Genomic DNA, 45,898 nt, shown 5'->3' with positions numbered 1-45,898 from the left:
CAGCAGGCGCCGGCCGCTCCCGCGCAGCCCGCCGCGAAGGCGGCCCCGGCCCAGGCTCCGGCGAAGGCCGCGGCCCCGGCCGCCAAGCCCGCCGCCGCCCAGCCGAAGGCTCAGGCGAAGGCCGACGGTGAGGCCCCGAGCGGCCCCGAGAAGGTGACCCTGCGCGGTCCGGCCGCCGCGGTGGCCAAGAACATGGACGCCTCCCTGGAGCTGCCGACGGCCACCTCGGTGCGCGCCGTTCCGGTGAAGCTGCTGTTCGACAACCGGATCGTCATCAACAACCACCTCAAGCGGGCCCGGGGCGGGAAGATCTCCTTCACGCACATCATCGGCTACGCCATGGTCCAGGCGATCAAGGCGATGCCGTCGATGAACTGGTCCTACGCGAAGGTGGACGGCAAGCCCACCCTGGTCAAGCCGGAGCACATCAACCTCGGCCTCGCCATCGACCTGGTCAAGCCCAACGGCGAGCGCCAGCTGGTCGTCGCGGCGATCAAGAAGGCCGAGACCATGAACTTCTTCGAGTTCTGGCAGGCCTACGAGGACATCGTCCGTCGTGCTCGCGACAACAAGCTGACGATGGACGACTTCACCGGCGTGACGGTCTCCCTGACCAACCCCGGTGGCCTGGGCACCGTCCACTCGGTGCCGCGCCTGATGCCCGGCCAGTCGCTGATCATGGGCGTCGGCTCCATGGACTACCCGGCGGAGTTCCAGGGCACCAGCCAGGACACCCTGAACAAGCTCGGCATCTCGAAGGTCATGACGCTCACGTCGACCTACGACCACCGGGTGATCCAGGGCGCCGCCTCCGGCGAGTTCCTGCGCCAGGTCGCCAACCTGCTGCTGGGCGAGAACAACTTCTACGACGACATCTTCGAGGCGCTGCGCATCCCCTACGAGCCGGTCCGCTGGCTCAAGGACATCGACGCCAGCCACGACGACGACGTCACCAAGGCCGCCCGGGTCTTCGACCTGATCCACGCCTACCGGGTCCGCGGCCACGTCATGGCCGACACCGACCCGCTGGAGTACAAGCAGCGCAAGCACCCCGACCTCGACATCGTCGAGCACGGGCTGACGCTGTGGGACCTGGAGCGCGAGTTCGCCGTCGGCGGCTTCGCCGGCAAGTCGATGATGAAGCTGCGCGACATCCTCGGCGTGCTGCGCGACTCGTACTGCCGCACCACCGGCATCGAGTTCATGCACATCCAGGACCCCAAGCAGCGCAAGTGGATCCAGGACCGGGTGGAGCGCCCGCACACCAAGCCGGAGCGCGAGGAGCAGCTGCGCATCCTGCGCCGCCTGAACGCCGCCGAGGCCTTCGAGACGTTCCTGCAGACCAAGTACGTCGGCCAGAAGCGCTTCTCCCTGGAGGGCGGCGAGTCCGTCATCCCGCTGCTCGACGCGGTGCTGGACTCGGCCGCCGAGTCCCGCCTGGACGAGGTCGTCATCGGCATGGCCCACCGCGGCCGGCTGAACGTCCTCGCCAACATCGTCGGCAAGTCCTACGCGCAGATCTTCCGGGAGTTCGAGGGCAACCTCGACCCGAAGTCGATGCACGGCTCCGGCGACGTGAAGTACCACCTGGGCGCCGAGGGCACCTTCACCGGCCTGGACGGCGAGCAGATCAAGGTCTCGCTGGTCGCCAACCCCTCCCACCTGGAGGCGGTCGACCCGGTCCTGGAGGGCGTCGCCCGCGCCAAGCAGGACATCATCGGCAAGGGCGGCACGGACTTCACCGTGCTCCCGGTGGCGATCCACGGCGACGCGGCCTTCGCGGGCCAGGGCGTCGTGGCCGAGACCCTGAACATGTCGCAGCTGCGCGGCTACCGCACCGGCGGCACGGTCCACATCGTCATCAACAACCAGGTCGGCTTCACCGCCGCCCCGGAGTCGTCCCGCTCGTCGATGTACGCCACCGACGTGGCGCGGATGATCGAGGCCCCGATCTTCCACGTCAACGGCGACGACCCCGAGGCCTGCGTCCGCGTCGCCCGGCTGGCCTTCGAATTCCGCCAGGCGTTCAACAAGGACGTGGTCATCGACCTCATCTGCTACCGCCGCCGCGGTCACAACGAGTCGGACAACCCGGCCTTCACCCAGCCCCTGATGTACGACCTGATCGACAAGAAGCGCTCGGTGCGCAAGCTGTACACCGAGTCGCTGATCGGTCGCGGCGACATCACCCTGGAGGAGGCCGAGCAGGCGCTGCAGGACTACCAGGGCCAGCTGGAGAAGGTCTTCACCGAGGTCCGCGAGGCCACCTCGCAGCCGGCGTCGGTGGAGCCGTCCGAACCGCAGGCGGAGTTCCCGGTCGCCGTGAACACCGCGGTGACCACCGAGGTCGTCAAGCGGATCGCCGAGTCCCAGGTCAACATCCCCGACCACATCACGGTCCACCCGCGCCTGCTGCCGCAGCTGCAGCGCCGGGCCACCATGGTCGAGGAAGGCACCATCGACTGGGGCATGGGCGAGACCCTCGCCTTCGGCTCCCTGCTGCTGGAGGGCGTGCCGGTCCGCCTCGCGGGCCAGGACTCCCAGCGCGGCACCTTCGGCCAGCGCCACGCGGTGATCATCGACCGCAACACCGGCGAGGAGTACACGCCGCTGCAGTACCTCTCCGAGGACCAGGCGCGGCTGAACGTCTACAACTCCCTGCTGTCCGAGTACGCGGCGATGGGCTTCGAGTACGGCTACTCGCTGGCCCGCCCCGACGCGCTCGTGCTGTGGGAGGCGCAGTTCGGTGACTTCGCCAACGGCGCCCAGACGGTCGTGGACGAGTTCATCTCCTCGGCCGAGCAGAAGTGGAACCAGACCTCCGGTGTGGTGCTGCTCCTGCCGCACGGCTACGAGGGCCAGGGCCCGGACCACTCCTCGGCCCGCCCGGAGCGGTTCCTGCAGCTGTGCGCCCAGAACAACATGACGGTCGCCATGCCGACCTCGCCGGCGAACTACTTCCACCTCCTGCGGTGGCAGGTGCACAACCCGCACCACAAGCCGCTGATCGTCTTCACCCCGAAGTCGATGCTGCGCCTGAAGGCCGCCGCGTCGAAGGCGGAGGAGTTCACCTCCGGGCAGTTCCAGCCGGTCATCGGCGACAGCTCGGTCGACCCGGCCGCGGTCAGGAAGGTCGTCTTCTGCGCCGGCAAGGTCTACTACGACCTGGACGCCGAGCGGCAGAAGCGCGGCGCGACCGACACCGCGATCATCCGCATCGAGCGCCTGTACCCGCTGCCGGGTGCCGAGCTCCAGGCGGAGATCAAGAAGTACCCGAACGCCGAGAAGTACCTGTGGGCCCAGGAGGAGCCGGCGAACCAGGGTGCCTGGCCGTTCATCGCGCTCAACCTGATCGACCACCTGGACCTGGCCGTCGGCGCCGACCTCCCGCCCGCCGAGCGTCTGCGCCGCATCTCGCGGCCGCACAGCTCGTCGCCGGCGGTCGGCTCCGCCAAGCGCCACCAGGCCGAGCAGGAGCAGCTGGTCCGCGAGGTCTTCGAGGCCTGAGGCCTCACCTCACGGTCCCGCGCTCTTCAGGGTTCTGCCGGGCCGCATCCCCTGCTCAGGGGGTGCGGCCCGCCCCTTTGCGGCCACTTATCCTGGACGGCATGTACTTCACCGACCGTGGCATCGAGGAACTGGAGAAGCGGCGCGGCGAGGAGGAGATCACCTTCGAGTGGCTCGCCGAGCAGCTGCGTACCTTCGTGGATCTGAACCCCGACTTCGAGGTCCCGGTCGAGCGTCTGGCGACCTGGCTGGCGCGGCTGGACGACGAGGACGACGAGTAGGTCTGCCGAGGCCTGCCGCATATCTTCGTCACCGGTCGGCGCCGGGCCCGCCGCCGGTCTGCTCAGGCCCCGGCCGACGGCCCGGGGCCGGCTGCCGTGCCCGCAGCCCCGCCTTCCTTCCTGGCACCCTTCTCCGGGTGCCCTTCTCCGGGCGCCCTCCTGAACCTCTTGCCCTCCTGTCCGCCTGTTCTCCTGTCCTCCTGTTCTCTCCTGTCCTCCTGTTCTCCTGTCCTCCGTCAACGAGCGCCACCCACCCTCCACCCCCACGAGTGCCTTGACTTTCCCTCCCCGCGATATATCGTGAATCACGTAATACGCGATATGGCGCGTGTCTAGGAGGTCCCACCATGCCCGAGTGGTCCGTCACGGAGCCCACGAAGCTCACCTTCGACGAGCCCGTGACCGAGCTCCATGTGCGCATCGTCAACGGCACGGTGAACGTCGTGGGCACGGAGGAGAGTTCCGCGCGCCTCGAAGTCTCTGAGGTGGAGGGGCCACCTCTGATCGTCACCCAGAAGGGCGGCACGCTCAGCGTGGCCTACGAGGACCTGCCCTGGAAGGGCTTCCTCAAGTGGCTGGACCGCAAAGGCTGGCGCCGCAGCGCCGTCGTCTCCCTCGCCGTCCCGGCCGCCACGCGCGTCGAGGTGGGCGTGGTCGGCGCGTCCGCGGTCGTCTCCGGCCTGCGGGGCCCCTCCGTGGTCAAGGGCGTCACCGGCGACACCACCCTGGTCGCCCTCTCCGGCCCGGTCCGCGCGGACACGGTGTCCGGCAATCTGGAGGCCCAGTCGGTCACCGGCGACCTCCGCTTCAACTCGGTCTCCGGCGACCTCACCGTGGTCGACGGCTCCGGCTCCTCGGTCAAGGCCGACTCGGTCAGCGGCTCGATGATCGTCGACCTCGACCCCGACGGCCCCACGGACGTCCGGCTCACCAGCGTCTCCGGGGAGATAGCGATCCGTCTGCCCTACCCCGCCGACACGGAGGTCGAGGCCAACACGGCCAGCGGCGCCATCTCCAACGCCTTCGACGACCTCCGGGTGCACGGCCAGTGGGGCGCCCACAAGATCACCGGCCGGCTGGGCGCCGGCACCGGCAAGCTGCGGGCCACCACCGTCTCCGGCTCCATCGCCCTGCTGCGCAGGCCACCGCGCGAGGACGAACCGTGGGACGCCCCCTCCGCCGACACCACGGACGCCCCGGCCGACGGTCCGACCGACAAGAAGGTGCTCTGACATGCCCCCCGTCTTCGCCCACGGACGCCTCCGCCTCTACCTGCTCAAGCTGCTGGACGAGGCCCCGCGCCACGGCTACGAGGTGATCCGGCTCCTGGAGGAGCGCTTCCAGGGCCTGTACGCCCCCTCCGCGGGCACGGTCTACCCCCGGCTGGCCAAGCTGGAGGCGGAGGGCCTGGTCACCCACACCATGGAGGGCGGCCGCAAGGTGTACTCCATCACCGACGCGGGCCGCGCCGAGCTGGCCGGCCGCAGCGGTGAACTGGCCGACCTGGAGATGGAGATCCGCGAGTCGGTCGCCGAGCTGGCCGCCGAGATCAAGGCGGACGTCCGCGGGGCGGCGGGCGACCTGCGCCGCGAGATGCGCGCCGCGGCCAGCAAGGCCCGCACCACTGGCACGCACGCCGACGACGACTTCTTCCTCGGCGACTTCACCGGCCTCACCGACCGCGAGGCCTGGCGAGCCGCCAAGGAGGAGATGCGCCGCGCCAAACAGGAGTGGAAGGAGCAGGCCCGCCGCGCCAAGGACGAGAGCCGCCGCTCCCGCGAGGAGGCCCAGCGCGCCCGCCGCCAGGCCAAGGAGGCCCAGGAGCGGGCGCGGGAGGAGGTGCAGCGCATCGCCCGGCGGGTCCAGGAGCATGTGCAGGACCACTTCGCCCGGGGCGACTGGCCGACGGGCCTGCGCGAGGGGCTGAGCGAACTCATCAAGGAAGTGAGCGACTTCGGCAAGAACGGCTGGACGGGCAAGGACCCGTCGGCCGAGCCCGCATACTCGCAGACGCCCGAGGACTTCCCCGCCGCCTATGTTCCCGAATGGGCCCACGAAGGGGCGACGGACTCCACCGGTAACCCCGCGCGCGACCTGGACCGCCTGCTGGACCGCTTCCGGGACGACATCCGCGACGCGGCCCGCGACCACGGCGTCACCGAGGAGCAGCTCCGGGACGCCCGCCGCCACCTCTCCACGGCCGCGGCCCACATCGCCGCCCTCCTCCACAAGGAGAAAACCGGCTGACGCCCGTCACCCCGCCTTGGCCTCGCCGCCTCCGTAGAGCCCTTCACCCCGCCTTGGCCTCGCCGCCCCCGTAGAGCACCCGGCTCACGGACTCATAGGTCACCGCGTGACCGGCGAGCACCTCGGCGGGGACACCGGGCCGGCTGGTGAGGGCGAGCAGGATGTGCTCGTCACCGATGCGCCGTTCCCGCTGGGCGAGGGCGATGCGCAGGGTCCGCTCCAGCACGTCCTTCGCCCCCTTCTCGAACGGCACATGCCCCGACCGCCGCCCCCGCCGGCTCCCCGACAACGCACCGACCCCGTGCACGCCCTCCACCCGGGCCACGACCTCATCCACATCAATCCCCAGCCCGGCCAGAGCCTCCGCCTCGGCCCGCGTCAGCCCGCCCCGTCTGCGAACCTCCTCCAGCTCTTCCCGCACGGCGTCCTTCCACTCGCCACCCCCGAGCGCGGCCAGGGCGAAGGAAGCGCGGCTGCCCTCCCTCTCCAGCAGCCCCAGCAGCAGATGCTCGGGCGTCACCGACGCCGCCCCCACCGCCGCCGCCTGCGCGACCGCTCCCTTGACCACCGCACGGGCGTCCTTGGTGAACCGCTCGAACATCAATGCCTCCCGTACTTCTTGTGCACGGCCTGCCGGCTCACGCCGAGTTCGTTGGCGATCTCCTGCCAGGACCATCCCTGATTGCGGGCACTGCGTACCTGTACGGCCTCCAGCTGCTCCAGCAGCCTCCGCAACGCGGCGACGGCCCGCAGCCCGACCCTCGGATCCCGGTCCCCGGCCCGCTCGGCCAGATCAATTGCCTCACTCACCCTGTCAACCTACGTTGACAGGGTGCTCCACGTCAACCCCGGTTGACACAAAAGCGGCCGGCCCGAACCCGGACCGGCCGCTTCACGCCCCGTTGCTCAGCCGTTCGTCAACACGATCTTCCCGAACAGCTCCCCCGACGCCATCTTCTCGAAGCCCTCCCGGGCCCGGTCCATCGGCAGCACTTCATCGATCACGGGCCGCACCCCCGTCGCCGCACAGAACGCGAGCAGATCCTCCAGCTCCTCCTTGGTCCCCATCGTGGACCCCACGACCTTCAGCTCCAGGAAGAAGATCCTCGTCAGCTCGGCGTGCGAGGGCCGGTCACCGCTCGTCGCCCCGGAGATCACCAGCGTGCCCCCCGGCTTCAGCGACTTCACCGAGTGCGACCAGGTGGCGGCCCCCACCGTCTCGATCACCGCGTCCACCCGCTCCGGCAGCCGCGCCCCTGACTCCAGCGCCTCCACCGCGCCGAGCTCCAGCGCCCGCTTGCGCTTGGCCTCGTCGCGGCTGGTGGCGTACACCCTCAGGCCGGCGGCCTTACCGAGCACGATCGCAGCCGTCGCGACACCACCACCCGCACCCTGCACCAGCACCGAATCACCGGGCCGCACACCGGCGTTGGTGAACAGCATCCGGTACGCGGTCAGCCAGGCAGTGGGCAGACAGGCGGCCTCCTCGAAGGACAGCTCCTTCGGCTTGGGCAGCAGATTCCAGGTAGGTACGGAGACCTTCTCAGCAAACGTCCCCTGGTAACGCTCGGTCAGAATGGACCGGGGCTCACGGGGCCCGACCCCGTGCCCCGTCTGTCCGATGACGGAGTGCAGAACGACCTCGTTGCCGTCCTCGTCGACGCCGGCGGCGTCGCAGCCGAGGATCATCGGCAGCTTGTCCTCGGCGAGGCCCACGCCGCGCAGGGACCAGAGGTCGTGGTGGTTGAGGGAGGCCGCTTTCACCGTGACGGTGCTCCAGCCGGGGCGGGGCTCGGGAGCCGGTCGCTCTCCCAACTCCAGACCCGAGAGCGGCTGGTCACGGTCGATTCGGGCAGCGTAGACAGCGAACATGGGGTCGACGATAGGTTCCCGCCCCCTCCTGAGGAACCAACGGGGCCTGTGACACACACCCTCTTGCACATCCCGTTCACTGTCTGGTCGCCTTGCACAACCATCCCGGTGGGGTTTGAGCACCCGGCTGGGTGCTGGGCGGGGGTGGGTTTGCGCCAGCCCCGCTGGGAGGGTGCCGCTGCGCCCACCCTCCCCCACTCTCGGCTTCGCTCGAGCGGGGGGACCCCCATCGCCTCAGGCGGCACGAATGCCCGCAGTTACGGCGGGCACGCTGCCCGCGGTGGCGCGGCTGCGCTGCCCGCAGCTGGGGAGGCGCGGCTGGCCCGGCGAGGCAGGTAGCCGCGCGCGGCGCTCACCGACCACCGGGCTCAGGCGGCCGCAGGCGCGCGCGGCGGGGAGGGGTCGGGGTGGTGGTGTCCGCCCGCAGCGGCTGGCGCGTCCGCGCCAGTACCCCGCTAAGAAGCCGATTTCGCGCCAGACCGAGGACGGATACCACCACCCCGGCCCCGACTCACCCACCCACCGCGGGCGCTACGCGCACCCCCACCGGAGCCGCAGTTGCGCCACAGGCATCTCCACGCGAACCCCCACCGGACCCCAGGCAAAGTCGACGCGCACCCCCACCCACCCGCAGGGGCGTACGAAGCACCGCCCCTCACCCGGACGGGTGTACGTGCACGCACGAAAACGGCGAGGAAAGGCTCGGCCCCGTCCCGCACCCGGGAACGGGGCCTGCCGAACGCAACGCAGCCGTACGAACCTCAGCGGCGGGCGACACCCTCCGCACGCGCGGCCGCGGCCACCGCCGCCGTCACCGCCGGAGCGACCCGCTCGTCGAACGGAGACGGGATGACGTAGTCAGCGGCCAGATCGTCCCCGACCACCGACGCCAGCGCCTCCGCAGCCGCCAGCTTCATGCCCTCCGTGATCCGGGACGCCCGCACCTGCAGCGCCCCCGCGAAGATCCCCGGAAACGCCAGCACGTTGTTGATCTGGTTCGGGAAGTCCGACCGCCCCGTCGCGACAACCGCCGCGTACTTGTGCGCGACCTCCGGATGCACCTCCGGATTCGGATTGGCCATGGCGAAGACGAACGCGCCCTCCGCCATCGACGCCACCGCCGCCTCCGACACCGTCCCACCGGAGACGCCGATGAACACATCGGCCCCCTCCAGCGCGGCCTCCAGCGACCCCGAGAGCCCCGCCTTGTTCGTGAACGAGGCCACCTCCGCCTTGATCGGCGTCAGATCACCCCGGTCCCGCGACACGACACCCTTGCGGTCGGCCAGCGCCACATCCCCGATGCCGGCCTCGACCAGCATCTTCGCGATGGCGACCCCGGCCGCACCCGCACCGGAGATCACCGCCCGCAGCTCACTGAGCGCCCGCCCGCTGAGCCGCGCGGCGTTCCGCAGCGCCGCCAGCGTCACGACCGCCGTACCGTGCTGGTCGTCGTGGAAGACCGGGATGTCCAGCCGCTCCTGCAGCTTCCGCTCGACCTCGAAGCACCGCGGCGCCGAGATGTCCTCCAGGTTGATGCCCCCGAAGGACGGCGCCAGCCGCACCACGGTCTCGACGATCTCGTCCACGTCCGTGCAGCTCAGCGCGAGCGGAACCGCGTCCACCCCACCGAACTGCTTGAACAGGATCGCCTTGCCCTCCATCACGGGGAGGGACGCCTCGGCGCCGATGTCACCGAGGCCCAGTACGGCCGTCCCGTCCGTCACGACGGCGACGACCGACGACTTCCACGTGTAGTCATGGACGAGTTCCGGCTGCTCGGCGATCGCGCTGCACACCTTCGCGACGCCGGGCGTGTACGCCAGGGACAGGTCGTCCTTGTCACGGACCGGCACGGTGGCCTTCACAGCCATCTTGCCGCCGCGATGCAGCGCGAACGCCGGGTCGAAGGAGTCGAGGGACGTGAGGGGCTCCGCCCCGTCCTGCTCGCTCTCGCTCCCGGTCTCACTGTCGCTGCGAGGATTCACAATCTCCGCTGCCACTAGGTTTTACCCCTTAAGTGTTCATGGTTTGAGGGTTTAACCACTCCTGGTGAGAAGTGGGCGGGACCGCGCCGAGCCCGGTGGGTTGATGCGTACGGGCCAAACGCGACGGGCGCGCCGCACACGCGCCCTGAGCCCCGGATGAGGGGTGTAAAGAACCTTCATACCGGACCGACGCCGCCGGCGACGAGTCCATAACGCGAAGGTCACATGCCGAGGCCAGGACTCATCGCCTGATTTCAGGACAAGACCTGGACAAACACTCGGCAAGCGCTCGCGCCCCGGCAAACGCGGCGGCCGGATCCTCGCCCAACCCCGTTCCGCCGGAGATCTTCCGGCTGAATCGAAAGTTTCCCGCAACCCGTCCGGCCTGTTCACGGCCAGGTGGGGCGCATCATCGGCCACCCGTTATCCATTTTTGACATTGGCCACCCCCTGAATGGCTCAGTCCGAATGGCAAGATGCGGTAATCACATGAGGTCGCGACACTCGAAGGCGTGTGCTCTCGTCGACCTATGGCGCTGCTTTACTCCCTGGTAACAGCAGTCGCCGGCCCCATCGGCATCTCCACCCATCCGCCGGAGGAACCCACCATGACCGCAAGCACCACCCGTCGTACCACCGCCGCACGCTCGAGGATTGCAGCGGTCGGCGCGATCGCGGTCGCAGGCGCACTGCTTCTCACCGGCTGCGGTGACCAGACTGACAAGGGCAGCGACAGCGGCACCAAGGACTCGACGGGCTCCGCCGCCCCGCTCGCCGACAAGCTCCCGGCCGACATCCGCAAGGCGGGCGTCATCAAGGTCGGCTCCGACATCGCGTACCCGCCTGTCGAGTTCATGCAGGGCGGCAAGGCCGTCGGCATCGACCCCGACATCGCAGAGGCGCTGGGCAAGCAGCTCGGCGTGAAGTTCGACTTCCAGAACGGCAAGTTCGACCAGCTCATCGTGGGTCTGCAGTCCGGTCGCTTCAACGTGATCATGTCCGCGATGAACGACACCAAGGACCGCCAGAACGGTATCGACTCGGAGACCGGCAAGAAGGCCGGCGAGGGCATCGACTTCGTCGACTACTTCACCGCAGGCACCTCGATCCTCGTCCAGAAGGGCAACCCCAAGAACATCAAGTCCCTGGACGACCTGTGCGGTCAGGTCGTGGCGCTGCAGCGCGGCACCACCTCCGAGGGCATCGCCAAGGCCCAGAGCAAGAAGTGCACCGAGGACGGCAAGAAGGCCATCAAGCTCCAGACCTACGACACCGACCCCGAGGCGCTGCTCCGGCTGAAGCAGGGCGCGTCCGTCGCCGACCTCAACGACTTCCCGGTCGCCGCCTACAACGCCAAGACTTCGGGAGGCGGCAAGGACTTCGAGGTCGTCGGTGAGCAGATCGAGGCCGGCCCGTACGGCATCGGTGTGAGCAAGAAGAACACCCAGCTGCGCGACGCCATCCAGGCTGCCGTGAACGCGATCATCAAGAACGGCGAGTACGAGAAGATCCTCGAGAAGTGGAACGTCACGGATGGCGCAGTGACGGAGGCGAAGATCAACGGCGGCTCCTGAGCCTCGGCACACTGAAGGGCAGTCACTGTGACTGACACGATCGACAAGGCTCCGGCGGCGTCCGTGCCGCCGGAGCAGATCAAAGCGATCCCCGTGCGCCACTACGGCCGCTGGCTGGCCGGGGCAGCGGTCATCGCCATCCTGGTACTGATCGGGATCGCCTTCTCGAACGCGAACATCAACTACGAGATCATCCCCGACTACCTGACGGACGGCACCATCCTGTCCGGCGCCTGGCACACGCTGTACATCTCCGTGCTGGCCATGGTGCTGGGCCTCGTCCTGGGCGTGATCCTCGCGGTCATGCGGATGTCGTCCAACCCGGTCACCAGCACGGTGGCCTGGTTCTACGTCTGGTTCTTCCGGGGCACTCCGGTCCTGGTCCAGCTGCTGATCTGGTACAACATCTCGCTCGTCTTCCCGGTCCTGAACCTGGGGTTCTACAAGGACGAGATGAACCAGGTCATGACGCCGTTCCTCGCGGCGTTGCTGGGTCTCGGCCTGAACGAGGCCGCCTACATGTCCGAGATCGTCCGCGCCGGCATCCAGTCCGTTGACGAGGGGCAGACCGAGGCCTCCCACGCACTGGGCATGACCCGGGGCAAGACCCTTCGGCGCGTGATCCTGCCGCAGGCCATGCGGGTCATCGTGCCGCCGACGGGCAACGAATACATCAACATGCTCAAGACGAGCTCGCTGGCGTACGCGGTGCAGTTCAATGAACTGATCAAGCGGTCCACGGACATCTCCAGCACCTCGCTCGCGGTCGTCGAGATGTACTTCGTGGCCTCGATCTGGTACCTGATCCTGACCAGCGTCTTCAGCGTCGGCCAGTACTACCTGGAGCGCCGCTACGCCCGTGGTTCGACGCGGAGCCTGCCGCCGACGCCGCTGCAGCGCCTGAAGAAGAACCTCCGTCTGTTCGGTTCGTTCCGCCGTCCGGGGGAGGCCCGATGACCAGTCTCGGCAAAGACATCGTCAAGCCCACCGGCGGACACCCGATGGTCAAGGCCGAAGGCGTCCACAAGTCTTTCGGTCTGGCCCACATCCTCAAGGGCATCGACCTCGAGGTGAATCCCCGGGAGGTCTTCTGCCTGATCGGCCCGTCCGGTTCCGGCAAGTCCACCTTCCTGCGGTGCATCAACCACCTGGAGAAGATCAGCGCCGGCCGCCTGTACGTGGACGGTGAGCTGGTCGGCTACCGGCAGAAGGGCGACAAGCTCTACGAGCTGAAGGAGAAGGAGGTCGCGGCGCAGCGGCGGGACATCGGCATGGTGTTCCAGCGCTTCAACCTCTTCCCCCACATGACGGCGCTCGAGAACGTCATGGAGGCCCCTGTCCAGGTCAAGCGCGAGGCCAAGGCCGTGGCCAGGGAGCGCGCTGAGCGGCTGCTGGACCGGGTGGGCCTGGGTGACCGGAAGAACCACTACCCGGCCCAGCTCTCGGGCGGTCAGCAGCAGCGTGTCGCCATCGCGCGAGCCCTGGCGATGGAGCCCAAGCTGATGCTGTTCGACGAGCCGACGTCCGCACTGGACCCGGAGCTCGTCGGCGAGGTTCTCGACGTCATGCGCGACCTCGCAGAGGACGGCATGACCATGATCGTGGTCACCCACGAGATGGGCTTCGCCCGAGAGGTCGGCGACAGCCTCGTCTTCATGGACGACGGCGTGGTCGTCGAGGCCGGCAACCCGCGCGACGTCCTGACCAAGCCGCAGCACGAGCGGACGAAGGCATTCCTCTCGAAGGTCCTGTAGCGGTCACGCGGTCCAGCGTGTGAGTGGGGCGGTGCAGATGCATCGCCCCACTTGCATGTGCGCAGCGCTTCGCAATCTCAAATCATCCTCAGATGCTCTCTTCCTCATTGATCACAGATCGCACACAGGAGAACTCGGGCGAGTGCCACGACTCGAACGGTGCCCTTAACGGCTGGACGGCCACGACTTCAAGGAAGGCAAGTACGGTCACCCGTACCGCCCCTTCGCATTCCCCGCCCGCCCGCCGGCCCCGGCCTACTTCAGGGCCAGCAGCAGCGTGTCCGCCGGCGAGCACCACACCGGCCGGACCTCGGCGAAGCCCTTCTCGCGCAGTACCCGCGCGTGCCAGGCCGGGGACGGCATGAAGCCGTCCGTGTGCTCGCCGTGGATCTCGAAGCGCCGGGCGGTCGGTCCGGCCAGCACCGGGTCCTTGGCGGCGAGCTGCCACCACTGGGCCCAGTCGAGGGCGCCGTCGCGCTTGGCCTGATCCATGCGGGCCTGGCGCTGCGCGCGCTCGGCCGCATTGATCCGGGGCGTGGTCTCGTCGATCATGTGATCCGCGTTCATGAAGACACCGCCGTCGCGGACCAGTCCCGCGATCCGGCCGTAGAGATCCGCGAGGGGTTCCCGGTGCAGCCAGTGCAGGGCCGTCGCGGTCAGTACGGCGTCGTACGAGTCGTGGGGCAGCTTGGCGACCCACTCGGGGTCCTTGAGATCGGCGGTGACGAGGGTGACCCGCTCGTCGCCCGCGAAGGTGCCCTCGGCGATGGCGAGCAGCGCCGGGTCCAGGTCGACCCCGGTGCTGGTGGCGTCCGGGAACCGGGCGAGCAGCCGGGCGGTGATGCTGCCGGTGCCGCAGGCCAGGTCGAGCACCCGCGGTGCGGTGCCGACCAGCGCCTCGACCATGTCGAGCATGACGCGGAATCGTTCCTCCCGGTCGGGCAGGTACCACTCCTGCTGGCGGTCCCAGCTCTCCTGCCAGGCCCGCCAGTCGGTGCCGAAGATGTCCGTGGTGCCGGTGGTGCCGGTGCTGTCCGTGGCGCCGGCCTCGCCGACCGCTCCAGTGTCCGTTCCCGTGCTCCTGTCGGTGTCCGTCATCGAGCAGCGCTCCCTCACACCCGTCACGTAATACCCTGAAAGCACGATCGTCTGTTACCTGACCGCATGCACGACCATAGAGCCCACGCGTAAGGACTACAAGTGGAACTGGCCTATTACTCCGACTACGCCGTCCGCCTCGTCAACACCGAGGAACCGGCGCGGGGGAAGGACACCCTGACCTCTGTCGAGGCGGTACGCGATCTGTTCGGCGCCAATCAGTCGGCCGCACGCCGTGCCACGGAGGCCGATGTCACCCGGTTCCGCTCGGTCCGCGCCCGGCTGCGCGCGGTCTTCGAGGCGGCCGACTCCGGCGACGAGACCCTGGCGGTGGACCTGCTGAACTCGCTGCTGCTGGAGTTCCCGGTCAGCCCGCAGATCTCCGGCCACGACTTCCGCGACGACGACGGCCGTCCGCTCTGGCACATGCACCTGGCCGACCACCCGTCCAACGCCACCGCCGGCTACGCCGCGATCGCCGCGATGGGCCTGGCCTTCCACCTCACCGAGTACGGCGTGGACCGCCTGGGCCTGTGCCAGGCCCCGCCCTGCCGCAACGCCTACCTGGACACCTCGACCAACCGCTCGCGCCGCTACTGCTCCGACCGCTGCGCCACCCGCGCCAATGTGGCGGCCTACCGCGCCCGCAAGCGCCTGGAGGCCGACCGGTCGGAGGAGAACACCGGCCGGGCCGCGGAGAGCGCCCAGGTGAGCAGCGCCAGCGGCGAGCGCTGAGCGGGCTTGCGAGGCCGGTACCGGAAGCGCACCTTGCCCAGCACCAGCTCGTCGGGCACCACCCCGTAGTCGGTGCTGTCGCCGCCCGCGTAGCCGTTGTCCCCCAGTACCCACCAGCCGCCGTCGCGCCGCTCGGCGATCCGCTTGACGACGAGCAGGTCCTGCTGGAAGGGATGCCGCAGCACGACGACGTCACCCACCCGGACGCGGGCTCCGTAGTGCACCAGGAGCCGGTCCCCGTGATACAGCGTCGGCACCATGGACGGCCCCGTCACCTCGGCCACCCCGAAGGGCAGCGTCGACCCCGTCCGCTCGGCGTCCGACAACTCCGGCATCACCCGGCACCTCCCCGGTCTTTCCTCCACCAGTCTCAGTGTGACCCCGGACTTTTGTCCTAAGCCCGCGGGGGCACTCGCGAAAAGGGGTCACGCAGGGAGTAATGTCCCCCCTGAGAAGACGATCACGAGGGAGGAATGCTTCATGCTTTCCCGCCTGTTTGCGCCCAAGGTCACGGTCAGCGCGCACTGCGACCTGCCCTGCGGCGTGTACGACCCGGCCCAGGCCCGCATCGAGGCGGAGTCGGTGAAGGCCATCCAGGAGAAGATGGCCGGCAACGACGACCCGCACTTCCGGGCTCGTGCCGCTCACATCAAGGAGCAGCGCGCGGAGCTCGCGAAGCACCACGTCTCCGTGCTGTGGAGCGACTACTTCAAGCCGCCGCACTTCGAGAAGTACCCCGAGCTGCACCAGCTGGTGAACGACACGCTGAAGGCCCTGTCGGCCGCCAAGGCGTCGACGGACCCGGCCACCGGCCAGAAGGCGCTGGACTACATCGCCCGGATCGCCGAGATCTTCCAGGAGACCAAGAAGGCCTGAGCCTCACCTGGACCCACCGACCTGCGGTCCCGCGATCGCCCGGTCCACCCCGCACCCGGCCCGCACCCGCCACCACCCACGGCGGCCCTGCGGACCGGGTGCGGTCGTTCCGGGGCCGTGACAGGGCACCGGCTCATCGCGGGCCTGCCGGCAGGCCCGTCCTCGCTGTGCGGTGCAGATGGATCCACGATGCCAGGGCGAGGGCCGACGCGACGGATCCGAACAGCGACTGCCAGACGGGTCCTGGGCCACTGAAGGTGGCGCCCTCGTCCGAGCCGAGGGCCGCCCAGACGCAGGCCGTCCCCACGAGCAGGTCGACGGCGCAGACGAGCCATGCGGACACCAGGCCGGCCGCCAGTTGCGCGGGCCGGATGCAGAGCACGGCCAGGGACAGCGCCGCCCCGAGGACGAGCACGGCGATTTGCATGAACCAGATGGCGGCGGTGTGGTCGGAGTCGGCTCCCCAAATGGCGATCTGCGCACCGGCCATGCCCAGCGCGCACAGCGTCACCCCGACCGCCGACCACGCATCGCCCCGCCGCGGCCGGAGGGACAGCAGGGGGGACGAGCGCATGCCGATCACCGCCACGAGGGCCGTCCCTGCGGCTACTGCCAGCAGAATCCGTGTGCCGACGATGAACTCCGGAAGCCACGTGAAGGCGACGTTCCGGGATCCGTAGACATCGGCCTGTACGGCGTACGGTATTCCCATCGCGTTCAGGGCGCCGTAACCGGTCAGGAGCCCCGCGCCCGCCCAGGCGCGTGGCAGCGGCGACCGGGTGAGGCGCCACACCGCTACACCGATGGCGATGCTGATCACGGGGCGGATGAACTCCGAGAGGAAGGAGCCCTCCTCGTCGATCAGGATGGCCACCGGGTCCGTGACGGAATGCCAGCCGTAGAGGACAACTCTCAGAAAGGGGTTCACCAGCAGGCCTACGCCGTACAGGGACATCGCCACGAGGGCGGCCGTCCCGGCGTGGCGCAGAAGCCTCGATGCGTTGGTGCGGCTCGGGGGGTCCCGTGGGTCGAGGGGTGCCTGCCCGCCGCCGGGGGCGGCGGTACGCCCCCGAAGGGGTGGCGGCGTGGACGAGGGCGGCGGAGTCCGGCCGAGGCCGGCGGAGGTCGCGGGGGCCGGCGACGGGACGAACTGGGGCACCGTCTGCCCGGTGCGTCGCGCGGTCGCCGCGAAGGCCGGATTGCGTGACAGGGCGAGCCCGTCGATCGTTCCCGTGACGCGCTGCTGGGGCAGGGGCAAGCGGAGGACCGTGGCGGTGTACAGAAGCCTGCGGTAGGTCTCGCCGCAGGTGAGCAGTTCCGGACCGTCGGGCACTCCGTCGCGCAGCAGGCGGAGGAGTTCGCCGGTGAACGCGGTGTGAGTTGCGCCCTCGGGGGCCAGGGAGACCCCGGTGCGGGGAGCGGAGGTGAGGACGAACGTCCCCGAGATCTCGAGCCGTCCGGCAAGCCCGGACTCGTCGTCGGCCATGTCCGCGGCGCCCAACCCGCTGAAACAGCAGTCGAGGACCACCACCCGGTTCGCCGCCCCGCAGTCGTTCAACACCTCGCGCACCAGGTCGTAGGCCAAGGCGCTCACCCCGAGTTCCTCGGGGTCGGTGTCCGAGAGGGCGAGGTAGAGGTCGGTGCGCGGACCGACGAGACCGTGTCCGGCGAAGTAGACGATGAGGGTGTCCTCGGCCAGTGCCGCGTAGTGCTTCAGCGAGCGGTACACCGTGCGGATGTCTTCCGGGTCGCTGAGTACGACGCAGCGCTCCGGAGGGAGCCCGCCCAGCGCCGGGTCGGTGAGAACCGCCTGCAGATCGCGGAGGTTGTTGCGCACGGCGGGCAGGTTTCTCAGACCTGACCGATAGGTGCCGGTGCCGATCAGGACGGCGTACGACCGCTGCGGGTCGGGAAGACGCACGACGCCCGCCCTAGTCGTCAGTCGCGGGGGCGGGTGGCTCCGGCGGGCCTTCCAGCGCCAGGCGCAGCAGTCGTTCAGACTCCTCCGCCTCGGCCGTCGTGATGGTCACCTGCCGGCCGCCGGTCGTGGTGACCCTGACCGTGGTGGGGGCTCGGCCCGCGGCGCGCCGTTGGGTGAGCCAGAGAGTCAGAGCCTGTCCCAGCGCTCCCGTGACGGCGCTGACGACTCCGCTGACCAGTCCCTCGACGACGAGCTCGCCGACCGACCCCATCTGGCCGGGTAAGGCGGCCGGTGTGGAGTACCGGACGCGTCCACGCAGGGCCGACTCCTGGCGCAGCCAGTCCCACAACGACTGCATGGCGGCATGGTCCCCGTCGACCGCGATGCGGACACCGACGACATCGACCACTGCTTCCCCCTCTTCGTCACCGAGCCATGGCCGTATACAGGAGGAAGCCGATGCCGGGCCGCCACCTGGGGGGGACGATGATCCCACCAGGAACCCGCACACCGCAGCGATTCCGCTGCAAATGCACCGGACGGTGGTGGTGCAGGGGCGGGTTCGGTCGGAGGGGCTACTGTCCGACCGGGCAGGGATCGGCGGCCTGCGGTCCGTCCGCGTGGTGCCGGGCCTCGGGCCGGTCTTCCGCCTTGCCGCAGTCGGGATTCCGGCAGGGCCCCGGTTGCCAGACGGGGACCCAGGCGCCCAGCGTCTTGTGGCGCCGGGCGACCATCTCCAGCGGCTGTCCGCAGGTGGGACAGACGGGCCGTTCGCCGGTCATGTCCCGCAGCGTAGGTCCGGGTGGGGCTCAGCGCCTCCTGGAGTAGGTGCGCACCACCGCTCCGTTGCGGAAGGTGCGCGTGGACTCCAGGGTGAACTCCACCACGGGGAATGCGGCGCTGAACATGGGCATGCCGGTGCCCAGCACGATCGGGTAGGTCTTGATGACCATCTCGTCGATCTCCCCGGCCAGTTCCCCGGCGACGCGGGAGCCGCCGCAGAGGTAGATGTCGTACGGGCTGTCCTCGGCCTTCAGTTCGCGGACCCGGCCGACCAGGTCGTCGGAGACGATCTCGACGTTCGGGTCGGGCGACTCGGTGAGGGTGCGGGAGGCGACGAACTCCCGCAGATGGGCGTAGGGGCTGGTGATGCCCTCCTTCAGCGCGAGGTCGTAGCTGGCCCGGCCCTGGATGACCGTGTCGAACCGCTTGTTCGGCAGGTCGTCCAGGCCCAGGGCCCGGCGCCCGTGGGTCGGCAGAGTCTCCGGATACTCGGTGCGCAGGTACTCGAAGAACTCCTCGTCGACGAACCGCACCATGGCCGAGGCGTCGCCGCCGGGGTCGCCGATGAAGCCGTCGATGGAGCAGGCGATGAAGTAGGTGAGCTTTCGCACGATGGCCTCCTGGCTGCGGGTGCCCTGACCGCGTTGCCGCGGCTGTGCTGCCCTGGCTGTGTTGCCTTGGCTGTGCCGCTTCGTTGACGACTTCAGTTGTAGTACTTCGGTTGTAGTGGTTGCAAGGGTTTATCGCGTTCAGCGCAGGCGGGGGCGCGGTTCGCGCCACATGGGCCACATGCAGGGGCCGTCGGGGAGGCGGAGAGGTTCCCCGGTGAGTGAGAAACCGAGACGTTCGTAGAGGCGGCGGCTGCGTTCGCTGCTCGCCTCCAGGTACGCGGGCAGCCCTTCGCGGTCGCAGCGGTCGAGGACCGAGGTGATGAGGGCGGTGCCGAGGCCCTCGCCCTGCCGCTGCGGGGCCACGCCGATCATCCACAGGTACTCGTGGGCCCGCCCGGAGGGGTGGATCGCCGCGGTCAGCCTGCCGATCTGCTCCACCCGCTCGTTGTCCGGGTCGACCGCCTGCCGCAGCTGTGCGGGCCCGTCGTCCTCCTCCCCGGAGCCGTGCTCCTCCTCCGGCATCGACATCCACAGCGCGCACGCCGAGCCGTCCTCCGTGACGTCGATGCGCCCGCCGGCGAGCACGATGTCGGTGAACGCCGCCATCAGCCGGTGATGCGTGCGCCGCCAGTACTCCTCGCCGGGGAACACCCAGCTGCTCACCGGGTCGTCCTGGAACGCCTCGTCCAGCAGCCGGACCACCAGCTCCCGGTCGCCCTCACCGGCCGTACGGATCGCCACGCCCATCTCCGCTTCTCCTCTCAACCGCCTTGTCATGTACGGGGGTTGAGCCTACGGGGACGGTGGCCGGCGGTGCAGCGGGCGGGCCCCGCACACCGTGGGGAAGTGCGGGACCCGCCGCCGGGTCCGGAGCACCGGTGCCGTGCGGGTCAGGGTCCGCACGGCCCGGCGGCTCCGGGGCTTCAGGTGGTGCGCCGGGTGACGAACTCGGCCAGCGACAGCAGCCCTCCGGCACCCTCCGGGTCGGGCACCGCGCGGGCCAGTTCCTGCATCGCCCGGGCCATCCGGTCGGCCGCCTGGGCCTGCGCCCAGTCACGGCCGCCCGCCCGTTCCACGGCCGAGGTGATGCGTTCCAAGTCCTCCCTCGTGTGTTCCAGGTCCCCCTTCGCGTGCGGAGCCGCGTAGAGCGCGGCGAGTTCGGTGGCCGCCGGGGAGCCGGAGGTGAGCGCGGCGACCACCGGCAGGGACTTCTTGCGGGCGGCCAGGTCCGCGCCGGCCGGCTTGCCGGTGCGGCCTGGGTCGCCCCATATGCCGATCACGTCGTCGATCAGCTGGAAGGCCAGCCCGGCCTGACGCCCGAACGCGTCCAGCGCCCGCACCTCGGCGTCCGAGGCACCGGCGTACAGCGCGCCCAGGGCGCAGGCGCAGCCGAGGAGCGCGCCGGTCTTGGCCTCGGCCATGGCCAGCGTCTCGTCGAGGGTGACCTCCTGCGGGGCGCGCCGTTCCATGGCGGTGTCCGCGTGCTGGCCCGCGCACAGCTCGATCACGCAGTCGGCGAGCCGGGCCGCGGCGAGCGGGGCGGCCCGGTGCCCGTCCTCGGCGAGCAGCCGCAGGGCCAGCGCCTGGAGGGCGTCCCCGGCGAGGATGGCGTCGGCGTCACCGAACACCGTCCAGGCGGTGGGCCGGTGGCGGCGGGTGGTGTCCCGGTCCATCACGTCGTCGTGCAGCAACGTGAAGTTGTGGACGAGCTCCACCGCGGCGGCGGCCCGTAAGGATGCCGCACGTGCACCTGGTCCGCCGAGGGCGGAGGCCGAGGCCAGCACCAGGGCAGGCCGGATCGCCTTGCCGGATCCGCCGGAGGCCGGGGTGCCGTCGGCGTGCTCCCAGCCGAAGTGGTAGCGCGCGATCCGCCGCATCGGGCCGGGCAGCGAGGCGATCGCGGCCCGCAGCACCGGGTCGACCTCGGCCCGCGCCAGCTCCAGCAGCGTCGTCGCCTCGTGCCTCTCGGCGGGACGCCGTACGGTCCCCGGTACGCCCCGGGGTGAACGCCCTGCCGTGGACTGTGTCCTGAGCTCCGTCATGGACTCACCCCTGCGACCGGCCCGGAGGATGAGCGGCGGGTGATGCCTGCACCGCCGTAGCGCGCGTACCTGGAGGGTGTACCCGTCCGGGCGTGCGGGGACACGGCGGGCCGGCCGCGGCGTGGCTGGATCGTCACCGCCAGCGGCCGATCGCGACGTTCTCCAGGACGCCCAGTGCGTCCGGTACCAGCACCGCTGCCGAGAAGTAGGTCGTGACCAGGTACTTGATGATGGCCTGTTCGTTGATGCCCATGAACCTGACGGACAGGCTCGGCTCGATCTCGTCCGGGATGCCGGAGGCCCGCAGGCCGATGACGCCCTGGTCCTCCTCGCCGGTGCGCAGCGCGATGATGGAGGTGGTGCGGGCCTCGGTCACCGGGATCTTGTTGCACGGGAAGACGGGCACCCCGCGCCAGGTGGGGATGCGGTTGTTGCCGATGTCGATGGTCTCCGGGACCAGTCCCCGCTTGTTGAGCTCGCGGCCGAACGCGGCGATGGCACGCGGGTGGGCCAGGAACATCCTGGTCCCGCGGCGCCTGCTGAGCAGTTCGTCCATGTCGTCGGGGCTGGGCACGCCGTCGTGCGGCTGGATCCGCTGGTCGTACTCGCAGTTGTGCAGCAGGCCGAAGTCCCGGTTGTTGACCAGCTCGTGCTCCTGACGCTCCTTCAGCGCCTCGACGGTCAGCCTGATCTGCTGCTCCGTCTGGTTCATCGGCTGGTTGTAGAGGTCGGCCACGCGGGTGTGGATGCGCAGCACGGTCTGGGCCACGCTGAGTTCGTACTCGCGGGGCCGGGGCTCGTAGTCCACGAAGGTGTGCGGGACGTCCGGCTCGCCGCTGTGGCCGGCCGCGAGGTCGATCTCCTTCTCTCCGTACTTGTTGGTGCGCTGGGCCGGGACGGAGCGGCTGCGCCTGAGATGCTCGCGCAGGGTCTCGGAGCGCTCGGCGACCTGCTGGACCGCCTCGCGGGGCAGCACCAGCACGGTGCAGGCGGTGAGCGTGCGGGCCGTGTACTCCCAGATGGCGTCCTCGTCGAGCAGAGCCTGGTCGCCGAAGTAGGCGCCGTCGGCGAGGACCCCGAGGGACTCGTCGTCTCCGTAGGGGCCGGTGCCGATCTTCTCCACCCTGCCGTGCGCCAGCAGGTACACCTCGTCGGTGGGGCTGCCGAAGGAGGCGATCACCTGGCCGGCCTCGATCTCCCGCTGCCGGCAGCGGGTGGCGAGTTCGGCGAGCACCTCCTCGTCCTCGTAGTCCCGCAGGGCGGGCAGTTCGCCCAGCTCCGCGGGGATGATCTCGACGCGGTCGCCGGTCTTCACGAATGTCATCCGGCCGTCGCCCACGGCGTAGGTCAGCCGCCGGTTCACCCGGTACGTTCCGCCCTTGACGTCCACCCACGGCAGCATGCGCAGCAGCCAGCGCGAGCTGATCTCCTGCATCTGCGGAACGGACTTGGTGGTCGTGGCCAGGTTCCGCGCCGCCGCCGTACCGAGGCTCTGCTGGGGCCTGGTCTGCTCCGTGCGGACCTCTTCGCCTACCGACATATGGAATTGCCCTCCCAGTTGTGATCCACGCCCATCCGTGCCGGGCATCGATCTGCGAGAGCAAGCCTTCCTCACGTAACGTGCTCGTACCATTACCCGAAAGAGCGGGAATGGATCTTCGAGTGCCGGGGCATCCAGTGCTTCCGGCGCGCGCTCCGCGCCGGACTCCCGGCGTTCCCGGCACGGGCGGAGCCCGACGCTCCACGAAGTTGTCCGAATCGGCTCGCACAGGCTCCGAACGATGGGTTCCGGCCGTTCCGTTTCGGTACAAGCACCGGTACGGGACGGCTGCACAGGGCGGCCGTCCGCAGCACGTGAGGAGGCGGTCATGGCCCCACCCATGTCCGCGAGCGCGTTCCTCAGCGCTCTGAAGGCGGAGGGTCTGACAGTCGTCGAGGTCGGCAACTGGCGTACCCACAACCGCAACCACAAGGGCCCCTGGGGGCCGGTGCACGGCGTGATGATCCATCACACGGTGACCAAGGGCAGCGCCAGAACCGTGGAGATCTGCCGCAAGGGCTACGAGAGCCTGCCCGGTCCGCTGTGCCACGGGGTCATCACCAAGGACGGCCGGGTCCATCTCGTCGGCTACGGCCGGGCCAACCACGCCGGTCTCGGCGACGACGACGTGCTGCGGGCGGTGATCGCGGAGCGGGCGCTGCCACCGGACAACGAGGCGAACACCGACGGCAACCGGCACTTCTACGGCTTCGAGTGCGAGAACCTCGGCGACGGCAAGGACCCCTGGCCGGCGGCACAGCTGGAGGCGATCGAGAAGGCCGCCGCGGCGGTCTGCCGCCACCACGGCTGGAACGAGCGGTCGGTGATCGGCCACCTGGAGTGGCAGCCCGGCAAGGTCGATCCGCGCGGTTTCACCATGTCCTCGATGAGGTCCCGCATCCGCGACCGGCTGAATTAGCGGCCGGGAAGCGGCCCGGTGGCGGCCCGGGCGGCGATCATTTCCGGCCAAGGATGGGGCCGGTGGGCGGTCGGGTGCCGGCGACGGCCGGGCAGTAACGGCTGCGCGGCAGTGACGGCCTCGCGCCGGAGACGGCGTTGCGCCGGAGACGGCGTTGCGCCGGAGACGGCGTTGCGCCGGAGACGGCCGGGATGACGGCCCTGTGCGCCGGTAGCGGACCGCCACGCCGTCGGCCCGGTGCCGCGGCACCGGTCTCGCGGTCGGGTGCCGGCGACGGCCGGGCGACAACGGCCCTGCGCCGGTGAGGCCCGCCCCGCCGAAGGACCGGCGCCGGAGACACCGGCCTCCGCCGCCGGGCCGCACCCCGCCCGCACCGCCCCCGCCGGGGACAATGGCACCGTGACCTGGCCCGACGCCCCCGAGTCCTCCGGCTCTCCCGAGGCCCCCGGTTCCCCCGAGGCCCCCGGCTCCCCCGAGGCCCCCGGCTCCCCCGAGGCCCCCGGCTCCCCCGGACTCGCCGGGCTCGCCGGGCTCGCCGGGCTCCGACCCCGGCTGCCCTCGCCGGTGCAGGAAGTCGTGGACGAGCGGTTCGAACGGCACGGAGTGCGGCTCGTGCTCAAGCGGGACGACCTGATCCACCCGGAACTGATCGGCAACAAGTGGCGCAAGCTGGCGCCCAGCCTCGCGGCGGCCGAGGGCCGGACGGTGGTCACCTTCGGCGGGGCGTACTCCAACCACCTGCGGGCCACGGCCGCCGCCGGACGCCTGCTCGGGCTGCGCACCGTCGGTGTGGTCAGGGGGCACGAGCTGCGCGACCGCCCGCTCAACGGCTCCCTCGCCCGCTGCGCCGCCGACGGCATGCGGCTGCACTTCGTCGAGCGCTCGGTCTACCGCCGCAAGACCGAGCCCGGGACGCTGGCGGCCGTCCTGCGGGACGCCGGCGCGGGAGAGGACGCGTACGTGGTGCCCGAGGGCGGCAGCAACGCCCTGGCCGTACGCGGCTGCCGTGCGCTGGGCGAGGAGCTGGCGGGCGTGGCCGACGTGGCCGCGGTCGCCTGCGGGACCGGCGGGACGCTGGCCGGGATGGCCGCCGGACTCGCACCAGGTGCACGGGCGTTGGGGGTGCCCGTTCTCAAGGGCGGCTTCCTGCACCGCGAGGTGGAGGCGTTGCAGACGGCCGCGTTCGGCGGCCCGGCCGGCGACTGGAGCCTGGACGACCGCTTCCACTTCGGCGGTTACGCCCGCACCACACCGGAACTCGACGCGTTCGCCGCGGACTTCGAGGACCGGCACGGCGTCCCGGTCGAGCGTGTCTATGTCGCCAAGTTGCTTTACGGCCTTGTCGCTCTCGCGGAGGAGAGGGCCTTCCGGCGCGGCAGCACGGTGGCCGCCGTCGTCACCGGGCGCCCCTTCCCCGAGGTCCCCGGTCCGTGATCCCCCGAAGGCCGTCGGCCCGTCGTCCCAGGTACTTCGTCCCCGCCTGCGCCGTCTCCCTGAACGTTCGTCCCCGCCTACGCCGTCTCCCTGAACGTTCGTCCCCGCCTACGCCGTCTCCCTGAACGTTCGTCCCCGCCTACGCCGTCTCCCTGAACGCCGCCGCCTCCTCGAGGTCGAGCCTGCGCAGCAGGGTGCGCAGCATCTCGTCGTCGATGTAGCGGCCGTCGCGCAGCCGCACGAACACGTCGCGTTCGGCGCCGATCATCTCCCGCGACAGCCGCCGGTAGGTGTCGTCCACGGACTCCCCGGTGACGGGATTGGTCTGCCCGAGCCGTTCCCAGACGGCGTTGCGGCGGCGTTCCAGCACCGCGCGCAGCCGGTCGGCGAGCGGGACGGGGAGGGCGTTGCGCTCGTCCGCCAGCAGCTCCTCGAGGCGTCGTTCCGCGGCTCGCGAGGCCTGCGCCTGGGCGTTGGCCTCGGTGAGCGTCTCCGCCTGGGCGTCGCGCGGCGGGAACTTCAGCAGGCGGGTCAGCAGCGGCAGCGTGAGTCCCTGGACGACCAGCGTGCCGATGACGGTGGTGAAGGTCAGGAACAGCAGCAGGTTGCGCTGCGGGAAGCCGGCGCCGTCGGCGGTGAGCGGGATGGAGAAGGCGATGGCGAGCGACACCACTCCGCGCATCCCGGCCCAGGCGATGACGAAGGGCGCCTTCCAGCCGGGCCGGCCCTCCCGCTCGCGGATCCGCGCCGACAGCTTCGGCGGCAGCCAGGTCGCCGGGTAGACCCAGATGAACCGCACGGCGACGACCACCGCGAAGACGGCGAGCGCGTACCAGGCGGCCTCGAGGCCCTCGTACTCGCCGAGGCCGGTGAGGACGACCGGCAGTTGCAGCCCGATCAGCGCGAAGACCGCCGACTCCAGCACGAAGGCGACCATCTTCCACACGGCCTCCTCCTGCAGCCGGGTGGCGAAGTCGACCTCCCAGGCGCGGTGCCCCAGGTAGAGCGCGACGACCACGACGGCGATGACCCCGGAGGCGTGCACCTGCTCGGCGAGCGCGTAGGCGGCGAACGGGATCAGCAGGGAGAGGGTGTTCTGCAGCAGCGCCTCCCGCACATGGGTGCGCAGCCAGTGCAGCGGCACCATCAGCACCAGGCCGACCACCAGGCCGCCGATGGCGGCGAGCAGGAACTCGCCGACCCCGCCCATCCAGGTCATGCCCTCGCCGGCGGCCGCGGCGACGGCCACCCGGAACGCGGTGATCGCGGTGGCGTCGTTCAGCAGGGACTCGCCCTGGAGGATCGTGGTCACCTTCGACGGCAGTCCCACCCTGCGGGCCACCGCGGTGGCCGCGACGGCGTCCGGCGGGGCCACCACCGCGCCGAACACCAGCGCCGCGGTCAGCGGCAGCCCCGGCACCAGCAGATACAGGACCCAGCCGACGGCGAGGGTCGCGAACAGCACGTAGCCGACCGACAGCAGCGCCACCGGCCGCAGCTGGGCGCGCAGGTCGAGGTAGGAGCTCTCGGTCGCCGCCGAGTGCAGCAGCGGCGGAAGGATCAGCGGGAGCACCACGTGCGGGTCGAGCGCGTACGCGGGCACTCCGGGGACGTAGCTGACCGCGAGTCCGGCGGCGACGAGGAGCAGGGGCGCCGGAATGGGGGTGCGCCGGGCGGCCGCGGCGACCGCGGCGCTGCCCGCGACCAGCAGAAGCAGCGGCATCACGTCCATGTCCGGCACATCCTCGCTTTCGGCTCGCCCGTCGTAATCTGGCCATCATGAAACAGTGCACGCACGCCGACGCGCTGCCGCACCCGGAGCCGGCTCCGCTCAGTGAGACGTGCCCCGAGTGTCTGCGGGACGGCACGGACCCGGTGCAGCTGCGCCTGTGTCTCACCTGCGGTCACGTCGGCTGCTGCGACTCTTCGCCGAGGCGGCACGCCACGGAGCACCACAGACGGACCGGCCACCCGGTGATGCGGTCGCACGAACGCGGGGAGAACTGGCGCTGGTGCTTCGTCGATCACGTACTGGTGTGACCCGGCGGGTCCCGGGTGCCGGACGGTTCGACCGTCTGACGTCTGGGTACGTCAATCCGGCGCGCGCTCTTCCCAATTGGGCCCGCAGACCCCTAGCCACGGAGAGTATTCATAGTTTTACTATGAGTGACAGCAAGGCCTCGGGGTCCCGGGACAGGACCGTGCAGAGCGCGATAGCGTCACCGCTGAACCACGTAGCGCGTTGTCCGGGGCGGATTCCCGGCCCTGAAACGCTTGTACCACCTTGGAGGTGAGGGTGTCCCAGATCGCAGGCGAGCCCGCGACCCAGGACTTCGTGGAAGTCCGGCTGCCGGCCGCGGGGGCCTACCTGTCGGTGCTGCGCACGGCCACGGCCGGCCTCGCGGCCCGTTTGGACTTCACCCTCGACGAGATCGAGGACCTGCGCATCGCGGTCGACGAGGCCTGCGCGATCCTGCTGCAGCAGGCCGTGCCGGGATCGGTGCTCAGCTGTGTCTTCCGGCTCGTCGACGACTCGCTCGAGGTCACCGTCTCGGCGCCGACCACCGACGGCCATGCCCCCTCGCGGGACACCTTCGCCTGGACCGTCCTGTCCGCGCTCGCGGGCAAGGTCTCCTCCGCCGTGGACGAGGACAAAACCGTTTCGATCAGCCTCTACAAACAGCGCGGCGCGGGACCCGGGCCGGCGTGAGGAACGAGGACGGGCCGGTGCGGGACGAAGAACGCGGCACACGGGAGCTGCCGGCCGGGGGTGTGCCGGACGGCATCGACGGCATCCCCGAGCAGGCCCGGCCGCATCCGGAGGAGGACTCCGGACCGGTCGGGGCCCCGGGCGGGCCGGCGGACGGTGCCGGACGGCGCAGGCCCGCGGGCGGCCGGACGGGGGCTGCCTCCGGCCAGGCGGGCGTCCCGGCCCGCCCGAGGCCGGCGACGGGGGACGAGGCGAACGCTCGGGGAAGGGCGACGGGCGGGACGATGAACGAGCACGAGCGATACGCCGAGGACGAGGCGCCGCGGGCGCCGGGTGTGCCGGGTGTGCCGGCCACACCGGCCGCCCGCAGCGCGCCGGGCCCTCAGGGCACGCACGGCACGCACCACGACCCGCTGGACCGCAGCGGGGCGCGCGCCATGTTCCTCCGGCTGCGCACCCTGCCGGACGGCAGCCCCGAGTACGCGGAGCTGCGCAACCAGCTGGTCCGCATGCATCTGCCGCTGGTGGAGCATCTGGCGCGCCGCTTCCGCAACCGCGGTGAGCCCCTGGACGATCTCACCCAGGTCGCCACCATCGGTCTGATCAAGTCGGTCGACCGTTTCGACCCGGACCGGGGCGTGGAGTTCTCCACCTACGCGACCCCGACGGTGGTCGGCGAGATCAAGCGGCACTTCCGCGACAAGGGCTGGGCGGTGCGGGTGCCGCGCCGGCTGCAGGAGCTGCGCCTGGCGCTGACCACGGCCACGGCCGAGCTGTCCCAGCTGCACGGCCGCTCCCCCACGGTGCACGAGCTCGCCGAGAAGCTGGGCATCTCCGAGGAGGAGGTTCTGGAGGGCCTGGAGTCGGCCAATGCGTACTCCACGCTGTCCCTGGACGTCCCCGACACCGACGACGAGTCCCCCGCGGTCGCCGACACCCTGGGCGCAGAGGACGAGGCGCTGGAGGGTGTGGAGTACCGGGAGTCGCTCAAGCCGCTGCTGGAGGATCTCCCGCCGCGGGAGAAGCGGATCCTGCTGCTGCGCTTCTTCGGCAACATGACCCAGTCGCAGATCGCGCAGGAGGTCGGCATCTCGCAGATGCACGTCTCCCGGCTGCTGGCCCGCACACTGGCGCAGCTGCGGGAGAAGCTGCTCGTCGAGGAGTGACCGAGGGTGAGCACACCAGGCGAGTGAGCACATCCGGAGGCGGGCGGCGGGGGCCCGCCTCTGCCGTGCGGACTCTTGTACGCGGCCCCTTGCCGGCCCTCGGTGTGCGGCCCCTTGCCGGCCCTCGGCCGTGCGGCTCCTTCGGGGCGCTTCGCGGCGCTGCTACTTCTCGGCGTTCCCCGGTCCCCTGATCCCGAGGGCCTTCGTGGTCTCCGCGTTGATCAGCAGCACCAGGGAGCCGACGGCGACGACGGCGAGGGCGATGCCGGCCGGGATGGCGATGCTGTCGGCCTGGAGCAGGTTGTAGGCGACGGGCAGGGCCATGATCTGGGTGATGACGGCCGGGCCGCGGCTCCAGCTGCGCCGGCCGAGCAGTCCGCGGGCGGCGAGCAGCGGCAGCAGCGCCAGGAGGATCAGCGTGATCCCGCCGGTCACGGCCTGCCGGCGGTCGTCCGGCTCCCCGGTGATCCCGAGCACCAGCATCCACACGCCCCCGACGACGAGCGTCAGCCCTTCCAGGGCGACGAGCCCCGCGGCGTAGGTCAGGCGGCGCGGGCGGGGGCCGGTGGTGTCCGGTGCGGTGGCGGAGGTCTGGTCCTTGCTCACCCCAGAAGGGTAGCCCTCACCCTGGGCGTGGTACCGCCCAGTAGGTACCCTGCATCGCATGCGTGCACTTCTCGTGGTCAATCCGGCGGCAACGACAACCAGTGCGCGCACGCGCGACGTGCTGATCCACGCACTCGCCAGTGAGATGAAACTGGACGCGGTCACCACCGAGTACCGCGGGCACGCACGCGATCTCGGCCGGCAGGCCGCGCAGAGCGACGACATAGACCTGGTGGTGGCCCTCGGCGGCGACGGCACGGTCAACGAGGTGGTCAACGGTCTGCTGCACGCCGGCCCCGACCCGGAGCATCTGCCGGGCCTCGCGGTGGTCCCCGGCGGCTCCACCAATGTCTTCGCCCGTGCCCTCGGTCTGCCGAACCAGCCGGTGGAGGCCACCGGTGTGCTGCTGGACGCGCTGCGTGAGGGGCGCGAGCGCACGGTGGGCCTGGGGCTCACCTCGGGCACGCCGGGCACGGAGGACGAGTCGGTCCCGGCCCGCTGGTTCACCTTCAACGCGGGGCTCGGCTTCGACGCCGGGGTGGTCGGCCGGGTCGAGCAGCACCGCGAGCGCGGCAAGAAGTCGACGCACGCGCTCTATATGCGGCAGGTCGTGCGGGCCCTGTTCGGCGAGCCGCACCGCCGGCACGGGGTGATCAGCCTGGAGGTGCCGGGCGAGGAGCCGGTCCAGGACCTGGTGCTCTCCATAGTGTCGAACACCTCGCCGTGGACGTTCCTGGGCAACCGCCCGATCTACGCCTCCCCCAAGGCCTCCTTCGACACCGGCCTGGACATCTTCGGGCTGAAGCGTCTGTCCGCCGGCGCGGTTGCCCGGTATGGCACGCAGTTGCTCGCTTCGTCCCCCGAGCGCGGCCCCAAGGGCCGGCACGCTGTCTCCCGGCACGATCTCACCCAGTTCACCTTGCATTCGAAGGTGCCACTGCCCCTTCAGATGGACGGTGACCACCTGGGGCTGCGTACCAGCGTGACGTTCACAGGTGTACGCCGTGCACTGCGTGTGATTGTGTGAGCAGAACGGGCCAAAGTCCTTTCACTCGAACGTTTAGGCCAGGGTCCACCCCATGGAAGTACGGCTGTGACCTAGTCGACACCGAAGAATCCAAAAAAACTTCCCGGAAGGGGTTGTATCCGGGGTCGAGGTTTGCGAGTCTCTACATGGCGATCGGGACGGCCCGCAACACCGGCCTCCACAGATCACCGGAACCCCTCTACGAACCCAAGGACCACGCCAGGGAACCTGGCGGTCGGCCCTTCCCTTGTTGAGGGATTCGTGAAAGCGTTCACATTCACAAGCAACCCGCAGTAATACCAAGGAGAGGTAGCAGCCATGGACTGGCGTCACAACGCCGTTTGCCGCGAGGAAGACCCCGAGCTCTTCTTCCCCATCGGCAACACCGGTCCTGCGCTGCTGCAGATCGAGGAAGCCAAGGCCGTCTGCCGCCGCTGCCCGGTGATCGAGCAGTGCCTGCAGTGGGCGCTCGAGTCCGGCCAGGACTCCGGCGTCTGGGGTGGTCTCAGCGAGGACGAGCGTCGTGCGATGAAGCGCCGCGCCGCCCGCAACCGGGCCCGTCAGGCCTCCGCCTGACACACCCACCCTGCTGACAGCCTGAGCTTGGCGGCGCGTGCACCGCGTACGCATCTCCCGCCCCCGAGCCGCAGCGCGCAGTTCCCGAATGCGCATCAGCCCCGGACCGTTCACCGGTCCGGGGCTCTTTGCCGTCTGCCTCCGGTCGCCTACTTGTCGACCTGCACCGGGATGTCCAGGATCACCCTGGTCCCCCGCTCCGGCGCCGGGACCATGTCGAAGGTGCCGCCCAGCTCACCCTCCACCAGGGTCCGGACGATCTGCAGCCCCAGATTGCCGGCGGTCTTCGGGTCGAAGTCCTCGGGCAGACCGACCCCGTCGTCCTGGACGGTGACCAGCAGCCGGGCGTCCCTGCTGGTGCCGCCGCGGACCGCGGAGACCTCGACCGTGCCGGTGTCGCCCTCGCGGAACCCGTGCTCCAGGGCGTTCTGCAGGATCTCGGTGAGCACCATCGACAGCGGGGTGGCCACCTCCGCGTCCAGGATGCCGAAGCGGCCCGAACGCCGGCCGGTCACCTTGCCCGGCGAGATCTCGGCGACCATCGCGAGCACCCGGTCGGCGATGTCGTCGAACTCGACGCGCTCGTCCAGGTTCTGAGAGAGCGTCTCGTGCACGATCGCGATCGAGCCGACCCGGCGCACCGCCTCCTCCAGCGCCTCCCGGCCGCGGTCGGAACCGATCCGGCGGGCCTGCAGGCGCAGCAGTGCGGCCACCGTCTGGAGGTTGTTCTTCACCCGGTGGTGGATCTCCCGGATGGTGGCGTCCTTGGTGATCAACTCCCGTTCACGGCGGCGGAGTTCGGTGACGTCCCGGAGCAGCACCAGCGAACCGATGCGTGTCCCCTTCGGTTTGAGCGGGATGGCGCGGAACTGGATGACCCCGTCGTGCGCCTCGATCTCGAACTCACGGGGCGCCCAGCCGCTGGCGACCTTGGCCAGCGCCTCGTCCACCGGGCCGCGGGACGGGGCCAGTTCGGCGGTGGTGCGGCCGAGGTGATGACCGACCAGGTCGGCGGCGAGCCCCAGGCGGTGGTAGGCGGACAGGGCGTTCGGGGAGGCGTACTGGACGATGCCGTCGGCGTCGAGCCGGATCAGCCCGTCGCCCACGCGGGGCGAGGCGTCCATGTCCAGCTGCTGGTTCGCGAACGGGAAGGCCCCGGCCGCGATCATCTGGGCGAGGTCGGAGGCGCTCTGGAGGTAGGTGAGCTCCAGCCGGCTGGGGGTGCGCACGGTGAGCAGATTGGTGTTGCGGGCGATCACGCCGAGGACCCGCCCCTCGCGCCGCACCGGGATCGACTCGACGCGGACCGGCACCTCCTCGCGCCACTCGGGGTCCCCCTCGCGCACGATCCGGCCCTCGTCGAGCGCCGCGTCCAGCATGGGCCGGCGGCCGCGCGGGACGAGGTGGCCCACCATGTCGTCCTGGTAGGAGGTGGGGCCGGTGTTGGGCCGCATCTGGGCGACGGAGACATAGCGGGTGCCGTCACGGGTGGGCACCCACAGCACCAGGTCGGCGAAGGAGAGGTCGGAGAGCAGCTGCCACTCCGAGACCAGCAGGTGGAGCCACTCGAGATCGGTGTCGTCGAGGGCGGTGTGCTGGCGTACGAGTTCGTTCATGGAGGGCACGTCAGCGAGCGTACCCGCGCGATTGTGCAGCGCTGAAACACCCGCGGTGTGCGCCCCGGGACAGGGGCGGTGTGCGCGCTGGATCACGGGCGGTGTGCGCGCTGGATCACGGGCCGTGCGGGCCCTGAGACACCCGCGGGCCGCGGCGCCTGAGAGGGACCCTCAACCCTCCCGGCACCGCAGCCCGGAGCATGATCGGCCGTGGGGTGTGCGGTCCCGGTCGGCCGAGCGTGAGGATCCGGTGCAGTCAGGGCAGAGAGCCCCGGACCCTCGGTCCGCCTTCCTGTGCGGGGGAAGGCAGGTCTGTGTGTTCCTGTCTGGCATTGTGGACTAGACCACTAGCCATGTCCATGCTCGCGACGAGCGCTTCCGTCCCGTTCGCCGCCTTCTGCCCGGTCGCCGGGCCGGCGTCACGTTCAGAACGCAGCCTAGCTCGAAGGAGTTCCCCTGCGGAGCCGCTCGGCCGCGCAGTTTTCCGAATGTGATGGCGCCGGCGTCCGCGGGGGCACGGGGAGTGAGGACCCCGGCGAGCGCGAGCCGTCCGCGCGCCGCTGGAAGGCCGGAGTGACTGGAGCGAGGAGACGAAAGAGGCGGAGAAGGGCCATGGGACGGGACCCGCTCCTCTGTTAGATTGGTCTAAACCACATCCGGGACGGATGCCCGCACCGGCGTCGCACCCGGCCCGAGCCCTCCTTCCAGATCGGCAGGCCCAGCGTGGAAGTTGTCATCGTTCCGGACGCCCCGGCCGGCGGCGAACTCATCGCCGAGGCCATCGCTCAGCTCCTGCGGCGCAAGCCCGACGCCCTGCTCGGTGTGGCCACCGGCTCGACGCCGCTGCCCGTCTACGAGGCGCTGGCCGCGAAGGTGCACGCCGGCGCGGTCGACGCCTCCCGGGCCCGGGTGGCGCAGCTCGACGAGTACGTGGGGCTGCCCGCCGACCACCCCGAGTCGTACCGCTCGGTGCTGCGGCGCGAGGTGCTGGAGCCGCTCGGCATCCCGATGGAGTCGTTCATGGGCCCCGACGGGACCGCCGAGGACGTGCAGGGCGCCTGCGAGGCGTACGACAGGGCGCTGGCCGAGGCCGGCGGCGTGGACCTGCAGCTGCTCGGGATCGGCACGGACGGGCACATCGGCTTCAACGAGCCGTGCTCCTCGCTCGCCTCGCGCACCCGGATCAAGACGCTGACCGAGCAGACCCGGATCGACAACGCGCGCTTCTTCGACGGCGACATCGAGCAGGTGCCGCACCACGTCATCACCCAGGGCATCGGCACCATCCTGGAGGCCCGCCACCTGGTGCTGCTCGCCACCGGCGAGGGCAAGGCGGACGCGATCGCGGCCACGGTGGAGGGCCCGGTCGCCGCGGTGTGCCCGGCCTCGGCGCTGCAGCTGCACCCGCACGCCACCGTGGTGGCCGACGAGGCCGCCGCCTCCAAGCTGAAGCTGGCCGACTACTTCCGTCACACCTACGCGAACAAGCCGCGGTGGCAGGGGCTCTGATCACCGTCTCACGACCCCGTCATGGACTAGACCAGCCCCCGTCCCGGCGGTATACAGAGGAGATCACGGAGCGTGCGGGGCACCGCCCCGCCGCGAGCCGTGCCACGATGTGGTCCGTGGCCGATGGGGATGTCGGTCGCTTCGGGACTCGGAGCCGGGAAGGCAGAGCATGAGCACCGACGTCAGCAGTGCGGAGAACGAGAACGGGACCACGGTCCGTACGGCGCGCGTGCCCAAGTACTACCGGCTGAAAAAGCACCTGCTGGACATGACCGAGACCGCGCCGCCCGGCACTCCGGTGCCGCCGGAGCGGACGCTGGCCGCGGAGTTCGACACCTCGCGCACCACCGTGCGCCAGGCGCTGCAGGAGCTGGTGGTCGAGGGGCGCCTGGAGCGCATCCAGGGCAAGGGCACGTTCGTCGCCAAGCCCAAGGTGTCGCAGGCGCTGCAGCTGACCTCCTACACGGAGGACATGCGCGCCCAGGGACTCGAGCCGACCTCGCAGCTGCTCGATCTGGGGTACATCACGGCCGACGACCGGCTGGCCGAGCTGCTGGACATCGCGCCCGGCGGCCGGGTGCTGCGCATCGAGCGGCTCCGGATGGCCAACGGCGAGCCCATGGCCATCGAGATCACCCATCTGAGCGCCAAGCGCTTCCCGGCGCTGCGCCGCAGCCTGGCGAAGTACTCCTCGCTCTACACGGCCCTCGCCGAGGTCTACGACGTGCATCTGGCGGAGGCCGAGGAGACCATCGAGACCTCGCTGGCCACCCCGCGCGAGGCCGGCCTGCTGGGCACCGATGTGGGCCTGCCGATGCTGATGCTCTCGAGGCACTCGCTGGACCGTGACGGCAAGCCGGTGGAGTGGGTGCGCTCGGTGTACCGGGGCGACCGGTACAAGTTCGTCGCCCGGCTCAAGCGCCCTCAGGAGTGAGCGGTCCGCTGCGGTCCCGCGCGCTCTCGGCGGGGCCGTCCGCGGTCCTCGGCGGGCCACCCATTCCCGGCAAATCGGACGGTTGACAGAGATTTCGTTGCTGTTGTTTTGCGGTTGAGCGGCGCTCGCATACCGCTGAGCGGACGCGGGGTTCCTGACCTGGTGCGCCTGACCTAGATTTCCTGCGCATTGCCAGCCGGTGAACCGTGAGGGGACAGGAGCCGCAGATGTCGCAAGCCCCAGTTACCGGCAGGGAACCGGTGGTGACGCCCGTGCGCGTCGTCATCGGTCTCTGCCTCGTCGCACCGTTCGTCGCCATGCTGTGGGTCGGCTCGTACGCCAAGACCGACCCGGTGCTGATCGGCATCCCGTTCTTCTACTGGTACCAGATGCTGTGGGTGCTGATCTCGACCACGCTGACGATGGTCGCCTACAAGCTCTGGCAGCGTGACCAGCGTGCCCGCAAGGCCTCGAAGGGCGGTGCGGAGCAGTGAACGAGGACGTCAACGTCGTAGCGCTCGCCGTCTTCATCTTCTTCTTCGTGCTGGTCACGGTCATGGGCTTCCTGGCCGCGCGCTGGCGCAGGGCGGCGAACGAGCACACCCTGGACGAATGGGGCCTGGGCGGACGGTCGTTCGGTACCTGGGTGACCTGGTTCCTGCTGGGCGGTGACCTGTACACCGCGTACACCTTCGTGGCCGTCCCGGCGGCGATCTACGCGGCAGGCGCGGCGGGCTTCTTCGCGGTGCCGTACACGATCCTGGTGTATCCGCTGATCTTCACCTTCCTGCCCCGCCTGTGGTCGGTGTCGCACAAGCACGGCTATGTGACCACCTCCGACTTCGTGCGCGGCCGCTTCGGCTCGAAGGGGCTGTCGCTTGCGGTGGCGGTCACCGGCATCCTGGCGACGATGCCGTACATCGCGCTGCAGCTGGTCGGCATCCAGGCCGTGCTCGACGTGATGGGCGTCGGCGGCGGCGAGAGCACCAACTGGTTCATCAAGGACCTGCCGCTGCTGATCGCCTTCGGTGTGCTGGCCGCGTACACCTACTCGTCCGGTCTGCGGGCGCCCGCGCTGATCGCGTTCGTCAAGGACACGCTGATCTACGTGGTGATCGCGGTGGCGATCATCTACATCCCGATCAAGCTGGGCGGGTTCGACGACATCTTCGCCAGCGCGACCAAGGCCTTCGGCGAGACCAACCCGGCCACCGGCCAGCCGCGCGGTGCGCTGGTGCCGGGCGACGCGGGCCAGTGGACGTACGCGACACTGGCGTTCGGCTCGGCGCTGGCGCTGTTCATGTACCCGCACTCGATCACGGCGACGCTGTCCTCGCGCAGCCGTGAGGTGATCCGCCGCAACACCACGATCCTGCCGCTGTACTCCCTGATGCTGGGCCTGCTGGCGCTGCTCGGCTTCATGGCGATCGCGGCCGGGGTGAAGGTGCAGAACGGCCAGCTGGCGATCCCGCAGCTGTTCGAGAACATGTTCCCGGACTGGTTCGCGGGCGTGGCCTTCGCGGCCATCGGCATCGGCGCGCTGGTGCCGGCGGCGATCATGTCGATCGCGGCGGCGAACCTGTTCACCCGCAACATCTACAAGGACTTCATCAAGCCCGACGCCACGCCCAAGGACGAGACGCGGGTGTCCAAGCTGGTCTCGCTGCTGGTGAAGGTGGGTGCGCTGGTCTTCGTCCTGACCATGGACAAGACGGTGGCGATCAACTTCCAGCTGCTGGGCGGCATCTGGATCCTGCAGACCTTCCCGGCGCTGGTGGGCGGCCTGTTCACCCGCTGGTTCCACCGGTGGGCGCTGCTGGCCGGCTGGGCGGTCGGCATGATCTACGGCACGGCCGCCGCGTACGGGGTGTCCTCGCCGACGCAGAAGCACTTCGGCGGCAGCGCGGACGAGATCCCGGGCATCGGCGAGATCGGGTACATCGGTCTCACCGCCTTTGTGATCAACGTGCTGGTGACGGTGGTGCTGACCTTCGTGTTCAAGGCGGTCAAGGCGCCCGAGGGCAACGACGAGACCCAGCCGTCGGACTACACGGCGGACGCGGGCGACCCCGGTGTCCAGGTGGAGCTGCCGCCGGCCACCGCGGCCGCCGAGCACTGACGCGCTGACGCACTGACGCACTGACGCTCTGATGCGCTGAGCGCGGTTCCCGCGCCGTCGTGGGCCGGGCACGGGCCGCCGGAGAGATCCGGCGGCCCGTTGTCGTACCCGTGCGGCAGACTCGGCCCATGGACATCGTCATCAGGCCGGTGCAGACCGAGGAGTACGAGGAGCTGGGGGAGATCACCGCCCGGGCCTATCTCGACGACGGGCTGCTGGACTTCGGGGAGAGCGACTCCTACCTGGGCGAGCTGCGGGACGTGGCCAAGCGGGCGGCGGCCGCCGAGGTGCTGGTCGCCGAGGAGCGGGGGCGGCTGCTGGGCGGGGTGACCTTCGTGCCGGACGGAGGGCCGATGGCGGACATCGCCGGGCCGGGCGAGGCCGAGATACGGATGCTCGCGGTGGACCGGGCCGGCCGGGGGCGGGGCGCCGGGGAGGCCCTGGTGCGCGCCTGTGTGGAGCGGGCGCGGGCGCTCGGGTGCGAGCGGATGGTGCTGTCCACGCAGGCGTCGATGCATGCGGCGCACCGCATCTACGAACGGCTCGGGTTCGTCCGCACCCCCGAGCGGGACTGGAACCCGGTCCCGCACCTGGACGACCTCACGCTGCTCACCTATGAACTGACGCTCTGACAGCATCGCGGCACAACATATGGGGGTGCTCTCACCACCCGGCACAAGATGTATGCTCATGCTCGCTGTCGCCGCAGGGGAATCCGGTGCGAATCCGGAACTGTCCCGCAACGGTGTACTCGTGCGTGCCCGCATCTCGTGTGCGTGCCACGGGCCAAGTCCGAGGACCTGCCGGCAGTGCGCCCGGCCGTCCGGTCGGGTGCCCTGACGTCCGGGCCTCGCGGAATGGGCCGGTGGACGCGGCGCCGCGTGCGCTCGTGAGCTGCCTCCTTCCCTCGACGAGGCCCCTGTGCCGAGCGAGGGAGACCCCACGTGACCATCGCGCCAGCCGATCCGGCTTCAGCGATCGACGTGACCGAGGCGGGCGACGGCCCCGGTGCCGCGCTGCTGCGGACCCTGACCGAGCTGACCGCCGACCTGCCCGACGCCGACCCCGGCCGGGTGGCCGCCGCCGCGCTGCGCGGCCGCTCCGCCCGCGCCGACGAGGCGGAGCTGCGGGAGCTGGCCACCGAGGCGGCGGCCGGGCTGATCTCCGAGGACCCCGCCTACTCCCGGCTCGCCGCCCGGCTGCTGACCATCGGCATCCGCGCCGAGGCCGCCTCCCAGGGCGTCACCTCGTTCACCACCTCCGTCGCGACCGGTCACCGCGAGGGCCTCATCGCGGACCGGACCGCCGCGTTCGTCCGGCTGCACGCCGAGCGCCTGGACGCGCTGATCGACACCGGCGCCGACGACCGCTTCGGCTACTTCGGCCTGCGCACCCTGCACAGCCGCTATCTGCTGCGGCACCCGATCACCCGCAAAGTGATCGAGACGCCCCAGCACTTCCTGCTGCGGGTGGCCGCCGGTCTCGCCGAGGACGACACCGTCCGCGCGCTGGAGGAGGTCGCGGCGCTGTACCGGCTGATGAGCCGGCTGGACTATCTGCCCTCCTCCCCCACGCTGTTCAACTCCGGCACCCGTCACCCGCAGATGTCCTCCTGCTACCTGCTGGACTCCCCCAAGGACGAGCTGGACTCCATCTACGACCGCTACCACCAGGTGGCCCGCCTGTCGAAGCACGCCGGCGGCATCGGGCTGTCGTACTCCCGCATCCGCTCCCGGGGTTCGCTGATCCGGGGCACCAACGGGCACTCCAACGGCATCGTGCCGTTCCTGAAGACGCTGGACGCCTCGGTGGCCGCGGTGAACCAGGGCGGCCGGCGCAAGGGCGCGGCGGCGGTGTACCTGGAGACCTGGCACTCGGACATCGAGGAGTTCCTGGAGCTGCGCGACAACACCGGTGAGGACGCCCGGCGCACGCACAATCTGAACCTGGCGCACTGGGTGCCGGACGAGTTCATGCGGCGGGTCAGCGCCGACGAGCAGTGGTCGCTGTTCTCGCCCTCGGACGTGCCCGAGCTGGTCGACCTGTGGGGCGAGGAGTTCGACGCGGCGTACCGCAAGGCGGAGGCGGCGGGCCTGGCGAGGAAGACCCTGCCCGCGCGTGAGCTGTACGGGCGGATGATGCGCACCCTGGCGCAGACCGGCAACGGCTGGATGACCTTCAAGGACGCCGCCAACCGCACCGCCAACCAGACCGCCGAGCCCGGCCAGGTGATCCACTCCTCCAACCTCTGCACGGAGATCCTGGAGGTCACCAGCGACGGCGAGACGGCGGTGTGCAACCTCGGGTCGGTCAACCTCGGCGCGTTCGCCGACCCGGCGACGAGGGACATCGACTGGCAGCGGCTGGACGAGACCGTGCGCACGGCCGTGACCTTCCTCGACCGGGTCGTCGACATCAACTTCTACCCGACCGAGCAGGCGGGCCGCTCCAACGCCAAGTGGCGGCCGGTGGGCCTCGGTGCGATGGGGCTGCAGGACGTCTTCTTCAAGCTGCGGCTGCCCTTCGACTCCCCGGAGGCGAAGGCGCTGTCCACGAAAATCGCCGAGCGGATCATGCTCGCCGCCTACGAGGCCTCCGCCGATCTGGCCGAGCGCAACGGGCCGCTGCCGGCCTGGGAGAAGACCCGCACGGCCCGGGGTGTGCTGCATCCCGACCACTACGACGTCGAGTTCGCCTGGCCGGAGCGCTGGGCGGCGCTGCGGGAGCGGATCGCCTCCACCGGCCTGCGCAACTCGCTGCTGCTTGCGATCGCGCCGACCGCCACCATCGCCTCCATCGCGGGCGTCTACGAGTGCATCGAGCCGCAGGTGTCCAACCTGTTCAAGCGCGAGACGCTCTCCGGTGAGTTCCTCCAGGTCAACTCGTACCTGGTCGATGACCTCAAGCGGCTCGGGGTGTGGGACGCGCGCACCCGGGAGGCGCTGCGCGAGGCGAACGGCTCGGTGCAGGGCTTCGCATGGATCCCCGAGGACGTGCGGCGGCTGTACCGCACGGCCTGGGAGATCCCGCAGCGCGGTCTGATCGACATGGCCGCCGCCCGCACCCCGTTCCTGGACCAGTCCCAGTCCCTGAACCTGTTCATGGAGACGCCGACCATCGGCAAGCTCTCCTCGATGTACGCGTACGCCTGGAAATCGGGCCTGAAGACGACGTACTACCTGCGTTCGCGCCCGGCGACCCGGATCGCCCGCGCGGCCCGCGCGCAGCAGCCCACCGTCCCCGCGCAGACCACCGCCGATCCCGAGGCGGTCGCCTGCTCCCTGGAGAACCCCGAGTCCTGCGAGGCATGCCAGTGACCACCAGCACCACCCGTCCCCAGAACCTGCTCGACCCCGGCTTCGAGCTGACGCTGCGGCCGATGCGGTACCCCGACTTCTACGAGCGCTACCGGGACGCCATCAAGAACACCTGGACCGTGGAGGAGGTCGACCTCCACTCCGACGTGGCCGACCTCGCCAGGCTCAGCCCGTCCGAGCAGCATCTGATCGGCAGGCTGGTGGCGTTCTTCGCCACCGGCGACTCGATCGTGGCGAACAACCTGGTGCTGACGCTGTACAAGCACATCAACTCGCCCGAGGCGCGGCTGTATCTGAGCCGTCAGCTGTTCGAGGAGGCCGTTCACGTCCAGTTCTATCTGACGCTGCTGGACACCTATCTGCCCGACCCGGACGACCGGGCCGCCGCCTTCGCGGCCGTGGAGAACATCCCGTCGATCCGGGAGAAGGCCGGGTTCTGCTTCAAGTGGATGGACTCGGTGGAGGAGATCGACCGGCTGCGCACCAGGGAGGACCGCCGCCGGTTCCTGCTCAACCTGATCTGCTTCGCGGCGTGCATCGAGGGCCTGTTCTTCTACGGGGCCTTCGCCTACGTGTACTGGTTCCGCAGCCGGGGCCTGCTGCACGGGCTGGCGACCGGCACCAACTGGGTGTTCCGCGACGAGACGATGCACATGTCGTTCGCCTTCGACGTGGTCGACACCGTGCGCAAGGAGGAGCCGGAGCTCTTCGACGAGGAGCTGGGCCGGCAGGTGACCGACATGCTGCGCGAGGCGGTCGAGGCGGAGCTGCAGTTCGCCCGTGACCTGTGCGGCGACGGGCTGCCGGGGATGAACACCGAGTCGATGCGGCAGTACCTGGAGTGCGTAGCCGACCAGCGGCTGACCCGGCTGGGCTTCGCCCCCGTCTACGGCTCGGAGAACCCGTTCTCGTTCATGGAGCTGCAGGGGGTGCAGGAGCTGACGAACTTCTTCGAGCGGCGCCCGTCCGCGTACCAGGTCGCCGTGGAGGGCACGGTCGACCTGGACGAGGACTTCTAGGAGCCCCTAGGAGACCTCCCCGGTCTCCGGGAAGGCTCTTCGGCCGGTGTCCGTCCGGGTGCCACCTCGTCTCACGCCGCTCGCGCGGTGTGCTGCGAGGTGGCGTCACGGCGCGACGTGTGGCCGGCGGAGGCCGACGTGTGGCCGGCGGGGGCACGGGGCGTGACCCGTGTCGTGTCCCTTGCGGTCCCGGCCTGCCGGAGCTGACGGTCGATCCTCCGCTCGTGCGCGATGCCGATCGCGGCGGGGAGGATCATCAGGGCGAACAGGGCGAGAACGACGAGCATTCCGATCAGTGCTTCCATGTGTGCCGTATCCATGGACACCACTGTCGCGCCAGACACTCCTTACAAACAGTGGCAGGACTGCCGCACACCCTCGATTTCCTGCCAATGACGCGGCACACTGGGAGCATGCTCCGCAATGTGGCCGCCGTCCTCCTCAACGGCGTGAACCCCTTCGAACTCGGTGTCGTCTGCGAGGTCTTCGGCATCGACCGCAGCGACGAGGGACTGCCGGTGTACGACTTCGCCGTGGCCTCGGCGGAGGGCACCGTGCTGCGCTGCAACTCGGGCCTCACCCTCCAGGTGGAGCACGGCCTGGAGCGGCTGGAGGAGGCCGATCTGGTCGCCGTGCCGGCCGGGTCCGGCTTCGAGAGCCGCACGTTCCCGCCAGAGCTGCTTCAGGCCCTGCGCCGGGCGGTGGACCGGGGCGCTCGGGTGCTCAGCGTCTGCTCCGGGGTCTTCGTGCTCGCCGCGGCCGGGCTGCTGGACGGCCGCCGCTGCACCGTGCACTGGCGCCACGCCGAGACGCTGAGCAGGCAGTATCCGCATCTGACGGTGGAGCCGGACGTGCTCTACGTCGACGAGGACCCGGTGATCACCTCCGCGGGCACCGCCGCCGGGATCGACGCCTGCCTGCACCTGGTCCGCAAGGAGGAGGGCCCGGAGGTGGCCAACAAGATCGCCCGGCGCATGGTGGTGCCCCCGCACCGCGACGGCGGCCAGGCCCAGTACATCGAGCGCCCGCTGCCGCAGCACTCCGGTGACACGGTGGCCGGGGTGCTGGTGTGGATGGAGCAGAACCTCGACCAGGAGGTCACCGTCGAGCAGCTCGCCGCCCGCGCCCATATGTCGCCGCGCACCTTCGCCCGCCGCTTCCAGCAGGAGACCGGCACCACGCCCTACCGCTGGATCCTGCGCCAGCGGGTGCTGCTCGCCCAGCAGCTCCTTGAGAGGACCGACGAGACGGTGGACGCGATCGCGGGCCGCACCGGCTTCGGCAACGCCGCGGCGCTGCGCCACCACTTCGTGCGCGCGGTGGGGACCACCCCGCAGGCCTACCGGCGCACGTTCAGGGGCACGGAAGCCGCCTGAACGTGCGCCGTGCCGGCCGGCGACGCGCGCCGGGGCCGGCCGGTCAGCGGGGCAGCGCCCGCAGCATCAGCCGCCTGGGCCGCAGCGTGATGCCGATGCGGGGCCGGGTGTCCGAGCCGGGTGCGTGCTCGAACCGGTAGTTCGAGGCGATCGCCGCGGTGATGAGCGTCAGCTCGGCCATCGAGAAGTGGTCGCTGGGGCACTTGCGGTTGCCCACGCTGAACGGGCTCATCGCGTACTTGGGCACCTCCTTGGACCGCTCGGGGAGCCAGCGGTCGGGGTCGAACTCCTCGTGCCGCCGGTACGACCGGTGGTCGCGCTGGATGGCGTACGGGCTGTAGATGAGGTCGGCCCCCTTGGGAATGCGGTATCCGCCGAGTTCCGTGTCGGCCACCGCCCGCCGGGTCAATATCCAGACGGCCGGATACAGGCGCAGGGTCTCGGTCACGACATTCGCGGTGTACGCCAGCTTCCGTACGTCCTCGAATGCGACCTGCCGGTCACCGACGACGGCTTTCACCTCGTCGCGGATCTTGTCCCCGATCTCCGGGCGTTCGGTGAGAACCAAGAGTAGCGACATGATTACAGATCCGACGGTTTCACTGCCGGGCGTGAGTATCGCGATGACCTGGTCGTGGATCTCCTGTTCCCCGATGGGCTCGCCATTCTCGTCCTCCGCCTCGAGCAAAGCCGTCAGCAAATCGTCCGGCTTTTGACCGCTTGCCCGGCGGTCGGCGACGATCTCGTCCACCAGGAGGTGCAGATCGGCCAGTGCCCGGTTGAATTCCCGGTTGGCCGGAAGCGGCACCTTATACAGCGGGCCGAGCGGCACCACCATGCGCTGGTACATGCCGCTGAACAACGTGGCGAGCGCGGCGCAGATGCGTTCGGCGCGGGCGTCCATGTAGCTGCCGCGCATGAGGCAGCGGGCGGCGACCCGCACCGCCACCCGGAAGGATTCCGCGGTGACGTCCAGGACCTGGCCGGAGCGCCAGCGCTCCACCAGCGCGTACGCCTCCTCCGCCATGATCGGGCCGTAGGCGGGTATCGCGTCGAGCCGGAAGGCGGGCTGGATGGTGCGCCGCTGGCGGCGGTGCAGCGGCCCGTTGGCGGTGGCCACGCCCTCCTTGCCCAGCAGGCTCTCCAGGGACTCCCACAGCGGGCCGGCGATGATGTAGTCGGGACTGAGGGCCACCGCGCCGGTCAGGGCGGGGGTGGTGACGGCGTACACCGTCTTGGGGCCCAGCTTGAGGCGGACGACGTCACCGTGGTCGCGCAGCTGGGCCAGGAAGGCCAGCGGGTCGCGGACCAGCTTCCAGCCGTGACCGAGGACGGGGACCGCGCCTCCGGCCACCGGCGGCTGCCGCAGTCCGGTCGCTGAGCGTGTCTCGGTTGCTTCGGGCCGCACCGACTCGACGGTCATTTCTCACCTGCCGCTTCGTTGTTGACGTACGGGGGCGTGGACCGGTCGTCCCAGCTGTCGACCATGTACCGGCCGGACTCGTGGTGGAACCAGTAGACGGAGCTGAACCAGTTGCGCATATTTCCGAGGCAGGACTGCACGGCGCCGCTCAGTTCCTTTCCTCCCACCGTCCCGTCGTCGAGGGAGTCGGCGAACCGTAACGCCTCGCTTTCCGCGGCGATGAATTCGGAGATGCATTTCTCGATACGCCGCCGCATTTCGGCGATCGCCTCTTCCAGACTCAGCCCCTCGTGCGTGATGAGACTGATTCCGAGATTGTGCACCTCATTGCCCGCGATCTCCTTCGGGAGCGAGCAGAGGTCGTTGTACCAGGCGGCGAATTCCTGGCTGAGCAGTGCCGCCCGGTGAAACGCCGGATTCTCCCGTACTTCGGCCGGGAGTTCGCATCCCGCACTGGGCTCCAGCAGATCGGTCCAGATCCAGTGCGCGAAGGTGAGCCGGCGCAGTTGCAGATACTCCTCGACCCCGGGGACCACCCCGTTGGTGCGGTTGTGGAACTCGCGGTCGTAGGCCTCGATCACCTCGTGGAAGTGCCCGGCGAACCGGAGGTTCCAGCTGCCGGGCAGGAAGGAGCAGAGCCGCCGCACACTGTCCGAGAAGCCCGCGACCAGTGGATCGCTGTGACTGAGGTGATCCTCGGGGCTGTCGAGGGCGGTGTGCAGCTGGTCCTTCAGCCGCCGCCAGGCGGCGGGCCGGCCGTGCACGATGTCGCGGTCGTGCCGGTCGTCCCAGACGAAGAACCACGCACTGTAGTCGGCTATGGCCTGCAGGACCTCGTCGGCGGCTCCTATGTAGTAGCCGGCCATGAGGTCGGTGTAGCACAGTCCGTCGGCATATTCCGCCACCTTGTCCGCCGACATGAGCCGTTTTTCGAGCAGCCACGCCCGGGTCCGCTTCTGGAGCGTTGGCCAATACGGATGGAGTTGCCGCGGAAACGCCCTCTCGATCAACGGGAGAGACAACGACGGTGGAACTGCGATGGCGCTCGGTGCGGATGTGGTGCCGTGTGACAAAGCATGCACGAACAATCCCCTCTCAGCGGCCAGTTGACACGCGCCCGTCCCCCGTGCCGGGCGTGCGCCGGTGTCACGCATCCCCGCACATCCATTCAGCACCACAACGGACCGCTCTGGGAATGGATTTGCTTCTTTCACTACCCCCGGATGCCGAGATTCTCCCCATGTGTGTCTGATTCTGTATCAGGAGAGGACCGCAGGGGATCGAACGTGTGACGAACATACGAACGGCGTCCCGCCGG

General features: G+C 70.1%; 43 protein-coding genes and 1 riboswitch. Of the genes, 24 read left to right on the top strand and 19 right to left on the bottom strand.

What is annotated here, in order from left to right; all coding sequences use genetic code 11:
* From ABD207_RS05245 to ABD207_RS05230, 4 genes are all read left to right on the top strand, one after another.
* A partial coding sequence (locus ABD207_RS05245) for a multifunctional oxoglutarate decarboxylase/oxoglutarate dehydrogenase thiamine pyrophosphate-binding subunit/dihydrolipoyllysine-residue succinyltransferase subunit (RefSeq protein WP_344010395.1) occupies positions 1-3,507 on the top strand: 3,507 nt, incomplete at its 5' end.
* 101 nt (positions 3,508-3,608) lie between these two features.
* Positions 3,609-3,788: a DUF6104 family protein gene (locus ABD207_RS05240; RefSeq protein WP_028420339.1), complete on the top strand. Its 180-nt coding sequence runs from the start codon at positions 3,609-3,611 to the stop codon at positions 3,786-3,788.
* 347 nt (positions 3,789-4,135) lie between these two features.
* Positions 4,136-5,020 carry a DUF4097 family beta strand repeat-containing protein gene (locus ABD207_RS05235; protein WP_344010393.1) on the top strand — a complete coding sequence of 295 codons (885 nt, stop codon included), beginning with the start codon at positions 4,136-4,138 and terminating at the stop codon, positions 5,018-5,020.
* 1 nt (position 5,021) lies between these two features.
* On the top strand, positions 5,022-6,035 hold the full coding sequence (locus tag ABD207_RS05230; protein ID WP_344010391.1) for a PadR family transcriptional regulator: 1,014 nt from the start codon (positions 5,022-5,024) through the stop codon (positions 6,033-6,035).
* A 43-nt stretch (positions 6,036-6,078) separates the two neighbouring features.
* On the opposite strand, the gene ABD207_RS05225 is transcribed toward ABD207_RS05230, so the two are convergent.
* The 4 genes from ABD207_RS05225 to ABD207_RS05210 form a co-directional block, all read right to left on the bottom strand.
* On the bottom strand, positions 6,079-6,636 hold the full coding sequence (locus tag ABD207_RS05225; RefSeq protein ID WP_344010389.1) for a Clp protease N-terminal domain-containing protein: 558 nt from the start codon (positions 6,634-6,636) through the stop codon (positions 6,079-6,081).
* The gene (locus tag ABD207_RS05220; RefSeq protein WP_344010388.1) at positions 6,636-6,845 is read right to left on the bottom strand and encodes an HTH domain-containing protein; all 210 of its coding nucleotides are present in this window, start codon (positions 6,843-6,845) and stop codon (positions 6,636-6,638) included. The genes ABD207_RS05225 and ABD207_RS05220 overlap by 1 nt, the downstream gene beginning before the upstream one ends.
* A gap of 96 nt (positions 6,846-6,941) precedes the next feature.
* Entirely contained in the window at positions 6,942-7,907 is a 966-nt protein-coding gene (locus tag ABD207_RS05215; protein WP_344010386.1) for a zinc-binding dehydrogenase, read from the bottom strand.
* Positions 7,908-8,668: 761 nt separating this feature from the next.
* On the bottom strand, positions 8,669-9,910 hold the full coding sequence (locus ABD207_RS05210; RefSeq protein ID WP_344010384.1) for an NAD(P)-dependent malic enzyme: 1,242 nt from the start codon (positions 9,908-9,910) through the stop codon (positions 8,669-8,671).
* Positions 9,911-10,503: 593 nt separating this feature from the next.
* Between ABD207_RS05210 and ABD207_RS05205 the strand changes: the two genes are divergently transcribed.
* From ABD207_RS05205 to ABD207_RS05195, 3 genes are read left to right on the top strand one after another with little or no spacing between them, the layout of a single operon-like run.
* Positions 10,504-11,469 carry an ABC transporter substrate-binding protein gene (locus ABD207_RS05205; RefSeq protein ID WP_344010382.1) on the top strand — a complete coding sequence of 322 codons (966 nt, stop codon included), beginning with the start codon at positions 10,504-10,506 and terminating at the stop codon, positions 11,467-11,469.
* Positions 11,470-11,496: 27 nt separating this feature from the next.
* The gene (locus ABD207_RS05200; protein ID WP_344010380.1) at positions 11,497-12,426 is read left to right on the top strand and encodes an amino acid ABC transporter permease; all 930 of its coding nucleotides are present in this window, start codon (positions 11,497-11,499) and stop codon (positions 12,424-12,426) included.
* Positions 12,423-13,223: an amino acid ABC transporter ATP-binding protein gene (locus ABD207_RS05195; protein ID WP_344010378.1), complete on the top strand. Its 801-nt coding sequence runs from the start codon at positions 12,423-12,425 to the stop codon at positions 13,221-13,223. The genes ABD207_RS05200 and ABD207_RS05195 overlap by 4 nt, the downstream gene beginning before the upstream one ends.
* Positions 13,224-13,478: 255 nt before the next feature.
* On the opposite strand, the gene ABD207_RS05190 is transcribed toward ABD207_RS05195, so the two are convergent.
* Positions 13,479-14,321 carry a class I SAM-dependent methyltransferase gene (locus tag ABD207_RS05190; protein ID WP_344010377.1) on the bottom strand — a complete coding sequence of 281 codons (843 nt, stop codon included), beginning with the start codon at positions 14,319-14,321 and terminating at the stop codon, positions 13,479-13,481.
* A gap of 102 nt (positions 14,322-14,423) precedes the next feature.
* Between ABD207_RS05190 and ABD207_RS05185 the strand changes: the two genes are divergently transcribed.
* A complete protein-coding gene (locus ABD207_RS05185) occupies positions 14,424-15,056 on the top strand; it encodes a CGNR zinc finger domain-containing protein (protein WP_344010374.1) in 633 nt (210 codons plus the stop codon).
* On the opposite strand, the gene sodX is transcribed toward ABD207_RS05185, so the two are convergent.
* A complete protein-coding gene (sodX, locus tag ABD207_RS05180; RefSeq protein WP_344010372.1) occupies positions 14,957-15,391 on the bottom strand; it encodes a nickel-type superoxide dismutase maturation protease in 435 nt (144 codons plus the stop codon). The two genes, ABD207_RS05185 and sodX, sit on opposite strands and share 100 nt — an antisense overlap.
* A gap of 145 nt (positions 15,392-15,536) precedes the next feature.
* On the opposite strand from sodX, the gene sodN reads away from it, so the two are divergent.
* Positions 15,537-15,932, top strand: coding sequence for a superoxide dismutase, Ni (gene sodN / locus ABD207_RS05175; RefSeq protein WP_344010370.1), 396 nt, complete (start codon positions 15,537-15,539; stop codon positions 15,930-15,932).
* Positions 15,933-16,065: 133 nt separating this feature from the next.
* Here the strand turns inward: sodN and ABD207_RS05170 are convergent, their stop codons facing one another.
* The 7 genes from ABD207_RS05170 to ABD207_RS05140 all read right to left on the bottom strand — a co-directional run bounded on the left by ABD207_RS05170 (position 16,066) and on the right by ABD207_RS05140 (position 22,829).
* Positions 16,066-17,853, bottom strand: a complete 1,788-nt coding sequence (locus tag ABD207_RS05170) for a caspase family protein (protein ID WP_344010368.1) — start codon at positions 17,851-17,853, stop codon at positions 16,066-16,068.
* 10 nt (positions 17,854-17,863) lie between these two features.
* A complete protein-coding gene (locus ABD207_RS05165) occupies positions 17,864-18,262 on the bottom strand; it encodes an effector-associated constant component EACC1 (RefSeq protein WP_344010367.1) in 399 nt (132 codons plus the stop codon).
* 166 nt (positions 18,263-18,428) lie between these two features.
* Entirely contained in the window at positions 18,429-18,635 is a 207-nt protein-coding gene (locus tag ABD207_RS05160; protein WP_344010366.1) for a hypothetical protein, read from the bottom strand.
* 27 nt (positions 18,636-18,662) lie between these two features.
* Positions 18,663-19,247, bottom strand: a complete 585-nt coding sequence (locus ABD207_RS05155) for a dihydrofolate reductase family protein (RefSeq protein WP_344010365.1) — start codon at positions 19,245-19,247, stop codon at positions 18,663-18,665.
* A gap of 138 nt (positions 19,248-19,385) precedes the next feature.
* The gene (locus ABD207_RS05150; protein WP_344010364.1) at positions 19,386-19,994 is read right to left on the bottom strand and encodes a GNAT family N-acetyltransferase; all 609 of its coding nucleotides are present in this window, start codon (positions 19,992-19,994) and stop codon (positions 19,386-19,388) included.
* Between the two features lie 176 nt (positions 19,995-20,170).
* Positions 20,171-21,289: a family 2 encapsulin nanocompartment cargo protein polyprenyl transferase gene (locus tag ABD207_RS05145; RefSeq protein ID WP_344010363.1), complete on the bottom strand. Its 1,119-nt coding sequence runs from the start codon at positions 21,287-21,289 to the stop codon at positions 20,171-20,173.
* Between the two features lie 133 nt (positions 21,290-21,422).
* Positions 21,423-22,829, bottom strand: coding sequence for a family 2B encapsulin nanocompartment shell protein (locus ABD207_RS05140; protein ID WP_344010361.1), 1,407 nt, complete (start codon positions 22,827-22,829; stop codon positions 21,423-21,425).
* Positions 22,830-23,169: 340 nt separating this feature from the next.
* On the opposite strand from ABD207_RS05140, the gene ABD207_RS05135 reads away from it, so the two are divergent.
* Together ABD207_RS05135 and ABD207_RS05130 are read left to right on the top strand one after the other, a co-directional pair.
* Entirely contained in the window at positions 23,170-23,748 is a 579-nt protein-coding gene (locus ABD207_RS05135) for an N-acetylmuramoyl-L-alanine amidase (protein ID WP_344010542.1), read from the top strand.
* 552 nt (positions 23,749-24,300) lie between these two features.
* Positions 24,301-25,182, top strand: coding sequence for a 1-aminocyclopropane-1-carboxylate deaminase/D-cysteine desulfhydrase (locus tag ABD207_RS05130; protein WP_344010541.1), 882 nt, complete (start codon positions 24,301-24,303; stop codon positions 25,180-25,182).
* A gap of 139 nt (positions 25,183-25,321) precedes the next feature.
* Here the strand turns inward: ABD207_RS05130 and ABD207_RS05125 are convergent, their stop codons facing one another.
* On the bottom strand, positions 25,322-26,914 hold the full coding sequence (locus ABD207_RS05125; protein ID WP_344010359.1) for a Na+/H+ antiporter: 1,593 nt from the start codon (positions 26,912-26,914) through the stop codon (positions 25,322-25,324).
* Positions 26,915-26,961: 47 nt separating this feature from the next.
* Here ABD207_RS05125 and ABD207_RS05120 point away from each other — a divergent pair, with 47 nt between their 5' ends.
* The 3 genes from ABD207_RS05120 (at position 26,962) to ABD207_RS05110 (ending at position 29,058) form a co-directional block, all read left to right on the top strand.
* On the top strand, positions 26,962-27,222 hold the full coding sequence (locus ABD207_RS05120) for a UBP-type zinc finger domain-containing protein (RefSeq protein ID WP_344010358.1): 261 nt from the start codon (positions 26,962-26,964) through the stop codon (positions 27,220-27,222).
* Between the two features lie 256 nt (positions 27,223-27,478).
* On the top strand, positions 27,479-27,892 hold the full coding sequence (locus ABD207_RS05115) for an ATP-binding protein (RefSeq protein ID WP_004925829.1): 414 nt from the start codon (positions 27,479-27,481) through the stop codon (positions 27,890-27,892).
* Complete coding sequence (locus ABD207_RS05110) at positions 27,889-29,058, top strand: RNA polymerase sigma factor SigF (protein WP_344010357.1); 1,170 nt, start codon at positions 27,889-27,891, stop codon at positions 29,056-29,058. Before ABD207_RS05115 ends, ABD207_RS05110 begins: the two co-directional genes overlap by 4 nt.
* A gap of 162 nt (positions 29,059-29,220) precedes the next feature.
* Here the strand turns inward: ABD207_RS05110 and ABD207_RS05105 are convergent, their stop codons facing one another.
* Positions 29,221-29,664, bottom strand: coding sequence for a hypothetical protein (locus ABD207_RS05105; protein ID WP_344010355.1), 444 nt, complete (start codon positions 29,662-29,664; stop codon positions 29,221-29,223).
* A 58-nt stretch (positions 29,665-29,722) separates the two neighbouring features.
* On the opposite strand from ABD207_RS05105, the gene ABD207_RS05100 reads away from it, so the two are divergent.
* Entirely contained in the window at positions 29,723-30,691 is a 969-nt protein-coding gene (locus ABD207_RS05100) for a diacylglycerol/lipid kinase family protein (RefSeq protein ID WP_344010353.1), read from the top strand.
* Positions 30,692-31,009: 318 nt separating this feature from the next.
* Positions 31,010-31,267, top strand: a complete 258-nt coding sequence (locus ABD207_RS05095; protein ID WP_003992873.1) for a WhiB family transcriptional regulator — start codon at positions 31,010-31,012, stop codon at positions 31,265-31,267.
* Between the two features lie 149 nt (positions 31,268-31,416).
* Here ABD207_RS05095 and ABD207_RS05090 read toward each other — a convergent pair whose 3' ends face one another.
* Entirely contained in the window at positions 31,417-32,883 is a 1,467-nt protein-coding gene (locus ABD207_RS05090; protein WP_344000037.1) for a sensor histidine kinase, read from the bottom strand.
* Positions 32,884-33,606: 723 nt separating this feature from the next.
* Between ABD207_RS05090 and nagB the strand changes: the two genes are divergently transcribed.
* The 7 genes from nagB (at position 33,607) to ABD207_RS05055 (ending at position 41,781) form a co-directional block, all read left to right on the top strand.
* Complete coding sequence (gene nagB, locus ABD207_RS05085) at positions 33,607-34,392, top strand: glucosamine-6-phosphate deaminase (RefSeq protein ID WP_344010352.1); 786 nt, start codon at positions 33,607-33,609, stop codon at positions 34,390-34,392.
* A gap of 169 nt (positions 34,393-34,561) precedes the next feature.
* Entirely contained in the window at positions 34,562-35,326 is a 765-nt protein-coding gene (locus ABD207_RS05080; RefSeq protein WP_167997297.1) for a GntR family transcriptional regulator, read from the top strand.
* Positions 35,327-35,553: 227 nt separating this feature from the next.
* The gene (locus tag ABD207_RS05075) at positions 35,554-35,820 is read left to right on the top strand and encodes a DUF3311 domain-containing protein (RefSeq protein ID WP_344010349.1); all 267 of its coding nucleotides are present in this window, start codon (positions 35,554-35,556) and stop codon (positions 35,818-35,820) included.
* A complete protein-coding gene (gene mctP / locus ABD207_RS05070) occupies positions 35,817-37,445 on the top strand; it encodes a monocarboxylate uptake permease MctP (protein ID WP_344010348.1) in 1,629 nt (542 codons plus the stop codon). Before ABD207_RS05075 ends, mctP begins: the two co-directional genes overlap by 4 nt.
* A 128-nt stretch (positions 37,446-37,573) precedes the next feature.
* On the top strand, positions 37,574-38,077 hold the full coding sequence (locus tag ABD207_RS05065; RefSeq protein ID WP_344010347.1) for a GNAT family N-acetyltransferase: 504 nt from the start codon (positions 37,574-37,576) through the stop codon (positions 38,075-38,077).
* Positions 38,078-38,129: 52 nt separating this feature from the next.
* A riboswitch (cobalamin riboswitch) is annotated at positions 38,130-38,267 on the top strand.
* A gap of 122 nt (positions 38,268-38,389) precedes the next feature.
* Positions 38,390-40,762 carry a ribonucleoside-diphosphate reductase subunit alpha gene (locus tag ABD207_RS05060; RefSeq protein WP_344010345.1) on the top strand — a complete coding sequence of 791 codons (2,373 nt, stop codon included), beginning with the start codon at positions 38,390-38,392 and terminating at the stop codon, positions 40,760-40,762.
* 62 nt (positions 40,763-40,824) lie between these two features.
* Positions 40,825-41,781, top strand: coding sequence for a ribonucleotide-diphosphate reductase subunit beta (locus ABD207_RS05055; protein WP_425580629.1), 957 nt, complete (start codon positions 40,825-40,827; stop codon positions 41,779-41,781).
* A gap of 71 nt (positions 41,782-41,852) precedes the next feature.
* On the opposite strand, the gene ABD207_RS05050 is transcribed toward ABD207_RS05055, so the two are convergent.
* Positions 41,853-42,086 (bottom strand): hypothetical protein, encoded by a 234-nt coding sequence (locus ABD207_RS05050; RefSeq protein WP_344010342.1) that lies wholly within the window; start codon positions 42,084-42,086, stop codon positions 41,853-41,855.
* Positions 42,087-42,194: 108 nt separating this feature from the next.
* Between ABD207_RS05050 and ABD207_RS05045 the strand changes: the two genes are divergently transcribed.
* Complete coding sequence (locus ABD207_RS05045; RefSeq protein WP_344010340.1) at positions 42,195-43,157, top strand: helix-turn-helix domain-containing protein; 963 nt, start codon at positions 42,195-42,197, stop codon at positions 43,155-43,157.
* A gap of 43 nt (positions 43,158-43,200) precedes the next feature.
* On the opposite strand, the gene ABD207_RS05040 is transcribed toward ABD207_RS05045, so the two are convergent.
* Both ABD207_RS05040 and cyc1 read right to left on the bottom strand, forming a co-directional pair.
* Positions 43,201-44,580 (bottom strand): bifunctional albaflavenone monooxygenase/terpene synthase, encoded by a 1,380-nt coding sequence (locus ABD207_RS05040; protein WP_344010337.1) that lies wholly within the window; start codon positions 44,578-44,580, stop codon positions 43,201-43,203.
* On the bottom strand, positions 44,577-45,662 hold the full coding sequence (cyc1, locus tag ABD207_RS05035) for an epi-isozizaene synthase (RefSeq protein WP_344010540.1): 1,086 nt from the start codon (positions 45,660-45,662) through the stop codon (positions 44,577-44,579). The genes ABD207_RS05040 and cyc1 overlap by 4 nt, the downstream gene beginning before the upstream one ends.
* Positions 45,663-45,898 lie beyond the last annotated feature (236 nt).

It is taken from the genome of Streptomyces thermospinosisporus, assembly GCF_039526425.1.
Lineage (GTDB): Bacteria > Actinomycetota > Actinomycetes > Streptomycetales > Streptomycetaceae > Streptomyces > Streptomyces thermocarboxydovorans.
Note: the sequence above shows the minus strand (reverse complement) of the source record. Positions and strands in the feature narration are given on the sequence as shown.

Coding starts and splice junctions, on each gene's coding strand:
- ABD207_RS05240 (WP_028420339.1), top strand. CDS start 3,609: ATGTACTTCACCGACCGTGGCATCGAGGAACTGGAGAAGCGGCGCGGC.
- ABD207_RS05235 (WP_344010393.1), top strand. CDS start 4,136: ATGCCCGAGTGGTCCGTCACGGAGCCCACGAAGCTCACCTTCGACGAG.
- ABD207_RS05230 (WP_344010391.1), top strand. CDS start 5,022: ATGCCCCCCGTCTTCGCCCACGGACGCCTCCGCCTCTACCTGCTCAAG.
- ABD207_RS05225 (WP_344010389.1), bottom strand. CDS start 6,636: ATGTTCGAGCGGTTCACCAAGGACGCCCGTGCGGTGGTCAAGGGAGCG.
- ABD207_RS05215 (WP_344010386.1), bottom strand. CDS start 7,907: ATGTTCGCTGTCTACGCTGCCCGAATCGACCGTGACCAGCCGCTCTCG.
- ABD207_RS05205 (WP_344010382.1), top strand. CDS start 10,504: ATGACCGCAAGCACCACCCGTCGTACCACCGCCGCACGCTCGAGGATT.
- ABD207_RS05195 (WP_344010378.1), top strand. CDS start 12,423: ATGACCAGTCTCGGCAAAGACATCGTCAAGCCCACCGGCGGACACCCG.
- ABD207_RS05190 (WP_344010377.1), bottom strand. CDS start 14,321: ATGACGGACACCGACAGGAGCACGGGAACGGACACTGGAGCGGTCGGC.
- sodX (WP_344010372.1), bottom strand. CDS start 15,391: ATGCCGGAGTTGTCGGACGCCGAGCGGACGGGGTCGACGCTGCCCTTC.
- sodN (WP_344010370.1), top strand. CDS start 15,537: ATGCTTTCCCGCCTGTTTGCGCCCAAGGTCACGGTCAGCGCGCACTGC.
- ABD207_RS05160 (WP_344010366.1), bottom strand. CDS start 18,635: ATGACCGGCGAACGGCCCGTCTGTCCCACCTGCGGACAGCCGCTGGAG.
- ABD207_RS05150 (WP_344010364.1), bottom strand. CDS start 19,994: ATGGGCGTGGCGATCCGTACGGCCGGTGAGGGCGACCGGGAGCTGGTG.
- ABD207_RS05145 (WP_344010363.1), bottom strand. CDS start 21,289: ATGACGGAGCTCAGGACACAGTCCACGGCAGGGCGTTCACCCCGGGGC.
- ABD207_RS05140 (WP_344010361.1), bottom strand. CDS start 22,829: ATGTCGGTAGGCGAAGAGGTCCGCACGGAGCAGACCAGGCCCCAGCAG.
- ABD207_RS05135 (WP_344010542.1), top strand. CDS start 23,170: ATGTCCGCGAGCGCGTTCCTCAGCGCTCTGAAGGCGGAGGGTCTGACA.
- ABD207_RS05125 (WP_344010359.1), bottom strand. CDS start 26,914: ATGGACGTGATGCCGCTGCTTCTGCTGGTCGCGGGCAGCGCCGCGGTC.
- ABD207_RS05120 (WP_344010358.1), top strand. CDS start 26,962: ATGAAACAGTGCACGCACGCCGACGCGCTGCCGCACCCGGAGCCGGCT.
- ABD207_RS05100 (WP_344010353.1), top strand. CDS start 29,723: ATGCGTGCACTTCTCGTGGTCAATCCGGCGGCAACGACAACCAGTGCG.
- ABD207_RS05095 (WP_003992873.1), top strand. CDS start 31,010: ATGGACTGGCGTCACAACGCCGTTTGCCGCGAGGAAGACCCCGAGCTC.
- ABD207_RS05090 (WP_344000037.1), bottom strand. CDS start 32,883: ATGAACGAACTCGTACGCCAGCACACCGCCCTCGACGACACCGATCTC.
- ABD207_RS05080 (WP_167997297.1), top strand. CDS start 34,562: ATGAGCACCGACGTCAGCAGTGCGGAGAACGAGAACGGGACCACGGTC.
- ABD207_RS05075 (WP_344010349.1), top strand. CDS start 35,554: ATGTCGCAAGCCCCAGTTACCGGCAGGGAACCGGTGGTGACGCCCGTG.
- ABD207_RS05065 (WP_344010347.1), top strand. CDS start 37,574: ATGGACATCGTCATCAGGCCGGTGCAGACCGAGGAGTACGAGGAGCTG.
- ABD207_RS05055 (WP_425580629.1), top strand. CDS start 40,825: ATGCGGTACCCCGACTTCTACGAGCGCTACCGGGACGCCATCAAGAAC.
- ABD207_RS05050 (WP_344010342.1), bottom strand. CDS start 42,086: ATGGAAGCACTGATCGGAATGCTCGTCGTTCTCGCCCTGTTCGCCCTG.
- ABD207_RS05045 (WP_344010340.1), top strand. CDS start 42,195: ATGCTCCGCAATGTGGCCGCCGTCCTCCTCAACGGCGTGAACCCCTTC.
- ABD207_RS05040 (WP_344010337.1), bottom strand. CDS start 44,580: ATGACCGTCGAGTCGGTGCGGCCCGAAGCAACCGAGACACGCTCAGCG.